Origin of the sequence: Trichococcus collinsii, from assembly GCF_900107505.1 — a bacterium.
Classification (GTDB): Bacteria; Bacillota; Bacilli; order Lactobacillales; family Aerococcaceae; genus Trichococcus; species Trichococcus collinsii.
Genome location: NZ_FNQH01000008.1, coordinates 1 through 57,671 on the forward strand (window position 1 = coordinate 1; position 57,671 = coordinate 57,671).

Consider the following 57,671-nt stretch of genomic DNA (forward strand, 5'->3'; position numbering starts at 1 on the left):
GCCTTCGATTTTCAGGGCGCGGATGATCTGCAGGGAGACATCGCGCAGCATTTGGTACTCTTTGTCGGACAAGGTTTGGGAAGGCGCCACGACGATGGAATCGCCTGTGTGGACGCCGACCGGATCGATGTTTTCCATGTTGCAGACAACGATGGCGTTATCATTGCTGTCGCGCATCACTTCATATTCGATTTCCTTGAAGCCGGCGATTGATTTTTCCAACAGACATTGCGTCACGGGTGAGTAGCGCAAACCGTTGGCCACGATTTCGCGCAAGTCAGCTTCATTGTGGCAGATACCGCCGCCTGTGCCGCCCATTGTGAAGGCCGGACGAACGATCAACGGGTAACCGACTTGCGCCGCGAAGTTTAAAGCTTCCCCAACGGTGTGGATGATGTCGCTTTCCGGAACCGGCTGATTCAATTCCGCCATCAATTGGCGGAACAGATCGCGGTCTTCGGCTTGTTGGATGGAAGTCAGTTTCGTTCCGAGCAATTCGACCTTGTATTCCTCCAGAATACCGGCTTCATCCAATTCCACGGCCATGTTCAATCCGGTCTGGCCGCCCAACGTCGGCAATAAGGCATCCGGGCGCTCTTTGCGGATGATGTTCGCGATGAACTCCAATGTCAGTGGTTCCATATAGACTTTATCGGCGATCTCGACGTCCGTCATGATCGTGGCAGGGTTGGAATTAACCAGGATGACTTTGTATCCTTCTTCTCTTAAAGCTAAGCATGCTTGCGTTCCAGCATAGTCAAATTCTGCGGCTTGGCCGATGATGATAGGTCCCGAGCCGATCACTAGGATCGACTTGATGTCTGTTCGTTTAGGCATGCTTTGCCATCCTTTCTTTATACTTCAATTGTTTGAAAAACCTCATCCATCACTGCTACAGCCTTGTCGATTTCAGCGCGCGTGACGTTCAGCGGTGGCAGGAAGCGCAATACTGTATCGTGCGTGCAGTTGATGATGACCCCTTTTTCAAAGCACTTCGCTACGATGTCGGCTCCCTTCATCGCCAGTTCCATCCCGAGCAGCAAGCCTTTGCCGCGCACGTCGAGGATGAAGTCATATTTCTCCTTGAATGCGACTAATTTTTCTTCGAAATAGCCGCCCATTTCGTTTACGTTCGACAGGATATTCTCGTCTTCGATCGCTTGCATGGTTGCGAAAGCTGCCGCACAGACCAACGGATTGCCGCCGAAAGTCGAACCATGATCGCCCGGTTTGAAGTGGGAAGCGACAGCATCCTTCGCCAACAGCGCGCCGATCGGAACACCATTCCCCAAAGCCTTAGCCAGAGTCATCACATCCGGTTCCACACCATAGCCTTCGTAAGCGAATAGCTTGCCTGTACGGCCCATCCCTGTTTGGACTTCATCAAAGATCAACAGGATATCCTTTTCATCGCAGAGTGCGCGTACTTGCTCCAGGTAGGCTTGATCGCCCACGTAGACGCCGCCTTCGCCTTGGATCGGCTCCAAAAGGATTGCGCATGTTTTTTCCGTAACTTTGGCGGCCAAAGCATCAAAGTCATTGAAAGGAACATAGTGGAAACCTTCCAGGAACGGATCGTAATCTTTATGGAATTGTTTTTGGCCGGTCGCCGTCAACGTCGCCATCGTACGGCCATGGAAGGAATTATCAGCTGTGATGATCTCGTAACAGCCTTCACCGTGGACTTCGCGCCCGTATTTGCGCGCCAATTTGATGGCTCCTTCATTGGCTTCCGCTCCGCTGTTGCCGAAAAAGACTTTATCCAAAACGGAATTCGTGATCAGTTTTTCCGCCAACTGCACTTGCGGCTCGATCCAATAAAAGTTCGAGCAGTGGACCAGTTTGGCCGCCTGTTCCGCTATCGCAGTCGTCACTTTCGGATGATTATGTCCTAATGCGTTCACGGCGATGCCTGCCAGGAAATCCAAATATTGCTTTCCGTCCGCATCCTTCAGGTAGCTGCCTTGCCCTTCGATCATGCAGATGGCTCCGCGGTTGAAGGTATTCATCAAGTAGGCTTGCCCTTTTGTCTTTATCTCTTCATTCATTATTCAAGTACCCCTTCCTTCTCACGATCGATCATCGTGCCGATCCCTTCATCGAAAAACACTTCCAACAAAATCGAATGGCGCAAACGGCCATCGATGATGTGCGCTCCATCCACACCGCCACGCGACGCGTCGATGCAGCAGTCAACCTTCGGCACCATCCCGCCCGAGATGACGCCATCCGCTTCCAATGCTTCAATCTCATCAAGCGTGATCCGCGAGATGAGGGAATCCTTATCATGATAATCGCGGAAAATCCCTTCCACGTCAGTCAGCAGGATGAATTTGTTTGCCTGAACGGCCTTTGCAATAGCGCCGGCTACATAATCGGCGTTGATGTTGTAGCTCATCCCGTCTTTCCCCATCCCGATGGAGGAAATAATCGGAATATAGCCGCTGTAGATGAGCGATTCCAACATTTCCTTATTGACTGCTTCCACTTCGCCCACATAGCCGATGTCGATTTTTTCGCCGTTCTTTTCCAGATATTTTTTTCGCGCTTGAATCAGATTGCCGTCTTTCCCTGATAAGCCAATGCCTTTGCCGCCGAGCTGGTTCAGGGTTCCGACAATATCCTTATTGACTTTGCCCGCCAACACCATTTCGACGATTTCCATCGTCTCTTTGTCTGTCACACGCAGCCCCTGTTCAAAGTGGCTCTCAACCTTCAGCTTTTTCAGCATGTCGTTGATGGCCGGCCCGCCGCCATGGACAAGGATAGGGTGCATCCCTACCGATTTCATCAATAACAGATCCTGCATGACGGCTTTTTTTAGCTCTTCATTGATCATGGCATTGCCGCCGTATTTGATGACGATGATCTTATCGCGGAAACGGTTGACGTAAGGCAGTACTTCGACAAGCATTTCGGCTTTTTCACAATTGCTCTTATTCATCTTCATCCCGCTCAGCTCCTGTAATCCGCATTGATTTTCACGTAGTCGTAAGAGAAGTCGCAAGTCCATGTGCTGGCGGCTTCTGTACCCAGATGCAGGTCGATCAAAATGTTGATTTCATCTGCTTCCAGTATTTTTTTCGCAAGTTCTTCATCGAAGACGACACCCATCCCCGCTTCGCAAAGCTTGATTTCGCCGTTCTTGCTTGAAAATGCGATGTCGATTACGTCGGCATCGAAGTATTCCGTTTCCGCATACCCGGCAGCTGTGATGACACGGCCCCAGTTGGCATCCTCGCCGAACATCGCCGTCTTCACGAGACTGGAGGTCGCGACCGACTTGCCGATCGAAACTGCATCAGCCATTGTCTTCGCTCCGGAAACCAACACCTCGACAAATTTTGTCGCTCCTTCGCCATCCTTTACCAACAGCTGCGCCAATTGGGAGCAGATGGACAGGACAGCCGCTTCAACTTCGGCATAGCCGGCATCATCAGCGGAAGAAATCAGCGGATTATCAAGTTTTCCGGTAGCAGCTACAAAGACGGAATCGTTTGTGCTCGTATCCCCATCGATTGTCGCATGGTTGAAAGTCGCATCAGCGGCTCTCAGCAACATCGCATGTAAAGCGGTTTGGCTGATTGCGACATCGGTTGTAATATAGCCCAACATCGTGCCAAGGTTCGGGTGGATCATCCCGGAGCCTTTGACCATTCCTCCGATGGTAGCCGTTTTGCCGGCAACTTCAAAGGTGAAGCTGACTTCTTTCGGAACCGTATCCGTCGTCATGATCGCCTTGCTGGCTGCAGCACCGCCAAATTCGGAAACTTCCGGTGCGATTGCCTTGACCCCTTTTTTCATTGTCTCCATATTCATGAACATTCCGATGACGCCTGTCGAAGACACCAACACTTCTTCCGGTTGGATGTTCAGTTCTGCAGAAAGGAGCTTCACGGTCTCTTCCACATCGGCTTTGCCTTGTTTGCCTGTACAGGCATTCGCGTTGCCACTGTTGATCAGGATCGCCTTGAAGCGGTCCTGTTGTTGCAGGGCTTGTTGATCGTACTGGACCGGAGCCGCTTTGACTTTATTTTTGGTGAAGACGCCCGCAACTGTCGCCCCATCCGGGAAATACAGCAGCGCCATATCCTTTTTGCGTTTCTTGAAACCGGCGTGGATACCTGCGGCTTGTACACCTGCAGCGGCAGTCACACCGCTTTTATGTAATTTCTTTATCATTTCGTCCGTTTCCTCCTTCAGTCTTCCGTTATTACGGGAAAAGTCCTATCATCTGTAATCCTGTCGTTTCGGCAAGTCCGAACATCAGGTTCATATTTTGCACAGCTTGGCCGGCAGCACCCTTCATCAAGTTGTCGATGACCGACACGATGATGACCCGGCCTGTACGTTCGTCGTAGGTGACACCCAATTGGCAGTTATTTGTCCCTTTTACCGATTTCGTCATCGGCCACATGCCTGCAGGCAGAACCTGTACAAACGGTTCATCTGCGTATGCTTCCTCAAAAAGGGCGTGGATTTCGTCCGCTGTATGTCCCCCGGTGACCGTCGCATAGATAGTGCTGAGGATGCCTCGGCTCATCGGCACCAGGTGTGGCGTAAATTGGATCATCGTGTCCGTGCCGGCCATCTGCGTCAATAGCTGCTCGATTTCCGGTGTGTGGCGGTGATGTGCTACACCATAGGCTTTGAAGCTGCTTTCCACCTCAGTGAAGAGGTTCGCTACGTTGCCGGCGCGGCCCGCTCCGGAAGTGCCGGATTTGGAATCGCAGATGATGCTGTTCGGAACAATCCAGTCTTTTTTCTTCATCAATGGCATCAATCCCAATAGAATACTTGTCACAAAGCAACCTGGATTCGCGATGACTGTTGCATCCTTAATCGCGTCGCGGTCCCATTCAGGCAGACCGTAGACGGCTTCCTCCAAAAGTTTCGGCTCGGTATGCGGGACTTTATACCATTCTTCATAGACCGCTGCGTCCTTCAACCGGAAGTCAGCCCCCAAATCGATGACTTTTTTGCCTTTTTCTTTGGCTTTCTTGGCTATCGGCAACGCGTGTCCATGCGGCAAGGCCACAAAAATCACATCGCTGTCCGTCGTCACTTGTTCCAGATCCAATTCTTCGCAAGTGTGATCAACATTGCCCAATAGGTGCGGAAAAAGATGCTGGATCTTTTGACCCGCGTACGTGCGGGAGGTCAGATGATCCAAGACCACATCCTCGCGCAATCCCAATAATCGGACTAATTCCACCCCCGTGTAACCTGTTGCTCCAATGATACTGACATGAATCATACTTCCCATCCCCCTTGTTTATTTATAAGAAAAGCTGAACGGGTTCGCTTAGCCCTGAAAGAAATTTAGGAAATCGTGCCGACTGAGCACCGTAGAGCGCAATAGGTACGATTTATCTAATTTCCGAAGGGCTTTTACCCGTGAAGCTAGCCATCTTTTTAGATGCATAAACCTTTTTAAAATATGTGAAATACCTGTGGTGATGCACTTTTAGATTTGAAATATCAATATTTTTGATATACAAAAAAACTTCCGTGCCTATACCAAATCAAATAGATTCAGTATAGGGACGAAAGTTCGTGGTGCCACCCTTATTTTCCAGCATGCGCGCAGGCCGGACTCAAGTATTGCTACTTTTGCGATAACGGGGCAACCGGATTAAACTTTATGGTTCACATTCAGCTTATCAACTCAAAGTTCCTTTTCATCCATCGCGGTTGACCTTGCTTTCACCCTCCAAGGTTCGCTTCACTGTGCAAATGGATTACTCTTCTTGTCAAAGTTTTTGTTTGTGTTAGATGTTGTTTGACATTTGCATTAAATTTATCATCTGTTTTTCACTTTGTCAATCAAACTTTTGGAATAAATAAATTTCCTAAGGTCGCAGCCATGATTGCCTTGATGGAATGCATGCGATTTTCGGCTTGTTCAAACTGAAGACCGTGCTTGCTGCGGAAGGCGCCATCGGTCACTTCCATCTCGCGCATACCGAAGGTTTCCGCGATTTCCTGGCCATACTGCGTTTTTGTGTCATGGAAAGCCGGCAGACAGTGCAACATGATCACATCATCATTGCCGGTCTTCTCGATCATCTCCATGTTGATTTGATAAGGCGTCAACAATTCGATACGCTCCTCGAATTTATCCTCTTCGCCCATCGATACCCATACATCAGTATAAAGGACATCAGCCGCTTTTACGCCTTTGGCTACATCGGCTGTGATTTCGATTTTGCTGCCGCTCTTTTCAGCGAATTTCTGTGCCATCTCAACCAATTCTTCGGTCGGGAACAGTGATTCCGGCGCGCAGATCGTGACGTTAACGCCCAAGATAGCGCCGGTAACGAGCAGGCTGTTAGCGACATTGTTGCGTCCATCCCCTACATAGACCAACTTAAGCCCGGCCAGCTTGCCGAAATGCTCTTTGACCGTCAGAAAATCAGCGATCATTTGGGTCGGGTGCCAATCATCGGTCAAGCCGTTCCATACAGGTACACCCGCATATTTCGCCAAATCTTCGACGGTTTTTTGGCTGAAGCCGCGGAATTCGATACCATCAAACATGCTGCCGAGCACTTTAGCGGTGTCTTCAACGGATTCTTTTTTGCCCAATTGGATATCATTTTTCCCTAGGTATTCAGGATGCGCTCCAAGATCGATGGCAGCCACTGTAAATGCGGCTCTAGTACGCGTGGATGCTTTTTCGAACAAAAGACAGATGTTCTTGCCTTCCAGATAACGGTGCGGGATGTTCCGCTTCTTCAGGTCTTTCAGATGCGCCGAAAAATCAATCAGATATTCCAATTCTTCCCGAGTGAAATCTTTTTCCGCCAATAAGCTTCTTCCTTGAAATACTTGTTCCAAATTCTGCCATCCCCTTTTAATTATATTCTCACTATCGTTCTTGCGAACGATCATTTCCGAGTCATGATGCAACTATTATTGGACTCATTTTATACCCAATTCTAATCAATTACAAACTTTATTTTAATCAACCTTGTACTAGACGGCTTGGTTTCTTGCTCAAAAGACTTGCCTTTGTCGCTTCGGTAACCCGTTCTCCGCTGAACATTTGTTTTCAAAAAACTTTTATTTGACAATACTACGGATTGGGATTATCCTAGAGACAACTTAATTGAATAGTCTTCAGGGACGGGTGAAAATCCCTACCGGTGGTAAAGCCCACGAGCCTTTAAAGCAGATTCGGTTAGATTCCGAAGCCGACAGTCAGAGTCTGGATGAAAGAAGACAAAAACCATTTATCGAATGGCACGCTGCGTTTATTTGTCATACAAAAAACGCCTTCGCGCCATCCGTTCATGAAACGGAATGTCAATCCCTGGGTGTAGTCTATGCCCAGGGATTTTTGGCTTTATTTAGCTGGCCTTCCTTTGTCGAGCCCTGAAGCAGAAATGTTCAGGGCTCTTTATTTTGGAAAAGGGAGGCACGCAAAGATGCAAGATAAGGATACACACTTTATGCAAATGGCTCTGGAACTTGCAGAGAAAGGCCGCGGGTCCGTCGCACCAAATCCGATGGTCGGCGCCATCATCGTCAAGAACGGACGCATCATCGGGTCCGGTTACCACGAAAAAATCGGGCAAGGCCATGCTGAAGTGAACGCGTTCCGCTCGGCAACAGAAGATGTGGCCGGCGCGACCATCTACGTGACCCTGGAGCCTTGCTCCCATTACGGTAAAACGCCGCCTTGCTCCGACAAGATCATCGAAAAAAAAATCGGACGGGTCGTCATCGCGGCTTTGGATCCGAATCCACTGGTTTCCGGACGCGGCGTCAAGAAACTGCAGGATGCCGGCATTGAAGTGGTAACAGGTGTACTGTCCGAAGAAAGCATCCGTTTGAATGAAATATTTATGAAATACATCGTCAAAAAAGAGCCCTTCGTCGTTATGAAAGCAGCGATGTCCCTGGACGGAAAAATCGCGACCCGGACCGGGGAATCGCAATGGATCACCGGCCCAGCCGCAAGGGAACGGGTACATCAACTGCGCAGCGCCCTCACCGGCATCATGGTTGGTGTCCAGACCGTCATCATGGACGATCCGCAGCTGACCTCCCGCATTCCGGGAGGTAAAAATCCGATTCGGATCATCGTCGACAGCACCTTGCGCATTCCTTTGGAAGCAAAAGTGCTCCAGAATCAGGACGCGGCTAAGACTCTTGTCGCAACGACAGAACGGGCGGACCGTAACAAGGTAGCCCTGCTCGAAGAGGCCGGTATCGAGATTTTGACGGTACCCGCTCAGGACGGCCGAACTGACCTGAAGGCGCTGATGAGCGCCCTAGGGGAGCGCGGCATCGACAGCGTCCTCCTGGAAGGCGGCGCGACTTTGAACTTTTCCGCACTGCAGGCCGGCATCGTTGACAAGGTGCAAGTCTATATCGCCCCGAAACTGATCGGCGGAGAAACGGCAAAAACCCCAGTCGGCGGAGCTGGCATCGAGAAGCTGAGCCAGGCTTTCAATGTAATTGAACTGAAAGCCTGCACCGTCGGGGAAGACATCCTCTTGGAAGGCTACATCTCCAAGAACGAATAACAGAGGAAAGTGGGAGGAAATTCATGTTTACTGGAATCATTGAAGAAGTCGGCAACCTAAAGGGCATCCGCCATGGTCAAAAATCTTCCATCGTCAGAGTCGGCGGAAAGAAAGTGCTGATTGGGACAAAAATCGGCGACAGCATTTCCACCAACGGCATCTGCCTGACGGTCACAAAACTGCACAAGGATGCCTTCGAAGCCGATGTCATGCCGGAAACATTGGAGCGCTCCAATCTTGGTGCCCTGCAGATCGGCGACCACGTCAATCTGGAACGGGCACTGCAGCTCGACACCCGCCTGGGCGGGCACATCGTCAGCGGGCACATCGACGGAACCGGATCGATCAAGGAATACCGCAAGGACGATAATGCCGTCTGGATCACCATCTTAGCCGGACCCGAGCTGCTCCGCTACATCATCGAAAAAGGTTCGATTGCCATCGACGGCGTCAGCCTGACGGTCGCGACAGTCGGCAGCGGATCGTTCCAAGTGTCCATCATTCCCCATACCGGGGCAGAGACGATTTTGTTGGAGAAGAAGTTGGGCGACACGGTCAATCTGGAGTGCGACATCATCGGAAAATACGTGGAAAAGCTGCTGGGCCTGAGCCCGCAGCTGCAAACGAAACAAAGCAACCTATCTGAAGCGTTCTTGAAAGAGAATGGCTTCTTCTGAAATTAAGAGGAGGGAAACATACATGTTCAACACATCTGAAGAAATCATCGCGGATATCAAAGCCGGCAAAATCATTGTGCTGGTCGATGATGAGGACCGCGAAAATGAAGGCGACCTGATCTGCGCAGCGGAATTCGCGACGCCGGAAAATATCAACTTCATGGCCATCTACGCGAAAGGCCTGATCTGCATGCCGATGGATCGGACACTCACCGAAAAATTGGTGCTGACTCCGATGGTAGACCGCAACACCGATAATCACGGGACAGCCTTCACCGTCGCCATCGACCATGTCGAAACGACGACCGGCATATCTGCCTTCGAACGCTCTTTGACCGTCATGAAGGCAGTCGAGGATGACGCTCAGCCCGAAGATTTCCGCAGACCCGGCCATATCTTCCCGCTGAAAGCAGTGGACAACGGCGTACTCGTGCGCAACGGCCACACCGAAGCCACCGTCGACTTGGCGCGTTTGGCAGGGCTGAAGCCGGCAGGGCTCTGCTGCGAAATCATGGCCGATGACGGCACGATGATGCGCACGCCCGAACTGATCACTTTCGCCAAAGAGCATGACCTGAAGATCGGCACGATCGCCGACCTGATCGCCTACCGCAAGGAGAACGAACAGCTCTACAAGCGCGAAGGCAAAGCCAAACTTCCCACAAAATACGGTGAATTCGACATCTACACTTACGTGAGCAAGATCGACGAAGACGAGCACCACGTCGCTCTGGTCATGGGCGATGTCACGACGGAAGAACCCGTTCTGGTGCGCGTCCATTCCGAATGCTTGACCGGCGATGTCTTCGGGTCGAAACGCTGCGACTGCGGCCAGCAATTGGACGCGGCCATGAAGCAGATCGCTGAGGAAGGACGCGGGGTCTTGGTCTACTTGCGTCAAGAAGGACGCGGCATCGGCCTCGTCAATAAAATCCACGCTTATGCACTGCAAGACCAAGGCTACGATACGGTTGACGCCAACCTGATGCTGGGATTTCCCAGTGATCTGCGCGAATACTACATGGCTGATGAAATGCTGCAGGACTTGGGTGTGAAAAAGATCCGCTTGCTGACGAACAACCCTCTTAAAATAGAAGGATTGAAAAATCACGGCCTAAAGATCACCGAACGGATTCCGATCCAGCTGGAGATCTTCGACGAAACACAACGCTACATGGAAACAAAGAAACAAAAGATGGGCCATTATTTGGATTTATAAAAAAACAACCAAACAGGAGGAAAACAAAATGAACATCATCGAAGGACAATTAATTGCACAGGACTTAAAGATCGCGATCGTAGTGGCAAGATTCAACGAATTCATCGGCTCGAAATTGGTGGGCGGTGCCTTAGACGGTTTGAAGCGTCATGGCGTAGCTGAAGATGCCATCGACTTGGCATGGGTGCCAGGCGCATACGAAATCCCATTGGTAGCGCAAAAAATGGCAGCTTCCGGAAAATATGATGCAGTCATCACTTTGGGTGCCGTCATCAAGGGCGCAACGGCGCATTTCGATTACGTCTGCTCGGAAGTGTCCAAAGGCGTAGCGACAGCTTCCATGAGTACAGGTGTTCCGGTCATCTTCGGCGTCCTGACGACCGACACGATCGAACAAGCCATCGAGCGCGCCGGCACGAAAGCGGGCAACAAAGGCTATGATTGTGCCGTATCCGCTATCGAAATGGCCAACTTGCTTAAAAACTTATAAAAATCCATGGAAAAACTAATGTTCAAAGGCGTCCGCACCATCGTCCTTGACTACGACGGCACCCTCCATGACAGCACCCAGAATTACATCCACGCTTTCAAAAAAGCCTATGCTTTTATTGTTGAAGCCGGCCATGCTGCTCCAAGAGATTGGGCTGATGCGGAAATCACAAAGTGGCTGGGCTACAGTAGCAAAGCGATGTGGGAAAATTTCATGCCCGATCTGGACGAAGAGATCCGATCGAAGGCTTCAAAACTGATCGGCCAGATCCTGCTCGAAAAAGCCCAAACCGGTCAGGCAGTCCTTTACGAAGGCGCGCTGGAAACCTTGCAGGCATTGCAGGAGAAAGGCTACCGCTTGGTCTTTTTGAGCAACTGCAGCCGGGCATACATGGAAGCGCACCGGGAAAGCTTCGGCTTGGAACGCTACTTCGATGGCATGTACTGCACCGAAGATTTCAGCTTCATCCCAAAATATGAAATTTTCGAATCGATCCGAGCTGTTTTTCCTGGCGGCTACCTAATTGTGGGCGACCGTTTTCAGGACATCGAGGTCGCTGAGCACCATCCCGTCAGCACAGTGGGCTGCCGCTACGGCTTCGGATTTCCCGGGGAACTGGACTCGGCGGATGCACTGATAGACGATATCCGCGAATTGAATGACTTGCTTTAACAATAGAAAGAGGCTGGGAAAATCCCAGCCTCTTTCTGCGCTTCCGGATATTAGATGCATAAACGTGGAACAGCCGACAAAATTAGGGTTCGTCGACTGTTTGTAAAACTACGACTGCATATCAGCCGACACAAACGAGATTCCTTGACTGTTCGCAAAATAGCGTCTGCACATCAGCAAACACACTGGTGATTCCTCGGCTGTTCGCACGGAAGCGCATGACGAACAACCGACGAATCACTCTTTCGACGCTCTCCTGTGTGGATTCGAAATGGAATTGTAGGCCGACCACATTTTCATTATAGACGAAGCCCGGATTCGAACAGACATCGCCGTGTTATTGAGTGCAGATGCAGGTGGAGAATGTTATGATAGACCTATAGAAAACACTTGATCCAAAGCCATTTTCGAAGGGAGCAAGCACCATGAGAAACCTGGACAAAGAAATTGCGATCATCAAAAAATTCAAAGCCGAGCACCCGAACAAAGCCTACAAACTCTACATCGAGACAAGCGACGACTTCGACTTCCATGACGAAACCGAAAGTGAAGACTACATCGCCGTACTCATCGCCGAACTGGAGACCGAAACACCTGCAGAAAACCCGTTTCTGGAAGGCACATCCGCCTACACCTGGGATGCCGAATACGTCATCTACATCGACAAACCCACCACCGCCGACCGGGAATTAATCACCAAGCTTTATTATGACGAACTGCTCCAATATGTCTGAAGGGAATCACCCTTCAGGCTTTTTTTTCGTCTCTTCTTTTTCGGTTGCTTCCTCCTGTATGCTCTTGGAAACGGCAGTCTCATCCGGCTTCACCATATCGCTGTCTTTCCCGTTTGGTTCTTGTTTTTTTGACGCACGCAATACCTTCTCCGCGAGCAGTTTTACCAGCCGATCCAGTTCAACCATCCCGATCTCCCCTTTTTATTTTTTAATCAATATCTGTTAAAGATACTTTTTGTTTACCATCTTGATCAAAATTATTATCATTTAGCCATTTTTCAAATTTTATCTTTTTTGATGGCCACTCTTTATCGAGTATTGAATACCAATCAGTATCTCGATTTCTATTTTTATAAACGACAGCCTGTCTGAAAGTTCCTTCGAATGTAAATCCTAGACGTTCTGCCGCTTTTTTTGAAGGAGCATTTAAGCTATCACATTTCCACTCATATCTTCTATATTGTAATTCTTCAAATACATATTTCATTACAAGATATTGAGCTTCCGTGGCTTTTTTTGACTTTTTTAACAAGGACGAATAAACTACCCAGCCCATTTCGACAACTCTGTTTTTTCTGTCAATTCTCATTAATGAGAATTGACCAATAGCTTTGTTGGTACTATTATCAACAATTGCAAGATGGTAAGGATCTGAGGAAGCGATAAGTCTCTTGAAAAAAGCACTAAATTCATTAATATTATTAAATTGGTTAAGAGGCACATAAGTTAGATTGTCTGGGGAAGATGCTGGACCATAGACCTCATAAAGATCTTCAAAATGTTTCATTCCTAATTTTTCGACGGTTACTTCCTCGCCTTTAATCAATTTAACAATTGGTAGCTTACCTTCACAAAAATTTACTAATTCATCACCTAAGGGTTGACCAAATTCATTGTATTTCATAATTTTCAGCCTCCATCCTTATATTCTTCACTCAACTATTCCAACTGTGAAAGTTGAGTTATGGTTATTTATCAATCGGTAAAGCAAATATTTTGTAACAAAATGCAACAAAAATTTGTTATTAGTATATCATATCGAAAATGGATAATAAAGGAGTACCCGCCTATAGACTATAATCAAATAGCAAAGCAATCAGCTGATACACTTTCATTGATCAACTCTTTCCTAGTACTAAAATTCGTTGTATTATTCGTTCAGCCTTTCCCGTCCTCAAAGTTTATGCTTAGTTTATCCCCTCCAGTTATAGTTACACCAAGGTTTACAAAGCAGACGAAGTAAACCAAATCGAAGGAGGAAAAAAATAATGAGTGAAAATTTTGAGAATGCGATCAGGGAAAGATTTGAGCTAGGCTTCAAGAATTGGAACAATGGATACGATGCTTGGTTGGACTGGTGCGAGACTTTATATGAACCGGATGCGCACTACAATGTCTACAGCGACCGCTTGACCTTACAGCAATACAAGGACATGATGGGGCAGCTTTTCCAGACTTATGACATCGAATTGGGAGAGTTCCATAATATGATCGTCGAGGGCGAATGGGGTGCGATCCGCTACAACGTCTATATCATCGATAAACGGACCGGCGAACGGATCGAAAAGAAGACGATGGAATTCGTCAAATTCAAAGAAAATCCAGAACCGATCGGCGCACGCGTCATCGAGGGCTGGGAATTGTCCGACAAACCATTGTTCGCCCACTGATACCAAGGCTCTTGCTGCATCATGACCACATAAAATAGCCTCCGGAAATCCGCATGATACGGACTTCCGGAGGCTATTTATTTTATCTTGGTTACAGCAAACCGAACATTCGTTCAAGGACTGTTCGGACATTCAATCCAGATCGGCCCCGTTTGAAGCGATGACCTTCTTGTACCAGTGGAACGAATCTTCTTTGCTGCGTTTCAGGCTGCCTTTGCCTTCTTCATCCTGATCGACGTAGATGAAGCCGTAACGTTTGGACATTTCACTTGTGCTGGCGCTGATATATTTGTTATTTTGGATTGCACCCTGACCACATTGTAAACTTATCTGTACATTTGAAGAAGTGCGTTAGCACGTTTTTTTCTTTACATTTGGCGAACACACGTTCGAAGATGTGTAATGAAGCCAAGGAGGTGAGTTTCATGCTGAAAGCCTATCAGTTCCGTTTACATCCCAATCAAATACAGAAAGAATTTTTCGCCAATTGCTTCGGCTCCGCAAGATTTGTCTACAATCAGATGCTGGCTGACCGAAAAGAAATTTACGAAACCTACAAAGACGACAAAGAACTGCTGAAATCCATCAAGCCGAGGACCTACACTTCTTTCAAAGAGGAATTCCCGTTCCTGAAAGAAGTGGACAACCTGGCTTTGGCGAATGCCAGCCAAAACCTGAACAAGGCCTACAAAAACTTCTTCCGCGACAAATCCGTCGGTCATCCGAAATTCAAAACCAAGCACAAGTCAAAAGCGTCCTACACCACCAACAACCAAGGCGGAAACATCCGCATCGAAAACGGAAACATCAAACTGCCGAAAATCGGCTTCGTCACAATCAAGCAACACCGGGGGTTTGACGGACTGATCAAGTCCTGTACGATTTCCATGAACAAGGCAGGCAATTATTTCATTTCCATTTTAGTGGAACAGGAAACGCCCGAGTGGCTGCCAGCAGAACACAAAATCGGCATCGATCTCGGCATTTCTGATTTCGCCGTCACCATAAATGATGCCGACGAATCCATGAAACATGCGAACCCGAAATGCCTGTACCAGTCCGAACAGAGAATCAAGAAAGCCCAACGCGCCTTGTCCCGCAAGCAAAAAGGCAGCAAAAACCGAGAAAAGGCACGCTTGGTACTGGCCAAAAAACACGAAAAGATTGCGAACCAACGCAAGGACTTCCTGCACAAACTCTCCAATAAAATCACGGACGAAAACCAAGTCATCGTGATCGAAACGCTGCGGAGTTCGAATATGATGAAGAACCACAAACTTGCGAAAGCGATTGGGGATGTCAGTTGGTCCGAATTTTGCAGGCAGTTGGCCTACAAAGCTGAATGGAAAGGCCGGACGCTCATCAAGGCTGACAGGTTTTACCGATCCACCCAAATCTGTTCCGCAAGCGGACACAGAGACGGCAAGAAAGCCCTGCATATCCGCGACTGGACCTGCCTGGCTTGCGGTGCAACCCACGACCGGGACATCAATGCCAGCAAGAACCTCTTGGCTTTGGCCAAATAAAAGAAAACACATGAGGCAGGTACTGCCTTTGAGCCTACTCAATATCCATTCCCGCTGCCTGCAAAGACATACGCAGGTAAGGAAGGAGTTCGTAGGAAGCTCGCGGCTTGGGTCGTGAGTAGTTCACGCTCTCTTCCATGTAACCAACTTGCGGGCCCAGCAGGAGAATATCGATATTCTGGATTAGCTTATCCACTTTTTCTTTTGCCGCATTCTTCACCCGTTCAACCAGCATGCTGGTCGAGAAACCTCCTGTACAGGCCAACATAATTGATACTGTCATGCAATCCCCACCTGTATAGATATGCAAAAATCATGCCAACACACATGAACCGCATCGTGCACCAAAAAAATCTGTGTCGCCAAAACGACACAGATTTTTTAAAGTTATGCAGTTGTGTGTCAGTTGTTCGCTATATAGGACACACTTCGAGCCAGATAAGCATAAGCGACATGGTTCAGCATGTCCTCATTGATCATTTCCAGATGCTCCTGGAAATAATCAACGAAAAGATTTTTGATTTTCGGCACGATATATTTGTCCTGCGGAAACGAAACCATCCCTTTTTCAAAATGCGGAATCTGTTCCTTGCGCTTGATTTTCCGCAACATGCCGATGATATGGAAAGAAAGGCCGATCTTATCGCTCACGAACAGGGAAGGGCTCATCATTTCGTTCACTTCATCGTTGAAGCGATAAATGCTGGACAACAGCTCCTCTATTTCAGGCATATCGTAATACTTCAGGATCGTTTCTTTTATCGAACGATAGGTATAGATTTCGTCGATGCAGTCCTGGATGCGCTGCAGTCCCGCCCGGTTCATGACCGTGTACAGCTCGAAAGTCGGATGCTCCGTTTTGATCGCAAAAGTGCTGATGACACAGATGATCTCGTATTCCTTCGTCAATTCCTGCAAGCGTGCATAGATGCTCTCCTTGCCTACGAGATTGATTGGTACGATCGTGATTTCTTTCTCGTCGAAGGTAAGCTCCTTCCGGATGATGTCACGGATCGTTACGGCCGTCCCCTCTCCGGTCAGGCAGATCGATATGATCGCCAACGGTTTGAAATGGAACGAATCGGTGGCTTGCGGTCGCACTTTCGACTGCTGCACCTGCTCCAATTCCTTCCTGTCCTGATAGATGGACATATAGTCATTCACTTTCAGTGTTTCAACGTAAACCTCACGCAGACTGCAACCGATCATCGCTTTTCTGCTGGCTTCGAGGACATGCATGGTGCTCACGAGCGGAATAGACTTAGCTTTCAGAGGGAACAGTTTCTCCAATTCCCCCGCAAAAGTCGTCAGGCTGCCCATGTCCACTAGCAGCAGGATATCATCGGTGATCTGATGATTTTTGATGTAGCGGACCAGTCTTTTGAACACTTGCTGAGGCTCTTCATCCAAGCGCGCATTGATCCCGATGGCGCCGTCATGGTTCAGCAACTGGTTCGCCGTATCGCAAAGTGCCGATGCAATCCCCGATCCATGCGCAATTACGATGACCTGCACTTTTGCCAATCTTTCGATCGCATCCATCTCATCGTGCGTCAGGAACATGATGAAATAACTCGCTTCCTCTTCCGGAATACGCACACCAAGATCCGCTTCCAAAATGGTCATGCACTCCTTCGCGACGCCGTACATCTCAGGATACTTGTCGATGATCGCTTCATGCATGTCGTTCTTCAGCACATGATCCTGTTGGCTTCGCTTCACAAGGTTGTAGATATGGATCGCCATCATCTGGAACACCTTGTCGCTCATCACCTTGCCGGTCTTGATCGTGACGTGACGGAGGATCTTTTCCAACTCCTTGATGATGTTCTCCGGAACAAGCGCAATCAGGTTTTCTTTGTTGCAAAAAAGTTGTTCCTTTTCTCCGGTCAATTTGAAATAGGTCTTCAGATCGTGCTCCATCGCTTTTTGGATCTCTTCCGCGCTGGCTTTTTTCTGCTCCAATTCCCTATAGCGTGTGTTCATTTCCCGGTAGATGGTGCTTTCACTTGGAACGCTGACTTCCGTAACGGTAGCGTTGGCGGGCAGATATTGGATCGCCTGTCGGTTCGTCGCCTCGTATTTCGACCACATCTGACGATGTTCCGCATTGCTGAGCAGACCCGCCCGGATATAATCCGGCAGATCTTTGCTGCTGACTTTTAGATAATTCTCTTTGACCGCCAAGAAACGGGCATAGCTTTTCGCAAAGGCGATCCGGATATCCGCTTTAAATTGCCCGATATTCAATTCACATTTGTAATGCAGAAAAGCTTTCAGCGCATTCTTGCTGAAATACATCGGTACTCCCAACTGATTGACTTCCTGTTGGACGAAGGCATCGAAAAGCTGATGGCGTTCCTCAATCGACCTTTCCCTCAAGCTCGGCAGATCGATGATTATCGGCAGTCTGCGGATGAACGTCTTCAAAAGCGTATCCTTTTTTTCGGTTGTCGCTCCGATGATCAGGACATTAGCCTGGTGATCCTTTTCAGATTCTCCGAGCGGTCGGAAAACACCGCGGTCGATGTAGGTGAACAGCATCTCCTGCCCTTCGATCGGCAACCTGTGGATTTCATCCAAAAAAAGAATGCCTCCGTTCGCCTTCTCTAGAAGCCCTGTCTTATTTATTTCTGCCCCCGTATAAGCCCCCTTTGCATGACCAAAAAGCTGGCTCATCAACAGCTGCGGATTATGGGCATAATCGGCACAATTGAACTGGATGAAAGGGGAAGATTCCACTAGTTTCCCCGATTGGATGCCGTATTTGTGCAGCAAGTCGGCAAACAATGACTTGCCCACGCCGGTTTCCCCAAGCAACAGCATATGCATCCCGTCCCCTGGATACAGGATGGCCGCCTTACCTTGCTCGATCTGATGGAAAAGACTGGGATTCTTCTTCAGGAAATTATCCATGTCCACGATTTTAGTCATTTCCTTCGGTGCCGCAACCTGTTGCGGCACCTTGCGTGTGCACGGGAAAAAACGCACCGGTCTGGTCTTCTCTTTATAGCAGCGTTTTTCTTTATACAGCTGATTCAGATCACGCGAAATATTGCTTCTGTCGCTTTTCAATCTATAGGCGATTTCCTCGGCCGTTATGCCCTGCTTTTTCTCCTCGTAAAGCATGCCCAATGCCTCAAACACTTTTTCAATCCTCTGCAAAAAACATCACTCCTTGGCAAACGTTTACATTCTAATGACAATCGTACCATACTTTGGTGACGGCGTAACAGAAAAATGAAGAGAGTAAACTACTTTTTAGACAAAAGTAACAACAATAATCTTTCATATATTTTTTAGAAACCGTTTCTTTTACACTACATAAAAAAAGATGTATGATAAGGTTGTTGATAGCGCTTTATAACTGGAATTTATTACAGAAAGGAAGTAACAACATGAGCAGATTATTTCCAGCGTATTTCAGATCCCCTCTTTTCAAAGAACCCTTTTTTGATGATCCTGATTTCTTTGAAGGTATTGAATACCCTAGTACAGACATCAAAGAATCCGACGAAAGTTACACTGTAATTGCAGATTTGCCAGGGATGACCAAAGAAAATATTGAAGTCACTTTCCAAGACAACGTTCTTACTATCGAAGCGAAACATGAAGTATCCACAGAAGAAAAAGACGACGAAAAGAAATACATTCGTCGGGAGCGTTCAAGCAAACATTACAAACGTCAATATGTTTTAAAAAACGTCAAAAAGGAAGCTGTTTCTGCCGCTTATGAGAATGGCGTTTTAACCATCACTCTAGAAAAAGAAACAAAAGAATCTTTACCTACTGTCCATAAAATTGAAATTCAATAACTCATGTATGTGAAAAACCTCATTACTTGCGTTTATTTTTAACGTGTATTTATCCATTCTGAGTGGTAAATAAAAAAAAGAGCCTTGGAACACATCAGGAATCGCGCTCCATCAACGTTTCTAAGGCTTCTAAATTATTCTAGTATGGGTAATGAGGGGTTTGAACCCCCGACCCGCTGATTAAGAGTCAGCTGCTCTACCAACTGAGCTAATTACCCCTATCACGTGCTGAACACGTAACAAATGTTATTTTACTCTTCTTTTCAATAAAATGCAATAACTTCACGAAAAAAAGAGTCCACTTCCGGATAGTATCTCCGGATGCGGGCTCTTTTTGGTATTCATTAAGGTCTTAGATGGTTGCCCAAACGTTTTCCAATACGTTCGTTTGGTTGCGGTCAGGTCCCACTGAGAAAGTGGAGATGCGAACGCCAACTGTTTCTTGAACGCGACGGACATAGTTGCGTGCATTTTCAGGAAGTTCTTCCAATGTACGACAAGCAGTGATGTCTTCGCTCCAGCCTGGCAACTCTTCATAGACAGGCGTGCATTGACCCAATTCTTTCAAGCTTGCTGGATAATGGTAAATCAATTCACCTTCAGCATTTTTGTAGGCAGTACAGATTTTGACTGTTTCCAAGCCGCTCAAAACATCGATTGAGTTCAAGCATAGGTTAGTGATGCCTGAAACGCGTTTTGAATGACGCATAACAACTGCATCAAACCAGCCGATACGGCGCGGTCTGCCGGTCGTTGTGCCGTATTCACGGCCGACTTCGCGGATTTGGCTTCCTACTTCATCAAACAATTCAGTTGGGAACGGGCCATCGCCGACACGGGAAGTGTAAGCTTTGCAGACACCGACAACTTTATCGATCTTGGTAGGGCCCACACCGCTACCGATGGTTACGCCACCAGCAACCGGGTTGGAAGAAGTAACGAATGGATAAGTACCTTGGTCGATATCCAACATAACCCCTTGTGCGCCTTCAAATAAGACACGTTTGCCTGCATCCAATACGTCGTTCAGGATAACGGATGTGTCGGTTACATATTTTTTAAGTTCTTGACCATATTGGTAATACTCTTCAAAAATATCTTCGAATTTGATTTCTACAGAATCGAACATTTTTGTGAACTGACGATTCTTTTCTTCCAAGTTAATCTTTAGGCGTTCTTCAAAGATTTCTTTGTCCAACAAATCAGCTACACGGATACCGACACGCGCTGCTTTATCCATGTAAGCTGGCCCGATACCTTTGATGGTCGTACCGATTTTGTTTTCGCCTTTTGAATCTTCCTGAAGCTGATCCAATTGAATATGATAAGGCAAAATGACATGGGCACGGTCGGAAATACGCAGGTTATCCGTGTTGATTCCGTGATCTTTCAAATATGCCAATTCTTTGATCAATGATTTCGGATTCACTACTACGCCGTTTCCGATCACACTGATTTTTTCTGGATAAAAAATGCCGGATGGAATTAAGTGCAATTTGTATGTAACGCCATCAAACTGGATTGTGTGGCCAGCATTGTCTCCGCCTTGATATCTAGCGATTACTTCTGCATTCTCACTAAGGAAATCTGTAATCTTCCCTTTACCTTCGTCTCCCCATTGAGTCCCAACAACTACTACTGAAGTCATTATTTACTCCACCTCATCTTATTTATTCATAACACTATGCTAGTTTACCAATATTACCTATGTCTTTCAATAAAGAATCAAATAAAAGCGCTCATTTCTGAACAATTTGTCCAATATGATTAGCTAATTTCCGGCATATAACTCATCGACGAAAACTTATTGAATTCCTTTTTGAACAGGAGCTTTACGGTTCCACGCGCTCCGCTCCGGTTTTTTTCGATAATGACCTCTACGACATTGTTCTCCTGCTCATCCCGTTCCGAATCATCGCCGCCTTCACGTTCATAATAATCGTCGCGGTACAGGAACGCAACGATATCGGCATCTTGCTCGATCGATCCCGATTCACGGATATCACTCAATACGGGACGTTTGTCTTGCCTCTGCTCCACGCCACGGGACAATTGTGAAAGGGCGATTACCGGTACTTTCAGTTCTTTCGCCAATTTCTTCAGTTGACGCGAAATGTCGGAAACTTCCTGTTGGCGGCTTTCGCGGTTATTTCCTTCAATCAGCTGCAGATAGTCGATCACGATGAGACCCAGTTTCCCCTGTTCCTGCAGCAAACGACGGCTTTTTGCTCGGATTTCCGCAATCCTGATACCCGGAGTATCATCTATGAAGATTTTTGACTGGCCCAAAGTCCCCATCGCCATGATCAAGTTGGACCACTCATCTTCAGAAAGCTGCCCTGTCCGCAAGTGACCGGCATCGATGTTCCCTTCCGCACACAGCATCCGGTTGACCAATGACTCCGCCCCCATCTCCAAGCTGAAGATGGCGACTACCTGATCCGCTTTGGTTGCGACGTTCTGCGCGATGTTCAGCGCAAAAGCGGTCTTACCTACGGCCGGACGCGCTGCCAGAATGATTAGCTCTTCTTTCTGGAGGCCTGCCGTCATTTTGTCCAAGGCGATGTAGCCTGTTGGCACCCCAGTCACATCATCGCTTCGTTGCGCTAACGATTCGATATTCTGCAACGATGCTGAAACGACATCCGAAATGCGGATGAAGCCGGATCGGTTTCTCCGTTCGGATACCTTAAGGATGTTCTGTTCGGCGCTGTCCAGCATGACGGCGAGCTCATCACCCTCTTCATAGCCTTTGCGGACGATTTCTGTAGCTGAGCGGATCAGGTTGCGCAAGATCGATTTCTCTTCCACTATCTTGGCGTAATATTCCACGTTGGCTGAAGTCGGTACCGCAACTGCTAATTCGGCCAAGTATTCCATGCCACCAGCATTTTCAAGCTGATTCTTCGTATCCAACTCATTCGAGATGGTGACGACGTCAATCGCTTCATTCCGATTGTTCAATTGCAAAATCGCATCAAAAATAATCTGATGATTTTTTCTGTAAAAATCAGATGATTCAAGGTATTCTAAAACATTCACAACCGTTTCAGGATCCAAAAAAATGGAACCCAGAACGGATTGCTCTGCTTCTATACTATGAGGGGGTATGCGATCTTGAAGTGTATCTTCCATTTTATATTTTCATCCTTTAGGTTTAATTCATTCAGACAAGTAAATCATTATGGCTTCCTCATCTTTTGCTTCCTTATTGTATCCTAAATCAGCCATATTTACAATTCAGTTTACAGAACATTTGTTCCCTTTTTATCAAAAATTCTGCCGGGACTGTCCGCCTTAGTTTCTTCTATATTATAGGGGCTGCTGCCTCAGTGATCCTCATAAACAAACGAAAAGACAGAGATTGCTATCTCTGCCTTTCATTTTATATTTGGAAAATTATTACCCTTCGGTCACTTGCACTGTCAACATTGCTATCACTTCCGGATGAATTTTAACGGGCATTTTTGTGAAACCCAACGCGCGGATGGGATTTTCTAATTCAATTTTTCGTTTATCCAATTTAATATTATGTTGCTTTTGCAAGGCTTCAGCAATCTGTTTCGTTGTAATGGAACCAAACAAACGACCATCTTCACCAATTTTTGCCGACAATTTGATGATTGACTCATCTTTTTCCAGCAGTGCCTTCAATTCTTGCGCAGCTGCCAACTCTTCAGCCTGCTTCTTCTCTTCCGCTTTCTTTTGGCCTTTCAATGCGGAAATAGTGGCGGCATTCGCTTCATCAGCCTTACGGTTTTTGATTAGGAAAGTAGCATAGCCATCCGCTATGTCCTTGACTTCCCCTTTTTTTCCTTTGCCTTTAACATCCTCTAAAAAAACAACTTTCATTTATTATTCCCCTTCCTTGATTTTTTCTGGATTTATAACTGCTTTCAGTTTCTCAACTACTTCATGCACTGTCGTATTCTCAATCTGAGTAGCTGCATTGGATAAATGTCCGCCGCCGCCTAATTTTTCCATGACTGTCTGCACATTGTATTGCCCCAGACTTCTAGCACTGATGCCCACTCTGCCGTCCTGGCGTTTTGTGACGACAAATGAAGCATCTACCGCTTCCATCGACAACATCGTGTCGGCTGTTTGAGCAGCAACGACCGTGTCGTATATTTTTTCATCTTCTCCATGTACAATCGCCAGGTTACCATCCACAAATTCCATAGTTTGCAATAAATGACTGCGCAACAGATAAGTATCCAAGTCCTCTTTGAGTGATTTCTGGATCAAAACGGTATCAGCTCCATTCGACTGCAGATAACTGGCAGCATCAAAAGTCCTTGATCCAGTTCTCAAACTGAAGTTGCGGGTATCGACTATAATCCCTGCCAACATAGCAGTTGCTTCTATCTTATTGATGGCATCCATCTCATTGGATTGATATTCAAACAATTCAGCAATCAATTCTGACGTGGAGGACGCATAAGGTTCCATATAAACCAAAACAGAATCTTTCGGAAACTCTTGTCCGCGTCTATGATGGTCCAAAACGACGATTTTTTTGGACAGATTCAACAACCCCGGTGCCGGCGTCATGGATGGTCGATGGACATCAACCATCACGATCAGGGTCTGTGGCGTCACTAATGCCATTGCTTGCTCAGGTGAAATGATCCGCTTTGCAATCAAAGGATCTTTGTCTATTTCTTGCATAATACGATTCACATCATTGGAAAATTGTTGTGGATCCAATACTATCCAGGCTTCCCGATTATTCATCTGAGAAATACGTCGGATTCCTAAGCAGGAACCGATGACATCCATATCCGGATAACTATGCCCCATGATGATCACCTTATCGGCATGGACAATCAGCTCTTCCAAAGCCTGGCTAATCATTCTAGCACGGATACGGGTCCGTTTTTCCATTGGGTTAGTTTTGCCTCCATAGAAACGGGCATCTTCATTTTCGGCTCTCACAACAACCTGATCGCCACCTCTTGCTAAGGCTAAATCAATATTCGACTGTGCCATTTTGGCGACTTCTTTAAAATTGGTTTGCTCAAAAGTTTTTTCATATGAGAAACCCATGCTCAATGTCAACGGAAAATTTTGCTTGTAGGTTCTTTCTCTTATTTGATTTATGATATCAAAATTGTTTTCTTCGATTTTCTTTAAAGCTCGCATATTGGTCAATGCTATAAAGCGGTCATCATCCACTCGTTTCAAAAAGACATTATTCATGTTTGCCCAATTTGTGAGTTGATTCGTCAGATAGTTGTTTACATTCGATCGCTTACGATCATTCATGGATTGAACAGCCTCGTCGTAATTGTCGACAATGATATTCCCAAAAACAAATTTTTCATCTTTGTACTTCTCTTCAATTTTGGCATATTCTGTTATGTCCATCAAATAAATGACGCCAATATCCTCTTGAATGATCATATCAAAATAATGATCTCCCCATTTCACACGGCGTATCACATAGTCCTGCGATTCTTTAAAAAGCTGATATAATTCTTCATCAACCACATTCAGCTTTCTGCCCAGTATATCTTTCTTGCCAAAGTACTTTATTAAATATGGGTTCATCCATTGGATTTCTTCTTGCTTATTATATAGAAGTATCCCAATAGGCATTTTAATCAAAGCTTCTTGTTCACCTTTTTTGATTCGATAAGATAAGTCAGATATGTATTGATTTGTCTCATCAATCAAATACTCCGAAGAATAACTGATGAATCCAACAATCCCAACGCATAAGAGCGTAATTCCAATTCCGATTTTCCAATCTGCAATGAAAGTCAACACAACGATCACCAGCAATAAGAATACGATAATCAGGAAAGGAACCTTAATCTTGTCAGCCTTTATGAAGTGAGGAAGATTCTTTAACTTTTCCTTTATTTTCATGATAGCTCCTTTACTGAACCTACATTTTGCACTTGTACATTTTAACATATCCAGATAATAATAGCTATAATGCCCTTTCTGACGGCATTAGTTGACATATCCACGGCAAATTGAATGTTTCACGTGAAACATTTTTCTGGATAATGTCCGTATTCTGAAAGACAGATTTTCTAATCGAGGAAGATTATTTTTATATTTTCGGCATTGAGGAGTATAATTTCCACGATAATATTACGAGCTATGGGAGAACCAAACTTTTCTCTTGTCCAGCTTTCTTTACGCCCTCAACTAGATTGGATTATAGTGCTGCATTTTAGGGGATATTGTTTCAAACCATAACTACATTTTGAATGGATAATTATCGGCGAGCGATTTATACTCTGTGAGAATCTATCTCTCAAAATAGTTACCATTTTGATCGTAATGTAATTATTATTATAGTTTTCATTTGGTTGCTTTCCTTCTACTATCCTTCAATAGTTCCACGTGGAACATTTATTGATTACCCCTTTCAAATTTTGTGTGCGTTTATTTCTTAACCGATGTTCCACGTGGAACTTTTATATTCGTTCATCTTTTTTTATATTTGACCCCTTCTATTACTATTTCACTAATAATTTGAATAATCTAGCGATACGTTATTCTCCTATTTTTTCATACAATCTATAGAATCCATTTTCTTACTTGAAAATGGATTTTCACCATGTCTCTCTTTTCTCAGTTTCCTTTCCCTGTAGCAGCTCCTTTCCTTGTGGATAACTAAATCCACCTCCAACCTTTTTAGTTATCCACATTTCCCATCGCAAGCCTGTGCATAACTAAACCAAATAGTACGTTATTTCCTTGCTGGAATAGGATTTCTGTTGTAAAATGAATTTGTTGATAACTATTTATCGGGATACTGTTTACGACACCTTTGGTGTTTTAAAACGCTTGTGGATATCCTGTGCATAAATATAGAGGCTTGCGCTAATTCTCATATATTTATCTGAACAATTGTTTGGTTAGTGTGTTTATGAAATGACATCCTTTATTTTGGATGAATTTACTGCTATTTTAATGAAAATTGCTGAATCTTTAAAAAGGCATCCTTATATCCAGCATTTAGTCATTCCTGCTCGTCTACAAATGCAAACAGCAGCCAGTTGAATTTAGTGCGATTTTACTGTGGATAAAGTTCAAGAAATAGTTTTCCACATCCTGTTTTTGAAATGTTCAATAAGTCCCGGCGGAATCATCGCCATATCCTTATGTGGATAACTGAAAATAAATATAACCAGCCTGTGTACAACCTACGGGTCGTTTCCGGTAGTTCAACTGCTTCGGTGAAACCAACTCATTGATATAGTATGCAAAAGAGCGTATTTTGCTCTTCCAGAACTTGATTTAAATTTTGATGCATCGCAAATCGCTCTATAAAAAGTGCAAATTACTCAACTCATAGAAAAACTATCCTTGACTTGAGTAGGTTCTATTATTCTGAATCAATCATTGCTTGCATATTTCATGAATAACTTTAGATGATCCATCCTCTCAATTCAGCTGAACCTTAGGAATATCCGGCCTGAACGGGAATCTTCAACTGTGAAGCTGACATGTTTCAAATAGTGGTGATTTGTTTTTTATCTTTAGTCATGATATCTGGCTATTACTATAGATTTACGTGTGTATTTTTTTTCGAGCCTAGACCTAACCATCGGCATCGGCAATTTTTTTCGTATTGATGGTCGCTGCTTTATTTTGATATCTTCTGACGCTACGCTAAGTCCTCAGATTCTCTGCAATATAATTGAAAGAATCTGATTTGGTGGCATATTCCTGTCTGTTATATAGCGCTTAAGATGAAAGGGAAGATTGGGATGGGAGGTCTGTCGCTGCTTTATAATGTCTGAGCCAGCGTATCTGCATCTGATTTTAAGTTTCTGTGAAGCGGGTTTATGAAATCCCCCCTGAATGCCGATTCACTATTTTTCTCACTGATTCATTTTTACTAATTTTCCCAGTCACCAAGCCCCCTCATCGTAATTATTTATATACATCAATCAGAACTATTCAAAGTAGAACCTATTGCTGTGAGCAAATAAATGCATTTGGTTGTGTTATGCATTTATTGCTCTTGAGGACAACCACAGTACCGGTGAGGGTAGGGAAGATCTTACTTTTCTGAATTGTATGCTGGGGCTTCCCCCACAAAGAAGCATCTGCTTCAGGAACTGGCAGCAGCAGGTGATAATTTTTTAGGAATCCCAATTTCAATTCTCGAGAGTAATACGTCCTAATAAAAATTCATCAGTAAATAATTTCGCATCAAAACCAGCGCTAAAATGTTCCACGTGGAACATTTTAGCGCTGGCTATTTTTTTGTTCAAATCGGCAAAATTTAAGCTTCTGACAGAACCTACATTCTTATTTGAATATTTACCCACGACCTAGGTTAGTTCGTTCTAACAGGGGTAAAATGAACCCCTCAGAGCATCGTAGTACCTAGCCTTATACCTCAATGAAGAATATCTAGCAGTGTACCCGCGCTTAAAAAAATATATTTTTGAATCCCTTCTGCTACCGGGACGAGTAGAGGAGGACATTTAGATAAAGCAAAATCCTTGGTGTTGAGCTTTCAACTCGGCTGTTCAGCTTACCTGAGAAGAGCAACAAATTGGGGAAGATCTTAAGGGGGGAAGGATCCGCTAAGGCTGATGCCCGAAGGAGACACGGTAGTAGATACTCAGAAAAACGCGGCAGCTAGTTTACTTCACCCGATCATACGATCATTCAACAGAAACGGATAGGGCGCATCCAAAAAAAATTGTATCCGAAAGAGGGGAAAGAGGAGTGGGTGATACTGGGTGCAGTGCGGTGTGTCCGTGTTCAATAACTGTTTTTGGGTACAAAAAAAGGAGCGCTCCTGGAAGCGACTCCCTTAATATTATTCTGCTAATGTAAATGGCATAAGAGCCATGATACGAGAACGTTTGATAGATACAGTCAAAGTTCTTTGATGTTTAGCGCATGTACCTGTTACACGACGAGGTAAAATTTTACCTTTTTCAGATATATAACGTTTCAATAAATCAGTCTCTTTGTAATCTACATGATCAATGTGGTTAGCACAGAAATAACAAACTTTCTTACGTTTGCGTCCGCCTCTGCTGTTACGTTGAAATGCCATGTCAATTCCTCCTTTTCCTAAACTAACCATTCTGTCCTAAAGACTAGAACGGTAAATCATCATCTGAAATGTCAATTGATTCTCCGTTTGATGAAAACGGATCAGCAGTTGAGTTAAAATCAGAAAAACCGTTTTGTTTCGGAGAAGAGTATTGATTATTATACTGTCCTTGGTTTTGGTTAGATTCAAAAGATTTGCTTGATCCGAAGTTTGCACTCGGAGCTGCTTGATTTGAAGAAGCTGCGCCAGTCTCTCTCGGTCTTTGTTCGGTAGTTGTTTTCGATTCCAACAATGTGAAATTATCTGCAACGACTTCAGTCACGTATACGCGCTGTCCTTGTTGATTATCATAATTCCTTGTTTGGATTCGGCCAGTGATACCGACTAAAGAGCCTTTACGAGTGAAATTCGCGAAATTCTCTGCAGATTTTCTCCAAATGACACAATTGATGAAGTCAGCTTCTCTTTCTCCTGCTTGGTTAGTAAACTGTCTGTTTACTGCAAGAGCGAAGGTTCCGACTGCTGTGCCGCTGGATGTATAGCGTAAATCAACATCTTTTGTAAGTCTGCCGACTAAGACAACATTATTAATCATTCATCTTACTCCTTTCAAAATGTTTCACGTGGAACACTTTACTTAGTTTCTACTTTAACAACGATGTGGCGAATGATATCGCTATTGATCTTTGCTAGACGGTCGAATTCGTCGATTGCTTTAGCATCTGAAGCAGAAATTTTCACGATATGGTAGATACCTTCACGAAAATCTTTGATTTCATAAGCTAAACGGCGTTTCGCCCAGTCTTTTGATTCAATAACTTCAGCGCCATTATCAGTTAAAATAGAATCGAAACGTGCGATCAATTCTGCTTTAGCTTCTTCTTCGATGTTAGGACGGATAATGTAGTTGATTTCGTAATTGCTCATTTGACTGTCACCTCCTTGTGGACTTTGGCCCTTACTTTTGTAAGAGCAAGGAGAGTACCTTTTCAGGATTACTCACATCTAAAGATTGTACCATATCCCATTTTTTATGGCAAGTCTTTTTTTCAGCCACCTTGAAAGAGGACAAATAAAAACGGAGGAAAGCGTCCCAGGACGGTTTCCTCCGTTTTAACTCTATTAGCTTTAGTATCGAATTTCTATTCTTCCGAATCTTCTTCATCCAAAAATTCATCTGCGAAATCGCTCAATTTATCGGCCATTTCGGACGTTTCTGCTATATCTGGTGTATTTGCCTGTTCGGTTGCATTAGCTGCTTCTGAGGCGTTATTTTCACCTTCTGAAGTCAAGCCTGTCTCTAGGGGAGTAACCACTTCTTCATCCTCTTCGCGCTCAACTTTTGCCATTGTCGATACAATGGCTTCGCCATCAAGCTTGATCAAGCGTACGCCTAGAGTAGCACGGCCTGTTTGGGAAATGGCATCAGCGTGGAAACGGATCATGACGCCTTTATCCGTGATGATCATGATGTCTTCATCACCGGAGACAGTCGTCAAACCTACCAATTTACCGTTTTTCTCAGTAATGTTGGCTGTTTTGACCCCTTTGCCGCCACGTCCTTTGATAGCATATTCATCTGCTGCCGTACGTTTGCCGTAACCATTTTCCGTGATGATAAGAACTTCCGACTCGTGTTTCAGCACATCCATGCCGACAACATAGTCATCTCCTCTTAATTTCACACCGCGAACACCGGTAGCAGTCCTACCCATATCACGAACGTCCTTTTCATCAAAGCTTACGGAGTAGCCGAAGTGCGTTCCGATAATGATGTTCTGGTTGCCGTCAGTCAAGGATACTTTGATCAGTTCATCCTCATCCTTCAGGTTGATTGCGCGCAGACCGCTTTGACGGATATTTTGGAATTCAGTAGCAGATGTCCGTTTGACGGTACCCATCCGCGTCGTGAAGAACAAGTACTCTCCGTCTTGCGGGCCGCCTTTGACGTTGATGATGGCTTGGATTTTTTCGTTGGCATCCAAGTTCAGCAAGTTGATGATCGGTAAGCCTTTTGCCTGGCGGCCGTATTCAGGCACTTCATAGCCTTTTGTTTTGTATACTTTCCCTTGGTTTGAGAAGTACAGCAAAACATCGTGCGTCGATGCCGAAATCAGTGTTTCGATGAAATCATCATCATGGATACCCATGCCTTGGACACCGCGTCCGCCGCGTTTTTGGGCTCTGAATTCGCTGTTTGGCAAACGTTTAATGTAGCCGTTATGAGTTAAAGTCAGGACGATGTCTTCCTCTTCGATTAAGTCTTCATCCTCAAGCGACAATACTTCGCCAACCAAAAGTTCCGTGCGGCGTTTGTCGCCGAATTTTTCTTGGATTTCAAGTAATTCCGTATAGATGATGTCGAATACACGCTGCTCATTCGCTAAAATATCAGTCAAATCAGCAATCAAAGCCATCAGCGCATCATATTCTGCTTCAACTTTTTCTCTTTCCAAACCGGTCAGACGCACCAGACGCATATCCAAGATGGCTTGCGCTTGTTTTTCGGAAAGGCCGTATTTGTCGATGAAGATTTGTTTGGCTGCTTCCCCATTGGTTGAACCGCGCAGAATCGCTACGATTTCATCGATATGATCCAATGCAATCCGCAAGCCGGCCAAGATATGCGCACGGGCTTCCGCTTTTCGTTTGTCGAATGCGGCTCTTCTGCGGATGACTTCTTCTTGGTGTTCCAAATAGTGGACCAAAATCTGTTTGAGTCCCAGCACTTTAGGGATGCCTTTTACGATCGCCAACATATTGAAGCCGAAAGATGATTGGAGCGGCGTCAATTTGTAGAGATTATTCAGAATGACGCCGGCACTGACATCCTTGCGGACATCAATGACGACACGCATGCCGTCGCGGTCGGACTCATCCGCTAAATCGGTTATGCCTTCGATCCGTTTATCGCGGGCCAGTTCAGCAATCCGTTCGACCAATTTCGCTTTGTTGACCATATAGGGCAATTCCGAAATGATGATGCGTTCTTTGCCGTTTTTCAGAATTTCGACTTCTACACGTCCGCGGACAATGATCGAGCCTTTGCCCGTTTCATAGGCTTTTCTGATGCCTGATTTGCCCATGACGATTCCGCCTGTAGGGAAATCGGGGCCGGGAACGGCCTCCATCAATTCGGCAGTCGTCGCATCCGGATCATTCATCAGGATATGCAGGGCGGAAATGACTTCCGTCAGGTTGTGCGGTGGGATATTTGTCGCCATCCCAACGGCAATACCGGAAGCGCCATTCACAAGCAGGTTAGGGAATCGGGCCGGCAATACATCAGGTTCACTTTCGGAACCGTCATAGTTATCGTGGTAATCGACTGTATCCTTATTGAGGTCACGCAGCATCTCCAAGGCGATTTTTGACATTCGCGCTTCGGTGTAACGCATTGCTGCGGCGCTGTCTCCATCGATGGAGCCGAAGTTTCCGTGTCCATCGACCAATGGATAACGGTAGCTGAAATCCTGGGACATACGCACCATGGATTCATAGATGGCACTGTCACCGTGGGGATGGTACTTACCCATTACGTCCCCAACGATACGTGCGGATTTTTTATGCGCTTTATCAGGCGTAACGCCCAATTCGCTCATGCCGTAAAGTATACGGCGATGGACCGGCTTGAGTCCGTCACGGACGTCAGGCAGAGCCCTGGCTACGATAACGCTCATGGCATATTCCAGGAATGAAGTTTCCATTTCATGGCTTAATTCCCTTTGTTCCATGGCTTGATCATTTATTTTTTCAATTTCATCAGACATTTAATTTCCAACCCCCTTTTAGATATCCAAGTTCTTCACGTAGACCGCATTTTCTTCGATGAAGTTCCTTCTTGGTTCTACATGATCCCCCATAAGCATATTCAATGTTTCGTCAGCTTTGACGGCATCATCGACGGTCACCTGCAGGAAGTGACGGTTCTCAGGGTTCATGGTCGTATCCCATAATTGTTCTGCATCCATTTCTCCAAGTCCTTTATAGCGTTGGATGATTGGTTTTGGCGAGTCAGGGATGGAAGCAAGGTACTCTTCCAGCTCTTGATCGGTATCGAGGTACTTCTCTTTTTTGCCTTGCTTCACCTGATACAAAGGTGGCTGTGCGATATACACGTATCCGGCTTCGACTAAAGGGCGCATATAGCGATAGAAAAGCGTCAGCAGCAACGTACGGATATGCGCGCCATCGACATCGGCATCGGTCATGATGACCAATTTATGGTAACGGGCTTTGGAAACATCAAAGTCTCCACCGAAGCCGGTACCCATCGCCGTAAACAACGAACGGATCTCTTCATTGGCGAGGATTTTGTCGATGGATGCTTTCTCTACATTCAGAATCTTTCCTCGGATTGGCAGGATTGCCTGGAAGAAACGGGAACGGCCTTGTTTTGCCGAACCTCCGGCTGAGTCTCCTTCGACGATGAATATTTCGGATTCTGCTGGATTTTTACTGGAGCAATCGGCCAATTTACCGGGCAGATTACTGATTTCCAAGCCGCTCTTCTTACGTGTCACTTCACGGGCTCTTTTGGCTGCTAAACGTGCGCGGGCAGCCAACATACCTTTTTCGACAATCTGACGGGCGACTTGCGGGTTTTCCATTAGGAATTTATCAAAGTACGCTGAAAAAAGTCGATCAGTGATGGTACGCGCTTCTGAATTACCCAATTTTGTCTTTGTTTGTCCTTCGAACTGCGGATCAGGATGTTTGATGGAGAGAACAAGGGTAAGGCCTTCGCGCACATCTTCCCCGGTCAGGTTCTCTTCATTTTCCTTGATGATCTTATTGCGTTTTGCATAGTCATTGATGACACGGGTCAAAGCGGTCTTTGCACCGGATTCATGGGTTCCGCCTTCGTAAGTATGGATATTATTGGCGAAACTCAGAAAATTTGTATGATAGCCATCCGTATATTGCATCGCTACTTCAACTTGAATATCGTCCTGCTCGCCTTCGATGTAGATGGGTTCTTCGAAAATGACTTTTTTATTGCGGTTCAGAAACTCGACGTAACTCTTGATTCCGCCTTCGTAATAATAGTCTTGTTCAACAGGTTCTTCTGGACGTCTGTCCGTGATGGAAATGTTCAACCCTTTGTTCAAGAAAGCCAATTCCCTGACACGTACGGCCAGTTTTTCAAACTCAAAGACAGTCGTTTCCTTGAAAATTTCCGGATCGGGCAGGAAACGGACCTCCGTACCATGCTTATCAGTATCTCCCGTGATGGTCAAATCGGATGTGATGTCCCCGCGTACGAACGTTTGGGTATAAATTTTATTGTCTTTATAGACGTTTACGGTCAATTCAGAAGACAGGGCATTCACGACGGACGCGCCAACACCATGGAGACCGCCTGAAACTTTGTAGCCTCCACCGCCGAATTTTCCGCCTGCATGAAGAACGGTGAAGACCGTTTCTACAGCGGGGCGGCCAGTCGTCGCTTGGATATCGACTGGAATACCACGGCCATTATCGGTTACGGTTATACTATTGTCTTTTTCGATTATTATTTCAATTTTCGTTGCAAAGCCGGCTAACGCTTCATCGATGGAATTATCCACGATTTCCCAGACCAAATGGTGCAAACCCGCGCCACTGGTAGAGCCGATGTACATCCCAGGACGTTTGCGGACTGCTTCCAGTCCTTCCAGGACCTGGATCTGACTGGCATCATATTCTTTTGCTCGTTCAGCTTTGTTCATTTCAGTTTCTGCCATTCTGTTACACACCTTCCATTTCTACTTCACCGTTTTTTATATGGTAGATAGTCGGTTCGTCTATCTTATTCTTTTTTATGCCATCCAAACTGGTTGTCGTCAAAAAGGTCTGGACCTTCTTCTCGATCGCTTTCAGCAGATGGGTCTGGCGTTCATCATCCAACTCTGACAGGACATCATCCAGCAACAGGATTGGATACTCCCCCAGGACCTCATTCATGCATTCGATCTCCGCCAGTTTGAGACTGAGGACAGTCGTTCTTTGCTGTCCTTGAGAGCCATAGTTTTGGACATTGCGCCCGTTCACCTGAAAGATCAGATCATCGCGGTGTGGACCGAAAAGGGTGACAGCCTGATCCCGTTCCCGGCTTTTCCCTTGGCTGAAAGCTTCCATCAGTTTCAAAAAAATAGCGTCTTTATCCATCTCATCAGATAACTCGATGTTGGACTTGTAGGCGATCGTCAGGTCTTCCCGCTCCAAAGAAATCTCTTTGTGCAGCGGTTGGGCCCAAGCTTCCAATTTTTTTATGAACTGGAGACGGTAGACCAACAGATCGGCACCCAAAATGGCCAATTGCTCCGTCAACACATCCAAATAGACTTCATCCTTGGCTTTGCCGGTCACCAACTGCTTCAGATAAAGGTTCCGTTGCTTCAGTATCCGCTGATATTGTACAAGATCATGCAGATAGACCGGGTTCATCTGGCCCAGCTCCATATCCAGGAATTTTCTCCGGTTGGCGGGTGCGCCTTTCACCAGATTCAGGTCTTCCGGGGCGAACAGTACAACGTTCAGTTGACCGATGTATTGGCTCAGTTTTTTTTGTTCCAGGTGATTGACTTTGGCAATCTTACCTTTTTTGGAAAAAATGATTTCCAACGGGAACGTGGAAACCCTTTTTTGGATTTTGCCGGTTATTTTGGCAGAATCTGCTTGCCACCGGATCATCTCTTTTTCGTTTGACGTGCGCGGACTCCTTGCCAAAGCCAATGCATAGATTGCTTCCATGAGATTAGTTTTGCCTTGCGCATTCTCACCCAAAAACACATTGATGCCGTCTGAAAAGGACACGGAAAGAGACGGATAATTCCGAAAATTTTGCAGCGTCACTTCTTTCAGGATCATGCTTCGGACTCACTGTTGTTTTGCTCAGCCTTTTCTTTATCCGATTTTGTTGACTGGATGAAGAAAGTGCCTTCACCAGGGATATCGATCATCGTACCGGGAAACAATTTGCGGCCTCTGCGGTCTTCTTTTTCGTTATCTACGTACACCACGTATTCTGAAAGGAACCATTTGGCCATTCCGCCGCTGGAAATCAGATTGACATGTTTCAGTAGTTGACCAAGAGTAATGAACTCTGCATCAATATTCACAATATTTTTCAAGAAATTCACCTATTTTCCAATAAAATAAGCGTGGAAAATAAAACCCACGCAACAACGCTCATTAATATGTTTATTATACTATTTTTTTTGATCAATTTCAAATTTTCGCGAAAAAAAAGGCCCTTATTTCAATTTTTTTAGAAAACAATACAAATTAGCTATATCCCAACGAAAGCGTCTATAGGCTTATAAATTTAAAATTCGCGTTTTTCGGTCATTTTATCTTTAGCTGAATAAATGGAGCGGATGCAGACTTTCTTCCTATGGGGAAAACGGCTCTGGTCTGAGCGTTTTCATTTTTAGATAAGCAAAAAGCAAGGAAACGATCCGATCGTTTCCTTGCTTTTTTGACTATATCAATTGGATCAATAAGTCCTTACAGGCGTGATCAATTGGATAAACGAATTATCGTTATCGTCTTCACGATCTGCAGGTACGACCGTGAATGGGCGTACAGCCGAAGTGAAATTGACTTGGACATCCTGTTGGCCGAATGTGCGTAGCGCATCCTTCATGTAATCGGGATTGAAGGAAATGATCAGCGGATCGCCACTGGCAGACTCATAGGCTAAGGATTCTTCCACATTGCCGACTTCAGGGGAGTTTCCTGATAACTCGACTTTGTTTGCGTCAATGGACAATTTGACGACGTTGTTTTTTCCTTCGTGCGAAAGCAGGGAGGCACGGTCGGTAGCCTGTAGCAGATCATAGGCATTCAGGACGATCTGAGTGCTGGAGCTGGCCGGTATCAATCGGTTTGTATCCGGGTAGTAGCCTTCCAACAAGCGCGAATAGAAATAAACATTTTCGGCTTTGAAAAGGACCTGGTTCTCCGTGATCATCATTTCGATTGTCGGTTGGTTCTCAACAATCCGCGAGAGTTCCACCAAGCTTTTTCCGGGAATGATGACATTGTAGGTTTTTTCCAGCTGTGATTCTGGAGCCGCGATCGAGATGACGCGCTGGCTCAAACGATGGCTGTCCGTAGCGACTGCTGTCAATTTCCCATTTTGGATGGTCATGTTCACCCCAGTCAAGATCGGACGGCTTTCTTGTGTCGACGTTGCGATTACTGTATGCTGGATCACTTGTTTGAATAAAGCGGTCGGCAAGGTGATGACCTCATTCGAATCGATGACCGGGAAATTCGGATAGTTGTTTACATCGATTCCGTTGATGGTGAAAGATGCTTTTGCAGAAGTGATGTTAGTCTGGAAATGATCTTTGACTTCAATCGTGATTTTTTCATCAGCTAATTTTTTTACGATTTCGCTGAAGAAACGAGCCGGCAGGACAATGCCGCCTTGTGTGTGGATTTCAATCTGGTTATTCTCTTCCGACACAGGGATCAGAGTTTCGATGGAAATATCCGAATCGCTTCCGCTCAATACGATGCCATTTTCATCAGCACTGATTTTTACCCCTGTCAAAATAGGAATTGTCGTTCTGCTGGAAATAGCTCTTTGTACGTCAGATAAGTGTTTGATCAAAACCTGACGATTAATGGAAAATTTCATAATAAGGGACCTCCGATGGTTATTAATATAAATTAAATAATATTAGTAATAGTAGTAGGGCCTGTTCATACTGTGGATAAGTGAAAGAAGCTGACAAAACCAATCGTTTTCCACCTGTGGATAACGTGTTCGTAAATGGCGTCTTATTTATTGGCTTATCCACAATGCGCGAGAGGATCATTTTTTCAGACTGTTTTGGATCGTCTCGATTTCGCGTTGCAGAACAGGGTCTTTTTTTACGACAAGGGCAATTTTGTCATGGGCATGGATGACGGTCGTGTGATCCTTGCCGCCGAATTCGGAACCGATTTTCGGCAAGGAATTGTCCGTCATCACCCGGGAAAGGTACATGGCGATTTGTCTTGGCACCACGATTCCCTTGGTGCGCTTCTTGCCTTTCAATTCCTCTACGGTCACATGGTAATATTTCCCGACCGCTTGCTGGATGGCATAGATGGATAAAGCTTTTGGTTTTTCGGAAGGCATGATGCTCTTCAGTGCGTCCGCTGCCAAACTGGTGGTGATGTCGGTCCCTTGTATCGCTGAATAGGCTTGAACCCGAACGAGCGCGCCTTCCAGTTCCCTGATGTTGGAATCTATCTGCCCAGCGATGTAGCTGAGGGTGTCATCAGGAATTTCCAGGCGCTCGCTGTTGGCTTTTTTGCGCAGAATGGCGATGCGTGTTTCCAGATCGGGCGGCGTGATATCAACAGATAAGCCCCAAGCAAAACGGGAGACAAGCCGTTCCTGTAGTTTAGGTATCTCGTTCGGCAAACGATCGCTCGTCAGCACAATCTGCTTGCGTTCATCGTAAAGCGCATTGAAAGTATGGAAGAATTCTTCCTGCGTTCCTTCTTTGTCGGCAAAAAATTGAATATCATCGACCATCAATAAGTCTACGCTGCGGTATTCGTTGCGGAATTGCTCCTGCGTTCGATTCTGGATGGAATTGATGAAATCATTAGCGAATGTTTCGCTGCTGACATATTTTACTCTCGCGGTTGGCCGCAGTTGCAGCATTTGATGGCCGATGGCGTGCATCAAATGGGTCTTGCCTAAGCCCACTCCTCCATAGAAGAAGAGCGGGTTGTAGATTGTGCCGGGTTCCTCCGCCACGACGAGGGCGGCAGCATGAGCCATCTGGTTTCCTTTTCCTATAACAAAGGTGTCAAAGGTATACTTGCTGTTCAGTTGGGCATCCTTGAAGAGACGATTGTTGTTGGTGCGTTTGATGGTCGGTTTTGCAATATCAGGCATTTCCTCATTCTTGATCATAAAAATGGGAGTCAGTTCTTTGCCGCTGAATTCGTAGATGCCTTCGACAATTCTGCTCATCAAGTTATTTTGCCAATAATCTTTATGTAAAGAAGAGGGGACTTCGATGATGATATTCGTGTCAGTCAGTCGGACCGGGACTGCGCTGTCTATCCAAGTATCATAGCTGACTTTTGACAATGATTCTTGAAATTTTTCTTGCAGATAACGCCATAATGAATAGATGTCATCCAAATGGGACACCTCCTTTTAGTGAGTCCTTTTTATTTTAGCATTATATCAAAAAGTTTTCCACAACTCTTTTCAGCTGTGAATAAAACAATCAACCGGTGCATAAGTAGTTGTCCACAGGCTTAAAGAGGGTGTGGACAATGTTTGTGGGAGAAGCAGTTGTCCACGGTCCGTTGTGGAATGGGATGTTTTTTAAACGTTGATTGTTACAGCGTTTGATACACTTTTCCACAGTTTTTCCAGATGGTGTTTCGGCAGAAATGCACAGGTTGTAGGAATGTGGATAAACCGGGTTGAAGGTGTGAGCAATCAAGGAGGCTGCAGGAGTTATCCCGTGGCATTGTGTATTAAAAAAAAGGTTGTGGATAATTTTATTTTGATGAGAATCCAATTTTTTTCAAGAAAGGTGTTTTATCTTTCGATGATTTGTGCTATTATATCTCAGTGAGTTCAATAAAATGAACCAATTTTACTTGACAGGTCACATTCTGTCTCTTTATAATGTTAATGGACTGTCTAAACAGTGAAATATAACCTATTTGAAAGATAGTTTATCAGGAGGTGTAAAGATCAATGAAAAGAACATACCAACCTAAAAAACGTCACCGTCAATCCGTTCATGGTTTCCGTAAACGTATGAGCACAAAAAACGGCCGTAGAGTATTAGCAAGAAGACGCGCTAAAGGCAGAAAAGTTATCTCTGCATAGATCACTGACCGTTTCAGTGGTCTTTTTTTTTAAGTATTTCGAAAAATGCAAAAATGTCTTTCTTAAATGGAGAGTGTGACAAATGTGTCCAACAGAACCGAGAGCAGAGATGCCTTGGGAGTGGGGTTCAGATTTGTGATGATAACGGAGAGAGAAATTTTTCTGTTTTTCTCCATTTGGGAGAGATTTTTTTTGCATGTTATGATTGCAGATTTGAGGGAAGAACATGAGGAAATCTTTTCGTGTTAAGAAAGAAAAAGAATTTCAGAAAGTATTTCATAATGGTGTGTCCAAAGCGAACCGCCAATTCGTGATCTATGTGCTCGATAAAAAGGGGCAATCGCATTTTCGGGTCGGTTTGTCCGTCGGCAAAAAAATCGGTAATGCTGTCGTGCGGAATGCCGTCAAAAGAAAGATTCGCCAGGCACTCACGGAATTGAAGGCAGATTTGGTTCAGGACATTGACTTCATCGTTATCGCGCGCAAACCGGTTGCTGAAATGTCGGCTGCGGAAGTCAAGAAAAGTCTGACCCACGTTCTTAAGCTTTCCAGCCTTTTGAAAAATAAATAAACTATATTATTCCTATTAAGGAGGAGTTCTCTTGTCAAAGCGTAAGCGATTACTTTTTACACTCAGCTTATTTGCTGTTATGATGGTTTTGTCAGCGTGTGGAACGGAACCTATTACCTCAGAAAGTGCCGGTTTTTGGGATCGTTATGTTGTCTTTAATTTCTCCAACATGATCGTTTGGTTGTCCGATCTATTTTTCAGTAATTATGGTCTAGGAATCATTGCTTTTACGATCATTATCCGGGTTATTCTGTTGCCGCTTAATCATTTCCAAACGAAGAGCACGAAAAAAATGTCGGCTGTTCAACCGCAGATAAAAGCGTTGCAGGCGAAATATGCCTCTAAAGATCGGGAAACGCAAGAACATCTGCAGAAGGAAGTTTCCAAGCTATATGCAGATAACGATGTGAATCCTTATATGGGTTGTTTGCCTGTTTTGGTTCAGATGCCCGTATTGATGGCGTTGTACCAAGCAATCAGCCGGACTGAAATTTTGAAGAGCGGCAGCTTCCTATGGATGAACCTGGGAGAACGCGATCCATTCTTCATTCTTCCGGTAGTGGCCGCAATACTGACGTATGCCACAAGCAAGCTGACGATGATGTCACAGACGGAAGCGAATTCCGCGACAAAATCGATGACGTACACGATGCCAATCATGATTTTGATGATGGGTATCAACTTCCCGAGCGCCTTGTCATTGTACTGGGTAGCAAGTAATGCCTTTTCGGTCGGTCAGACACTGATGCTGAACAACCCATACAAGGCCATCCGCGAGCGCGAACAAGCGGAAGCAGAAATAAAAGCGCGCGAAAAAGCATTGAAGAAAGCCCAAAATCCTAAAAAGAAAAAGAAAAACTAGTTATACTTTGAAGTAGGAAAGGATGACATTCTATTATGGATAAAGTAATTGCGAAAGATACGACCGTTGATAAAGCGATTCGCAAAGGTCTGAATTTGTTGGGCGTAGATAGCCATGAAGCCGATATCGTCGTAATCTCTGAAGGAAAAAAAGGGATTTTTGGATTCGGACAAAAAGAGGCAGTCGTGGAAATCACGCGCAAAGAAATCAGGGATTTTGATGAAGCAGGCGATATCCAGTTAGCTGAGATCGAAGAGACAGTCGAAGATATCGTAGAAGATCTTGAAGAGGATTATCCGGAAACTGCGGAAAAGATATTGGCTGATCAACCTGAAATCGATAAAGTGATTTTTTCCGATGAGTATGAAGAAGCCGAAGATTATGATGAAGAATCCGGCCGCGATGAAGCGATTGCCGCAGTGACCGAGTATCTTACTTCGGTAGCTGAAGCATACGGGGCTCCTGCGATCGTGACGGTCGAAGAGAAGAACAATATGCTGATTTTCCAAATGGAAAGCGAAAAGCCAGGGTTATTGATCGGCAAATACGGAAAAATCGTCAATGCTCTGCAGATATTGGCGCAAGCGCTGGTGCAACGCTATGTGCGTCGCCGCCTGTCCGTAATCGTGAATGTCGGTGACTACCGTGAGCGCAGAGCTGCCGTATTGGAAAGCATCGCCGACCGTACTGCGGAACGCGTCATCAAAACGAGACAGCCCGTGTTCCTTGAGCCGCTGCCTGCTTTTGAAAGAAAACAGATCCATGCGCGCTTGAGCCAGAACAAACGCATCAAAACCCATTCCGAGGGCAAAGAGCCGCATCGTTATTTGGTTGTTGAGATAGCGGACTAATCGAATATCATAAAGCCTTCACCAGGGATCAGCTTGATTCCCGGTGAAGGTTTTTTTATTTGGTTCTTTTTTCCTGAGGGTTGCGGGGAAGATGTCGCAAATTATGGGAAGATGGACTAAACTTAAGGAAATACAAGCAGAAAAGAGGGGAATGGATTATGGAAAAGTTCAAAGCTTTATGGGCCGAAAATATAGATGCGAAAGTGGAGACGACGATCAGAACATTAACAAAAGAGGACTTGCCTGATGGGGAGGTGCTGATCGAAGTGCACTACTCGAGCGTCAACTACAAGGACGGGCTAGCCGGAAGCAATCCGAAAAGCGGGGTCATCCGCAATTATCCCATGATTTTGGGGATCGATCTGAGCGGTGTGGTTGCGGAATCGCTTGATCCAGCTTTCCGAGCGGGCGATAAGGTAATCGTGACTGGCTACGGTTTAGGGGTCAGTCATTTCGGCGGATTTAGCCAATTTGCTCGGGTCCCTGCAGCTTGGGTCGTGCCGTTGCCGGAAGGATTGAGCCTGAGGGAAGCGATGATCATCGGGACGGCCGGCTACACAGCTGCTGAATCGGTGGATGCCTTGGAGCAACAAGACATCCAGCCGCAAAGCGGTGTGGTTTTGGTGACTGGGGCTTCCGGCGGTGTCGGCGGCATAGCGATCGCGATGCTGAAGCGTCTTGGGTATAAGGTCGAAGCCGTGTCCCGGAAGAAAGCGGACTGCATGGATTACCTGAAGGGACTCGGTGCTGAAGCGGTCCTCCATCCCGACGAAGTGGCTCTGGAGAAGAAGCGGCCTTTGGCGCAGCAGCGTTGGGCGGCGGTCATCGATCCGGTCGGTGGCCCGATGCTGCCTGATTTATTGGCGCAGCTGCATTACGGAGGCTGTCTGGCTTTGAGCGGAAATGCCGGCGGAATCGCATTCGACGCGACCGTGCTGCCTTTTATCCTGAGGGGTGTCAAGCTTGTGGGGATCGACTCGGTGAGCCATCCTTACGCTGAGCGCATCAAGCTTTGGGGGCGCATGGCAAACGATCTTAAGCCGGAAAATCTTGATTTGCTGGTCGAACAGGAAATCACGCTGGAAGATTTGCCAGCGGCTTTCGGGAAAATCATGGACGGAAAGATGCATGGGCGTACGTTAGTGAAAGTGAAAAACGGGATATGAGAGACTCAGTTTAATCAATAAACGGCAAGGAACCGGGGCATCATCCGATTCTTTTGTCGTTTTTTTTAAGGGTGTTGTCTAGCTTGTTAACGCTTCATAAAATGCGGAAAACAAACGACTTGTATATACAAGTAAGTATGTTGCATCCAGAAAACGTTTGCATTATAAAGTTGTTCGCGGTAAAATAGAAATGTCAGGAACATGTATATACAAGTTTAGGAGGAGAAAAAATGGTAGATTTCAACAAAGATGCAAAAGACTTGCTGGAGTATATCGGAGGCCCCGATAATATTTCTGCAGTCAGTCACTGTGCCACTCGGATGCGTTTCGTCCTGAATGACCCGGCTGCCGCCAACATCAAGAAGATCGAAGACATACCCGCAGTAAAAGGAACCTTCACCCAAGCAGGACAATTTCAGGTCATTATCGGTAATGAAGTGCCACAATTTTATAACGAGTTTGCGAAGGTATCCGGCAAAGAAGGCGTCTCCAAAGATGAGGCAAAAGCGGCGGCCAAGCAGAATCAGAATGTCGTGCAGCGTGCCATGGCTGTGCTGGCAGAAATCTTTACGCCACTGATTCCGGCCATCGTAGTAGGGGGGCTTATCCTAGGCTTCCGCAACGTGCTTGAAGGAATCAACTTTGCCAACGGCACAATCGTTTCCAATTCGCAGTTCTGGACAGGCGTCAATGATTTCCTTTGGCTGATCGGTGAAGCGATTTTCCACTTCTTGCCAGTCGGCATCACTTGGAGCATCACGAAAAAGATGGGCACTACGCAAATTCTGGGTATCGTTCTCGGTATCACATTGGTATCACCGCAATTATTGAATGCCTATGGTGTTGCCGGTGCGGAAGAGATCCCATTCTGGGACTTCGGTGCTTTCACGATCAACAAAATCGGTTATCAAGCACAAGTCATTCCGGCCATGTTGGCTGGTTTCCTCCTGGCATACTTGGAGATCTGGCTACGTAAATGGGTTCCACAGTACATTTCGATGATTGTTGTTCCGTTGTTGGCCTTGGTTCCTACTGTCATCGTCGCGCATACTGTATTGGGACCAATCGGTTGGACCATCGGACAATGGGTTTCTGAAGTTGTCTATGCGGGATTGACAGGGGACTTCAGATGGTTGTTCGGTCTGTTCTTCGGTACGCTCTATTCGCCGCTCGTCATTACGGGGCTTCACCATATGTCCAATGCCATCGACCTGCAGCTAATCGCCGATTTCGGAGGCACGAACCTGTGGCCGATGATTGCCCTTTCAAATATCGCGCAAGGCTCGGCAGTAATGGCGATCATCTTCCTGCACAGAGGGAATGAGAAAGAGGAACAGGTTTCTATCCCGGCCGCTATTTCCTGTTACTTGGGCGTAACTGAGCCGGCTATGTTCGGTATTAACATCAAATACATCTATCCGTTCGTTGCAGCCATGATTGGATCCGGTATCGCCGGTTTGGTGGCTACAACTTTCAACGTCATGGCGAACAGTATCGGGGTCGGCGGGATTCCTGGTTTCCTCAGCATCCAGACCGATTCGATGGCGATGTTCTTCGTATGTATGGCCATCGCGATCGTTGTGCCGTTCCTGTTGACGATTGTGTTTGATAAGAAACAACTTTTCGCTCCCAAAGGGGATATTGAGGATGCACCGGTTATCCAAACGCAAAAGTAAAAAATGAATTACTGGAGGCAAAAAGCTGTTAGCGAAGCTTTTTGCCTTCAGTCATAGTGAGAAGACAGGGGGAATTTCAATGAAAGACTTTCAAAAAAAAGTGATCTATCAGCTTTATCCAAAATCGTTCAAGGATTCCGACGGCAACGGCATCGGTGACATCCAGGGGATCATCAGTAAAGTTCCTTATTTGGCGGAGTTGGGCATCGATATGATCTGGATGAATCCAATCTTCGTATCTCCGCAAATGGACAACGGGTATGACATCACTGATTATTATGCCATCGATCCTGTTTTCGGTACGATGGCAGATTTTGAAGAACTGATCTGGAAGCTCAAGCAGCACGGCATCGAAATCATGTTCGACATGGTGTTCAACCATACGTCGACTACTCATGAGTGGTTCCAGAAAGCATTGTCCGGGGACAAAGAGTACCAAGATTATTACATCATCCGCGATCCGAAAGCAGACGGCAGCCTTCCGACGAATTGGGGTTCGAAATTCGGCGGGGAAGCATGGGCGCCATTTGGGGACACCGGTAAGTACTATCTGCATCTGTTTGATGTCACGCAAGCAGATCTGAACTGGCGCAATCCGAAAGTGCGCCAGGAACTGCAGCAAGTCGTCAATTTCTGGTTGGAAAAGGGCATCAAGGGTTTCCGTTTCGATGTTTTGAACCTCATCGGCAAGGATGTCGCGTTGGTTGACAGTCAAGGGAGCAACGAAAAGAGCCTCTACACGGACCGACCGATCGTACATGAATATATCCACGCGCTGAATCAGGCATCGTTCGGTACGCTGGAGGACATCATCACGGTCGGCGAGATGTCTTCGACCACAGTCGAGAACGGGATCCTTTATTCGAATCCGGACAGGAGCGAATTGTCGATGATTTTCAGCTTCCACCATCTGAAGGTCGACTACAAGGATGGTGAAAAATGGACGGATCATCCGTTCAATTTTCTTGAATTGAAGCGGATTTTGAATGAATGGCAGGCTGGAATGTCTGATGGGAACGGCTGGAATGCACTGTTCTGGAACAATCATGATCAGCCGCGCGCCAATAGCCGCTTCGGCGATCCGATCCGATATCCTTTTGAAACAGCTTCTATGCTGGCGCAAACGATCCATCTGCTGCGGGGCACGCCTTACATCTATCAAGGCGAGGAAATTGGCATGACGAATCCGGATTATGACGATATCAGCGTTTATCGGGATATCGAGTCGCACAATGCCTACCGTGATCTGAAACTTGCCGGATTGACGCACCTGGAGGCCATGCGCATCATCAAACAAAAATCCCGCGACAATAGCCGGACGCCGATGCAATGGGACAGCAGTTTGCACTCCGGCTTTACGACCGGTGAACCATGGCTGCAGGTGGCGGCCAATTATCCGGAAGTTAACGTCGAGAAGGAGCTCGCTGAGGGCAAAATTTTCCGTTACTATCAAGCGCTGATCCGTATCCGCAAAGAGCATGCAGTCATTTCGGACGGTTCCTACGAGGGGATCCTGTTGGACGATCCCGAAGTGTTTGCCTACATTCGGGAGAATGAAGTGGAAAAAGTGCTTGTCCTGAACCATTTCTATGCCGGGGAGTACACAATCGCCGTACCGGAAGAATGGGCAAGTACGGCCAGCAGTTTCCTGGTCGGCAACTACGGGGAGAGGCAGCTTGCGCCGTCCTTCACGCTGCAGCCCTACGAAACCATCGCTTTCAGGATAACCAAATAAACAGCAAGAAAAAGGAGATTCCTCATAAGCGGAATCTCCTTTTTTTTGCCTGTGTGGTGTTGCAAAAGCGGTAGTTTAGGAAAGTGTCCGCTTTTCGCCGTCAAGATCGATGATCGGTTGGATGTCCTGCACATATTCAAGGGTTCCCATATAGCTGCCGTCGTCATCCCTGACGGCGCGGTAGGTGACCAGGATGAATTTGCCCATCGCGTGGAACCACATCGATTCGCTTTCTTTCGCACCTGATTTTAGGTCGGCGAGCAGTTTCGTGACGATTGGCAGGCTCTTCGGTGGATGGCAGTTCATGACGTCGCGGCCGATCGCGCTGCTGGTGCGCTTGAAAAATTTTTCTTCGCCGTTGTCATTGTAGTAGCGCACGATATTGTTCGCATCGACAAAAGTCAATTCCAAAGGGATGTTGTTCAGCATCTTTTCCAATTGATGCGTCGTCAGATGCCCGGTTTGGAAAGTGATGTAAGGATTTGTTTCCGTCTGCTGTGTTTCATGTGAAACATCCTCGGGGATAGAACGTTCCGGCACCCATTTTGTTTCCGGTTTGACGATGCAGTAGCCGATTTCTTCGGACTCCTTGGCGATCTGCAGCCAGTGGTCCTCGTTAAAGATATCGATAATCATCGGCAGGAGGATGTCTTCTTCCTTCGTGATCATTTCCGTCATTTCGTATTTCAGGTCGGAGAAAGCTTTGGGGATCGCGTCAAAATCCTCTTTTTGCAATAGGGCTTTGAAGTTTTTATACATGGCGCGGATATCGTCATCGACACCCCACATGACTTTTGGCGGAGCTGTGATGCCTTTGTTCTCCATGATCGGGAAGAGGGCATATTCTTTGCGGGCATAATGCTTATCGAATTCGCCGAGCAGCGCCAATTGTTTCTGGATGCCTTCCTTCAGGCTCGGTTCCTTTGTTTCAAGGTAAACGGCCAATAATTTGCTGATTTTTTCCAACGTGTTTTCGATGGCCAAGTTTTCGAGTTTCAAAACTTGGATCGGATGCCCGGCATGCTGCTGTTCCGCTGAAGTGGTATAGACCGCTTCGATTGATCCGCCGAAGAGCGAAGCATGCACGTTGCAGAGGCGTTGGATATCTTCGGCGTCTATCCCTTTGCCCATCAGGCCTTGCTCCATGACAGAAATCTCATAGGCGCTGACGCCTGTGAAATGCTTCTTGAAGTCGGCTTGCACCTCATCCCAATCCTCGCCATTATGCAAGCGCAGAATGAGGCTCTGCAGAATGTCCTGGCGCTCCTGGAATTCCGTTGAACCCATACGGGCAATTCCACCGGTTGGAGCGGCGGATTCTTCCGGTTCGCTTGGAGCAACTGCTAACGACGCCAATTCCTTCACGCTGAACCCGTTTTTTGCCAGCATTTCGACGAATGTAGCCTCCGGTACATCGTTGCGTTTGAGGGCCTTCCCGATGGTCATGATCCGGCCGGCAGTATTCAGCATCTTGTCGCTGCGCAATGGTTCGAAGCCTAGGCTGATGATGACTTCCCTGATTTCAGGGTACTGCTTCACCAGGCTGGAGACGGTATCGTTCAAACTGATTTCCTTCATAAATTTTCCACCTCTATTTAAATTTGTGAAATATTTCTTTTGGTTTCGTGCTGGCTTCATTATACTTGAAAGGAGCTGCTTAGTGCCACAGCATTCGTGCGTTGTAGCGATAGTTAGGGTAATGCCTTAGTAAGCGGTTGTGATATAATGAAGGCAACTAAGGCAGAAGGTGGGACAAAAAAGATGATAAAGAAAGTTTCGAATCTGATGGTAGCGTTGTTGGTGCCCTTATTAGCTTCTTGCAGTCTCTTTGGAGGATCGGCTACCGATTCGTCAGCTGATTCTTCGGCTATCAGTAGTGTGTCTTCTTCCGTATCCAGTTCAACAGATAGCAGCTCGGCTTCCTCGGAACCTGCAGACGCAATGACAATCGAGGCTTATTATCCATTCAGCGCATCCATATTTACAAAATATTTGGGTGAAGGGAATGAGTATGCTTCCTTCACTGTCTATCCGCAATATATCGAAGGCAACCGGATGCAGATCACTTCCAATAATGGAGGCACTCAGATTGTGACGGTATTGGAACTCGCTGACGGTGAACTCAGGGAAGTGTTCACGCGTCCTGAAACCTACTTCAGGGAAAATATGCTGGAAAAAACAGCAAGCGGTGATGCGGCAAACCAGTTGGACATTCTGTTGAAGGAGCCTTTGGAAGTCGGGAACAGTTGGGTGAATGCGAGCGGAATCCCTTCCGAAATCACGAATCTGACTGCCCAGATCGAAACGCCGATGGGCAATTTCGAAGCTCTTGAAGTGACGACAACTTATGAAGCCTCCACTACCAAGGATTACTACGTAAAGGATATGGGCTTGGTGAAACGGGTCACGGATCTTGGGGATGATATGATTGTTTCTTCCAGTCTGGAAGCCCGCAACGAGAATGTTCCGGAAACGCAACAGTTGCGCGTCTTTTATCCGGACAGTGAGCTGATGGGACTGAATGCAACAAGTGTTGCCTTATCCTATGGGACCAATGAGGTTACCCGAACCATTCTGGCGGAAGCGCTGAAGAACGTACCGGATGCGCCAGGGGGAAGTCTGATCGGACCGAATGTCTCCATCAACAGCTTGTCCTTGAGTGATGATGGGCGTGTCTATGTGGACTTCTCGCATGAATTCGTTTCTGAGATGAATGCCGGGACATCGGCGGAATCGCTGATTTTGCAGGGAGTCGTCAATACGATTGGGGAATATTACGGTGTCCAGGAAGTTTACCTAACCGTAGCGGGAAACCCATATGAATCAGGTCATATCCTGATGGCCGAGGGTGCCTATTTCACCGTTGATTATACGAATGTCAATGAGTGATCAGCTCTTACATAAGCAAAAAAGATGAAGCCGGCAAGGCTTCATCTTTTTTGCTTATAAACTATGTTTTCTGCGGGCGAATTCGACGAATCGGAAGCGGTCCAAACGATGGCGCGACTCTGTGTACTGGAACAGACGTGTGTCTTCCAGATAGACTTCACTTTTGACGACGACGACATGCGTGTCATCCTTCAGATTCATCAGCTTGTGATCTTCCCGTGTCGCTGGCTCCACAACAAATTCTTTTTTTGCATAAGCGATATTCAGGCCCAATTCATTTTCCAAATACGCATAGATGGAATTTTCGGCAACATCGGAAGGGATTTGTTCGATAATATCATTGAAGAGGTAGTCCTTGTCCATGATGACGACTTCTCCGGCAATCTTGCGTAGCCGGATAAGGGAGATCACTTTTCGATTGGGATCGACTTTCAGATCTTCGGCAAGAAAATCCGGAATGGTCTCGAGCTTATTCTTGATGACGATTGTTTCATTCGGGATTTGTTGGGAATCCTGAAGCTCTTTGAAACTGATTAATCCTGAAACTGGGAAATTGAACCGTCTGATGTCCAGAACAATCGATCCTTTGCCTTGCTTCTTCTGGATATATCCACCTTCCAGCAACAGCGCCAAAGCCTTTCTGATTGTTTCCCGTGAAACATGATAATGCTCCGAAAGGGTCTTTTCACTGGGCAACAAAGATCCGGTTGCGAATTCTGCATGCTCAATTTTTTTTCTCAAATCCATATAGATATCGAAGAATTTATTCATGATCATCACTCCTTCTGTAAGTGGATGGGTTTGTTGGAAATAAAATAAATAAGTTGAAAAAATCATATTTAATAATATTATTCCATTTTATTCTATAGGATAAAAACAGAAATAAAAAGGAAATCAGTAATTTTTTAGTTTGAAAGGGTTTGCGTATCATCATTTTATCATATTATTGCCATTCACAGTGGGGAAGAGTTGATTTTTGAATAAAAAAACAGGTATTTTTTAATAAAAAAGGCGGGCATCGGTTTTCCTGATTGAAATAAAAATAGATTATTTCCGAACGAAAACGCCATTTGTTCCCAAAAACGTTTGGAATAATGAAAGATAATGTGCTATATTAAAAATGAAAAATTGATAATGGGGGAAAAATGGATGAATACGGTTGTTTCTGTCGTAATGGGTAGTACTTCTGACTGGGAAACTATGAAAGAAGCTTGCTTGATACTGGATGAATTCGGCATCGCTTATGAAAAAAAGGTCGTTTCGGCTCACCGGACACCGGATCTGATGTTCACTTTTGCGGAACAAGCGCGGGCTGCGGGAACGAAAGTCATCATTGCCGGCGCAGGCGGCGCAGCGCACCTTCCTGGTATGATCGCTGCGAAAACGACGCTTCCGGTCATCGGAGTTCCGGTCCAATCGCGCGCATTGAGCGGTATGGATTCTTTGTTGTCTATCGTCCAGATGCCCGGCGGTGTTCCGGTTGCGACGGTAGCCATCGGCAAAGCAGGGGCAATCAATGCCGGCCTGCTGGCGGTACAGATTCTTTCAATCGAAAATCAGGATTTAGCCGATCAATTGGAAAAGAGACGGGAAGCTTTAAAACAAAAAGTATTGGAAAGCAGTGAAGACCTTGTATAAAGTACTGAAACCAAATGACGTGATCGGTATCATCGGCGGGGGACAATTAGGGCGTATGCTGGCGCAGTCCGCAAAGCGGATGGGATTCACCGTTGGGATTTTGGATCCGGGAGAAAATTGCCCGGCTGCCCAAGTAGCGGATTGGCACATCCAGGCGGCATACGCTGATGCGGTAGCATTGCGTGAACTAGCCGAAAAATCCGATGTCGTGACATTCGAATTTGAGAATATCGATGCGGCAGCCCTGCAGGAAGTGGAAACACTGTCCAGCATTCCGCAAGGCAGCGGAATTTTGACTATTACACAGGACCGCATCAAGGAGAAGGAATTTCTTCAATCCGCAGGGGTATCGATCGCGCAATTTGCGGTAGTGGAAAATGCGGAACAACTGGATGCGGCCATCGCTAAAATTGGCTATCCGAGTGTTTTAAAAACGACTCGTTTCGGGTATGATGGTAAGGGACAGGTTGTCCTGAAATCGGAAGCCGACATAGAGGAAGCCACGAAATTAGCGGCGGACAGCATCTGCGTTCTAGAGGCATGGGTTCCGTTCACCAAAGAGCTTTCTGTCATGATCGTACGCAACAAAAAAGGCGAAGCTACGGTATTTCCGGTTTCCGAAAATATCCACATCAATAATATTCTGCACGAATCGATTGTGCCGGCCCGCGTGACATCTGCGGTAGCCGAAAAAGCCAACAAGGCGGCCCATCAGATTGCCGATGCGCTGCAGTTGGTGGGTACGCTGGGAATCGAAATGTTCCTGGCAGCGGATGACACGATCTTCATCAATGAGTTGGCACCGCGTCCGCATAATTCGGGCCATTATACAATCGAAGCAATGAATGTTTCTCAATTTGATGCCCATATCCAAGCAGTCGCCGGATTGCCGATGCCGACAGCACGGCAATTGTCGCCTGCCATCATGGTCAATATTCTGGGACAGCATATGGAAGGCACAATCGCGCTGCGGGAAGAAAAAGCGGATTGGTTTTTCCATTACTACGGCAAAGCAGAATCACGCACAGACAGAAAAATGGGACATATCACCATTTTGACGGATGATCAAGAAGCAACCTTAACAGAAATAGACAACACCCGAATCTGGAACGGAGGAACAATTTAAAATGATTACACGTTATACACGCCCTGAGATGGCTGAAGTTTGGTCCGAATACAATCGTTACAAATGCTGGTTGGAGGTTGAAATCCTTGCTGATGAAGCTTGGGCTGCCCTAGGCGAAATCCCTGCTGAAGACGTTGCTAAAATCCGCGCGAATGCAACTTTTGATATCGATCGTATCCTTGAAATCGAAAAAGAGACAAGACATGACGTAGTGGCGTTCACACGCGCCGTTTCCGAATCTTTGGGAGAAGAAAGAAAATGGGTCCACTATGGCCTTACGAGTACTGATGTGGTCGATACTGCCTACGGTTACCAATTGAAACAAGCCAACGATATCCTACGCAAGGATCTGCAGAATATGTTGGAAATCATCGGCGAAAAAGCGAAAGAACACAAAAAGACTGTCTGTATGGGCCGTACGCACGGTGTACATGCGGAACCTACGACATTCGGACTAAAGCTTGCTACGATGTATTCGGAAATGAAACGCAATATCGAGCGTTTTGAACATGCCGCTAAAGGTGTTGAAGCCGGAAAAATCAGCGGGGCTGTCGGGACTTTTGCAAACATCCCGCCGTTCGTGGAGGAGTACGTCTGCGAAAAATTGGGCACAAGACCGCAAGAAATTTCGACGCAGGTTCTGCCGCGCGATCTGCATGCCGAATACATGGCAACGATCGCTCTGATTGCGACAAGCATCGAACGCTTCGCTACTGAAATCCGCGGACTGCAGAAATCAGAAACCCGTGAAGTGGAAGAATTCTTCGCGAAGGGCCAAAAAGGTTCTTCAGCTATGCCGCACAAACGCAATCCAATCGGTTCCGAAAATATGGTTGGCCTTGCCCGTGTCATCCGCGGCTACATGGTCACTGCTTACGAGAATGTGGGTTTATGGCATGAACGCGACATTTCCCACTCTTCAGCAGAACGGATCATCCTACCGGACGCAACGACATTGTTGAACTACCAACTGAATCGTTTTGCGAACATCATCAAGAACTTGACCGTGTTCCCTGAAAATATGCTCCGCAATATGAATGCGACTTTCGGCTTGATCTATAGCCAACGCGTTCTGTTGAAATTAATCGACAAAGGCATGAGCCGTGAAGAAGCTTATGACTTGGTACAGCCGAAGACTGCCCTTTCATGGGATAATCAGACCGATTTTCGTCCATTGGTGGAAGCGGATGAAGTCATTATGGCAAAATTAACGAAAGAAGACATCGCTGATGCCTTCAACTATAACTATCACTTGAGTCACGTCGACGAAGTATTCGAAAGACTTGGTTTAGGCGACTGATGGAAAGGCTGGGACTACGGTTCCGGCCTTTTTCTGTACACAAGATGCCTTGAAATCAGTGAAAAAAAACCAGAATTTATTTCAATTTTCATGAAAATTCCATTGACAAGCGGGTGGCAGATGATACAATATAAACGAATGAATTAGGCGTTTATACAAATTAATGTTCGGATTTAGAAAGGGACGGGAACGATGGAAAGAAAAGAATTGCTTTATACTGGGAAAGCTAAAAAGATGTACGCCACAGATCAGGAGAATGTCCTTTGGGCAGAATACCTAAATCAGGCTACCGCATTAAACGGCGTAAAGAAGGACACTATCGAGGGCAAAGGCAGACTCAACAACCAGATCACCGGCCGCATCTTCGAGTATCTGGCTGAAAAGGGAATCGCAAGCCATTACATCCAAGAACTGTCAGAAACCGAACAATCAGTAAAAAGAGTCAATATGTTCCCATTGGAAGTGGTTGTCCGTAATGTATCCGCTGGAAGCTTCGCGAAACGTTTCGGCATGGAGGAAGGCATCGACTTGCCGTTCCCTGTTTTGGAGTTCTATTACAAAGACGATGCTCTCAATGATCCTTTCATCAATGATGCCCATGTACAAGTTCTGGGAGCAGCAACTGAAGAAGAAGTTGCAGAAATCAAGCAACAAGCGCTGAAGATCAATGCAGCCTTGATTGAAATGTTCAAGGCAATCGGTATTCGCTTGATCGATTTCAAAATCGAATTCGGCAAGACAGCTGAGGGAGAAATCATCCTGGCTGATGAAATTTCACCGGATACCTGCCGCCTTTGGGATATCGAAACGAACGAGCACTTGGACAAAGACATCTACCGCCGTGACTTGGGAGATCTGATCCCGGTCTATGTGGAAGTGCTGGACCGCCTGAACAAAATGTAAGCCATCCGAATGCAACCAACGAATAAAAAAAAAATAAAAAAACAAAAGCGAGGAATTTGGACATGTATAAAGTAACCGTGTATGTAACGTATAAAGACTCAGTATTGGATCCGCAAGGGGAAGCCGTGAAGGGTGCCGTCCACCGTATGGGCTACCCAACAATCGAAGATATCCGCATTGGAAAATATTTTGAAATCCAAGTATCCAAAGATGAAGAGAACGTTGAGCAAGTCATCGAAGAAATTTGCGACAAGTTGCTTGCTAACGTGGTTATGGAAACTTACCGTTACGAAATTCAGGAGGTTGAAGCTTAATGAAATTCGCTGTCATCGTTTTTCCTGGATCTAACTGTGATTTAGATATGTATGCAGCCATTAAAGATATTCTTGGAGAAGATGCAGAGTATGTGCAACATTATGAAACAAGTCTAGAAGGTTTCGATGCTGTCTTATTGCCCGGCGGATTCACATATGGCGATTACTTGCGTACAGGTGCGATTGCCCGCTTTTCGAACATCATGAGTGAAGTAGTCCGTTTCGCTGAAGAAGGCAAGCCTGTTTTCGGCACTTGCAACGGATTCCAAATTTTGGCTGAAGCTGGCTTATTGCCAGGTGCTTTGCGCCGCAATGACACATTGAAGTTCGTCTGTAAACCACAGGATCTGAAAGTCGTGAATGCCGATACGCAATTCACTTCCCTCTATAAAGAAGGCGAAATCATCTCTGTTCCGATCGCGCATGGTGAAGGAAATTACTTCTGCGATGCAGAGACTTTGGCTGATCTGAAAGCCAACAACCAAATCGTATTCACTTATGCCAACGGCAACCCGAATGGGAGCATCGAAGACATCGCCGGCATCATCAACAAAAAAGGCAACGTCCTCGGCATGATGCCTCACCCGGAGCGTGCTGTCGAAGCTTTGCTGGGATCTGCGGACGGCCTGCGCCTGTTCCAATCCATGGTTGAAAATTATAAGAAGGAGCTGAACAAATAATGGCATTTTTAGAACCAACGCCAGAACAAGTAAAAGAATCCAAAATTTATCGTGAATGGGGTCTGACAGACGAAGAGTACGGCACAATCTGCGATAAAATTTTGCATCGTTTGCCGAATTATACTGAAGCTGGTCTGTTTGCCGTTATGTGGAGCGAACACTGTTCTTATAAAAATTCAAAACCAGTCCTGAGAAAATTCCCTACTACCGGCCCGCAAGTTTTGCAAGGACCTGGTGAAGGCGCTGGTATCGTGGATATCGGCGACGGCCAAGCTGTCGTTTTCAAAGCGGAAAGCCACAACCACCCATCAGCTATCGAGCCTTATGAAGGCGCTGCTACCGGTGTCGGCGGAATCATCCGTGACATCTTCAGCATGGGCGCACGCCCGATTGCGATTCTGGACTCTTTGCGTTTCGGCGAATTGGACAATGAGCGCACGAAACACATCTTCGAAGAAGTCGTTGCTGGTATCAGCGGTTACGGCAACTGTATCGGTATTCCGACTGTTGGCGGCGAAACGGTCTTCGACCCTTGCTACAAAGGAAACCCGTTAGTCAACGCAATGTGCGTCGGCTTGATCGATCAAAAAGATATGCAAAAAGGTCAAGCTGCCGGAGTCGGCAACTCGATTATGTACGTAGGTGCAAAAACTGGCCGCGATGGTATCCATGGCGCTACTTTCGCTTCCGAAGAATTCAAGGAAGAGGAAGAAGCGCAACGTTCGGCTGTCCAAGTAGGTGATCCGTTCATGGAAAAACTGTTGATGGAAGCTTGTTTGGAATGCATTTATGACTACTCCGACGCTTTGATCGGTATCCAGGACATGGGTGCTGCCGGTTTGGTCTCTTCCAGCTCAGAAATGGCTTCAAAGGCAGGCAGCGGCTTGCTGTTGAACCTTGATGATGTTCCGCAGCGCGAAACAGAAATGACACCTTACGAAATGATGCTTTCCGAGTCGCAGGAGCGTATGCTGTTGTGCATCAAGAAGGGCGAAGAGCAACGCATCGTCGACCTGTTCAAAAAATATGAATTGGATGCAGTCGTGATCGGTGAAGTTACCGATGATGGCATGTACCGTCTGTCCCATGCTGGCAAAGTGGTGGCTGAACTTCCGGTTGATGCTTTGGCTGAGGATGCACCGGTCTACTACAAACCGACTGCAGTACCTGCCCGCATTGCTGCATTCGCAGCTATGGAAGACTACAAACCTGTCTTCACATCAGCGCAGGATACATTAGTGGCTTTATTGCAACAAGCGACGTTGGCTTCCAAGAAGAGCGTCTATGACACATACGATTCCATGGTCCGCACCAGCACTGTCGTAGGGCCAGGAAGCGATGCTGCAGTCGTCCGCGTCCGCGGCACGAAAAAAGCGATCGCAATGACAACGGACTGCAACGGCCGTTACCTGTATCTGAATCCGGAAATCGGCGGACAGATCGCTGTCGCTGAAGCTGCCCGCAATATCGTTGCCAGCGGCGGAAAACCATTGGCGATCACAGACTGCTTGAACTACGGAAACCCTGATAAACCAGAAATTTTCTGGGAATTGAGCACTTCCGCGGACGGCATCTCTGAAGCTTGCCGCCAATTGGATACACCTGTCATCTCAGGGAACGTTTCCCTTTACAACGAAACAGACGGCGTGGCCGTTTATCCGACACCGATGATCGGTATGGTCGGCTTGATCGAGGATCTTGCGCACATCACAACGCAAGCCTTCAAGACTGCCGGCGACCGCATTGTCCTGATCGGCGCTACAAAAGCGGACTTCAACGGGTCCGAACTGCAAAAAATGGAATTGGGCAAAATCGAAGGGAAACTGATGGACTTTGACTTGGCTGTCGAAAAAGAAAACCAAGCGAACGTCCTGAAAGCAATCAAAGCTGGTCTGATCGCAAGCGCGCATGACTTATCAGAAGGCGGCTTGGCTGTCGGCTTGATGGAGAGCGTCTTTGACACTGGCCTAGGTTTTGATGTAACGATTGATATGGATAAAACGTTGTTGTTCAGCGAAACGCAATCACGCTTCATCCTGACCGTGAAACCTGAAAATGTTGCTGCTGTGGAAGCGATCTTCGGATCAGCTGCTGCACAAATCGGAACCGTGACTGCTGACGCTGTCGCAAAAATCGCTGCCGCGAATGAAACAATCACTTTGGATGTTAAAGAAGTACAAACGAAATGGGAGGAGGCTATTCCATGCTTGCTGAAACAAAAAGCTTAAACGAAGAATGTGGCGTATTCGGCATTTGGGGAGACGATAATGCCAGCCAGTTGACTTACTTCGGTTTGCACAGCTTGCAGCACCGCGGACAAGAGGGTGCAGGGATAGTTTCATGTGATGAAGGAAAACTGTTGGTTCACCGCAATCTGGGACTGATCAGCGAAGTCTTCAAGGACGAGAATGATCTGCAACGGTTGACCGGTAACCGTGCCATCGGGCATGTGCGTTACTCCACTTCCGGCCAGAACAGCATCGAAAATGTGCAGCCGTTTTTATACCATTTCTATGATATGGACATCGCTATTTGCCACAACGGCAACTTGGTGAATGCCAAATCATTGCGCCGCAATCTTGAGGAAAATGGCGCCATCTTCCACTCGACTTCGGACACGGAAGTTCTGATGCATCTGATCAGACGCAGCCAGAAAGACAGCCTGATCGAAAAGATCAAAGAGAGCTTGAATCAGGTCAAAGGCGGCTTCACTTATATCCTTTTGACTGAAGAA

At 46.2% G+C, this 57,671-nt stretch carries 50 protein-coding genes, 1 tRNA gene, 1 pseudogene, 1 riboswitch and 1 other annotated feature (1 of these 54 running past the window's edge); of the genes and pseudogenes, 25 read left to right on the forward strand and 27 right to left on the reverse strand.

Features of this window, described 5'->3' with window-relative positions:
• From BLV66_RS13170 to argF, 6 genes are all read right to left on the reverse strand, one after another.
• On the reverse strand, window positions 1–837 hold an 837-nt coding region (locus tag BLV66_RS13170), incomplete at its 3' end, for an ATP-binding protein (protein WP_143033139.1).
• A 17-nt stretch (window positions 838–854) separates the two neighbouring features.
• On the reverse strand, window positions 855–2,048 hold the full coding sequence (locus tag BLV66_RS13175) for an acetylornithine transaminase (RefSeq protein WP_176974280.1): 1,194 nt from the start codon (window positions 2,046–2,048) through the stop codon (window positions 855–857).
• Window positions 2,048–2,950: an acetylglutamate kinase gene (gene argB, locus BLV66_RS13180; protein ID WP_218131856.1), complete on the reverse strand. Its 903-nt coding sequence runs from the start codon at window positions 2,948–2,950 to the stop codon at window positions 2,048–2,050. Before argB ends, BLV66_RS13175 begins: the two co-directional genes overlap by 1 nt.
• Before the next feature lie 5 nt (window positions 2,951–2,955).
• Window positions 2,956–4,182 (reverse strand): bifunctional glutamate N-acetyltransferase/amino-acid acetyltransferase ArgJ, encoded by a 1,227-nt coding sequence (gene argJ / locus BLV66_RS13185; RefSeq protein ID WP_086986363.1) that lies wholly within the window; start codon window positions 4,180–4,182, stop codon window positions 2,956–2,958.
• A gap of 31 nt (window positions 4,183–4,213) precedes the next feature.
• The gene (argC, locus tag BLV66_RS13190; protein WP_086986362.1) at window positions 4,214–5,257 is read right to left on the reverse strand and encodes an N-acetyl-gamma-glutamyl-phosphate reductase; all 1,044 of its coding nucleotides are present in this window, start codon (window positions 5,255–5,257) and stop codon (window positions 4,214–4,216) included.
• 282 nt (window positions 5,258–5,539) lie between these two features.
• Window positions 5,540–5,766, reverse strand: a binding site (T-box leader).
• Window positions 5,767–5,826: 60 nt separating this feature from the next.
• A complete protein-coding gene (argF, locus tag BLV66_RS13195; RefSeq protein ID WP_086986361.1) occupies window positions 5,827–6,840 on the reverse strand; it encodes an ornithine carbamoyltransferase in 1,014 nt (337 codons plus the stop codon).
• Between the two features lie 274 nt (window positions 6,841–7,114).
• Window positions 7,115–7,230: riboswitch (FMN riboswitch) on the forward strand.
• A 200-nt stretch (window positions 7,231–7,430) separates the two neighbouring features.
• On the opposite strand from argF, the gene ribD reads away from it, so the two are divergent.
• The 6 genes from ribD to BLV66_RS13225 all read left to right on the forward strand — a co-directional run bounded on the left by ribD (window position 7,431) and on the right by BLV66_RS13225 (window position 12,326).
• Complete coding sequence (ribD, locus tag BLV66_RS13200) at window positions 7,431–8,534, forward strand: bifunctional diaminohydroxyphosphoribosylaminopyrimidine deaminase/5-amino-6-(5-phosphoribosylamino)uracil reductase RibD (RefSeq protein ID WP_086986360.1); 1,104 nt, start codon at window positions 7,431–7,433, stop codon at window positions 8,532–8,534.
• Between the two features lie 23 nt (window positions 8,535–8,557).
• Entirely contained in the window at window positions 8,558–9,211 is a 654-nt protein-coding gene (locus BLV66_RS13205; RefSeq protein ID WP_086986359.1) for a riboflavin synthase, read from the forward strand.
• Between the two features lie 22 nt (window positions 9,212–9,233).
• The gene (locus BLV66_RS13210) at window positions 9,234–10,430 is read left to right on the forward strand and encodes a bifunctional 3,4-dihydroxy-2-butanone-4-phosphate synthase/GTP cyclohydrolase II (protein WP_086986358.1); all 1,197 of its coding nucleotides are present in this window, start codon (window positions 9,234–9,236) and stop codon (window positions 10,428–10,430) included.
• A 28-nt stretch (window positions 10,431–10,458) separates the two neighbouring features.
• Window positions 10,459–10,920: a 6,7-dimethyl-8-ribityllumazine synthase gene (gene ribH, locus BLV66_RS13215; protein WP_086942839.1), complete on the forward strand. Its 462-nt coding sequence runs from the start codon at window positions 10,459–10,461 to the stop codon at window positions 10,918–10,920.
• Window positions 10,921–10,938: 18 nt separating this feature from the next.
• Window positions 10,939–11,592, forward strand: coding sequence for an HAD family hydrolase (locus tag BLV66_RS13220; RefSeq protein ID WP_245826691.1), 654 nt, complete (start codon window positions 10,939–10,941; stop codon window positions 11,590–11,592).
• 425 nt (window positions 11,593–12,017) lie between these two features.
• Complete coding sequence (locus BLV66_RS13225) at window positions 12,018–12,326, forward strand: hypothetical protein (protein ID WP_086986356.1); 309 nt, start codon at window positions 12,018–12,020, stop codon at window positions 12,324–12,326.
• Between the two features lie 6 nt (window positions 12,327–12,332).
• On the opposite strand, the gene BLV66_RS13230 is transcribed toward BLV66_RS13225, so the two are convergent.
• Together BLV66_RS13230 and BLV66_RS13235 are read right to left on the reverse strand one after the other, a co-directional pair.
• Window positions 12,333–12,512 carry a hypothetical protein gene (locus BLV66_RS13230; protein ID WP_086986355.1) on the reverse strand — a complete coding sequence of 60 codons (180 nt, stop codon included), beginning with the start codon at window positions 12,510–12,512 and terminating at the stop codon, window positions 12,333–12,335.
• A gap of 22 nt (window positions 12,513–12,534) precedes the next feature.
• Complete coding sequence (locus tag BLV66_RS13235) at window positions 12,535–13,230, reverse strand: GNAT family N-acetyltransferase (protein WP_086986354.1); 696 nt, start codon at window positions 13,228–13,230, stop codon at window positions 12,535–12,537.
• 364 nt (window positions 13,231–13,594) lie between these two features.
• Between BLV66_RS13235 and BLV66_RS13245 the strand changes: the two genes are divergently transcribed.
• Window positions 13,595–13,996, forward strand: a complete 402-nt coding sequence (locus BLV66_RS13245; protein WP_086986352.1) for a nuclear transport factor 2 family protein — start codon at window positions 13,595–13,597, stop codon at window positions 13,994–13,996.
• Window positions 13,997–14,128: 132 nt separating this feature from the next.
• Here the strand turns inward: BLV66_RS13245 and BLV66_RS15470 are convergent.
• A pseudogene (locus tag BLV66_RS15470) lies at window positions 14,129–14,281 on the reverse strand (family 1 glycosylhydrolase); the annotation flags it as partial.
• 140 nt (window positions 14,282–14,421) lie between these two features.
• Between BLV66_RS15470 and tnpB the strand changes: the two are divergent.
• On the forward strand, window positions 14,422–15,522 hold the full coding sequence (tnpB, locus tag BLV66_RS13250) for an IS200/IS605 family element RNA-guided endonuclease TnpB (RefSeq protein ID WP_086986351.1): 1,101 nt from the start codon (window positions 14,422–14,424) through the stop codon (window positions 15,520–15,522).
• Between the two features lie 34 nt (window positions 15,523–15,556).
• Here tnpB and BLV66_RS13255 read toward each other — a convergent pair whose 3' ends face one another.
• A complete protein-coding gene (locus BLV66_RS13255; protein ID WP_086986350.1) occupies window positions 15,557–15,805 on the reverse strand; it encodes a PTS sugar transporter subunit IIB in 249 nt (82 codons plus the stop codon).
• A gap of 119 nt (window positions 15,806–15,924) precedes the next feature.
• Window positions 15,925–18,687: a sigma-54-dependent transcriptional regulator gene (locus BLV66_RS13260; protein WP_086986349.1), complete on the reverse strand. Its 2,763-nt coding sequence runs from the start codon at window positions 18,685–18,687 to the stop codon at window positions 15,925–15,927.
• A gap of 233 nt (window positions 18,688–18,920) precedes the next feature.
• On the opposite strand from BLV66_RS13260, the gene BLV66_RS13265 reads away from it, so the two are divergent.
• The gene (locus tag BLV66_RS13265; RefSeq protein ID WP_176974281.1) at window positions 18,921–19,337 is read left to right on the forward strand and encodes an Hsp20/alpha crystallin family protein; all 417 of its coding nucleotides are present in this window, start codon (window positions 18,921–18,923) and stop codon (window positions 19,335–19,337) included.
• Between the two features lie 145 nt (window positions 19,338–19,482).
• On the opposite strand, the gene BLV66_RS13270 is transcribed toward BLV66_RS13265, so the two are convergent.
• The 14 genes from BLV66_RS13270 to dnaA all read right to left on the reverse strand — a co-directional run bounded on the left by BLV66_RS13270 (window position 19,483) and on the right by dnaA (window position 38,521).
• A tRNA-Lys gene (locus tag BLV66_RS13270) sits at window positions 19,483–19,555 on the reverse strand.
• Window positions 19,556–19,689: 134 nt separating this feature from the next.
• Window positions 19,690–20,985, reverse strand: a complete 1,296-nt coding sequence (locus BLV66_RS13275) for an adenylosuccinate synthase (RefSeq protein WP_086986347.1) — start codon at window positions 20,983–20,985, stop codon at window positions 19,690–19,692.
• Window positions 20,986–21,104: 119 nt separating this feature from the next.
• A complete protein-coding gene (dnaB, locus tag BLV66_RS13280; protein WP_086986346.1) occupies window positions 21,105–22,472 on the reverse strand; it encodes a replicative DNA helicase in 1,368 nt (455 codons plus the stop codon).
• A gap of 267 nt (window positions 22,473–22,739) precedes the next feature.
• Window positions 22,740–23,189: a 50S ribosomal protein L9 gene (gene rplI / locus BLV66_RS13285; RefSeq protein ID WP_086986345.1), complete on the reverse strand. Its 450-nt coding sequence runs from the start codon at window positions 23,187–23,189 to the stop codon at window positions 22,740–22,742.
• A gap of 3 nt (window positions 23,190–23,192) precedes the next feature.
• Window positions 23,193–25,211, reverse strand: a complete 2,019-nt coding sequence (locus BLV66_RS13290; protein ID WP_086986344.1) for a DHH family phosphoesterase — start codon at window positions 25,209–25,211, stop codon at window positions 23,193–23,195.
• 2,926 nt (window positions 25,212–28,137) lie between these two features.
• Window positions 28,138–28,380: a 30S ribosomal protein S18 gene (gene rpsR / locus BLV66_RS13295; RefSeq protein ID WP_068562133.1), complete on the reverse strand. Its 243-nt coding sequence runs from the start codon at window positions 28,378–28,380 to the stop codon at window positions 28,138–28,140.
• Between the two features lie 43 nt (window positions 28,381–28,423).
• The gene (gene ssb, locus BLV66_RS13300; RefSeq protein WP_086628720.1) at window positions 28,424–28,975 is read right to left on the reverse strand and encodes a single-stranded DNA-binding protein; all 552 of its coding nucleotides are present in this window, start codon (window positions 28,973–28,975) and stop codon (window positions 28,424–28,426) included.
• A 38-nt stretch (window positions 28,976–29,013) separates the two neighbouring features.
• Window positions 29,014–29,307 carry a 30S ribosomal protein S6 gene (gene rpsF, locus BLV66_RS13305; protein WP_086628719.1) on the reverse strand — a complete coding sequence of 98 codons (294 nt, stop codon included), beginning with the start codon at window positions 29,305–29,307 and terminating at the stop codon, window positions 29,014–29,016.
• 215 nt (window positions 29,308–29,522) lie between these two features.
• Entirely contained in the window at window positions 29,523–32,114 is a 2,592-nt protein-coding gene (gene gyrA, locus BLV66_RS13310) for a DNA gyrase subunit A (RefSeq protein ID WP_245826716.1), read from the reverse strand.
• A 54-nt stretch (window positions 32,115–32,168) separates the two neighbouring features.
• On the reverse strand, window positions 32,169–34,106 hold the full coding sequence (gene gyrB / locus BLV66_RS13315; RefSeq protein WP_086986342.1) for a DNA topoisomerase (ATP-hydrolyzing) subunit B: 1,938 nt from the start codon (window positions 34,104–34,106) through the stop codon (window positions 32,169–32,171).
• 4 nt (window positions 34,107–34,110) lie between these two features.
• The gene (gene recF / locus BLV66_RS13320) at window positions 34,111–35,232 is read right to left on the reverse strand and encodes a DNA replication/repair protein RecF (protein WP_086986341.1); all 1,122 of its coding nucleotides are present in this window, start codon (window positions 35,230–35,232) and stop codon (window positions 34,111–34,113) included.
• Window positions 35,229–35,495, reverse strand: a complete 267-nt coding sequence (gene yaaA, locus BLV66_RS13325) for a S4 domain-containing protein YaaA (protein ID WP_086986930.1) — start codon at window positions 35,493–35,495, stop codon at window positions 35,229–35,231. The genes recF and yaaA overlap by 4 nt, the downstream gene beginning before the upstream one ends.
• A gap of 365 nt (window positions 35,496–35,860) precedes the next feature.
• The gene (dnaN, locus tag BLV66_RS13330; protein ID WP_086986340.1) at window positions 35,861–37,012 is read right to left on the reverse strand and encodes a DNA polymerase III subunit beta; all 1,152 of its coding nucleotides are present in this window, start codon (window positions 37,010–37,012) and stop codon (window positions 35,861–35,863) included.
• Between the two features lie 177 nt (window positions 37,013–37,189).
• Window positions 37,190–38,521: a chromosomal replication initiator protein DnaA gene (dnaA, locus tag BLV66_RS13335; RefSeq protein WP_086986339.1), complete on the reverse strand. Its 1,332-nt coding sequence runs from the start codon at window positions 38,519–38,521 to the stop codon at window positions 37,190–37,192.
• 570 nt (window positions 38,522–39,091) lie between these two features.
• Here dnaA and rpmH point away from each other — a divergent pair.
• The 7 genes from rpmH (at window position 39,092) to treC (ending at window position 46,087) form a co-directional block, all read left to right on the forward strand.
• Window positions 39,092–39,226, forward strand: a complete 135-nt coding sequence (gene rpmH / locus BLV66_RS13340) for a 50S ribosomal protein L34 (protein WP_072763781.1) — start codon at window positions 39,092–39,094, stop codon at window positions 39,224–39,226.
• A 226-nt stretch (window positions 39,227–39,452) separates the two neighbouring features.
• Window positions 39,453–39,797: a ribonuclease P protein component gene (gene rnpA / locus BLV66_RS13345; protein WP_086986338.1), complete on the forward strand. Its 345-nt coding sequence runs from the start codon at window positions 39,453–39,455 to the stop codon at window positions 39,795–39,797.
• Between the two features lie 31 nt (window positions 39,798–39,828).
• Complete coding sequence (gene yidC / locus BLV66_RS13350; protein ID WP_086986337.1) at window positions 39,829–40,659, forward strand: membrane protein insertase YidC; 831 nt, start codon at window positions 39,829–39,831, stop codon at window positions 40,657–40,659.
• A 35-nt stretch (window positions 40,660–40,694) separates the two neighbouring features.
• A complete protein-coding gene (gene jag / locus BLV66_RS13355; RefSeq protein WP_086986336.1) occupies window positions 40,695–41,510 on the forward strand; it encodes an RNA-binding cell elongation regulator Jag/EloR in 816 nt (271 codons plus the stop codon).
• A gap of 158 nt (window positions 41,511–41,668) precedes the next feature.
• Window positions 41,669–42,676, forward strand: coding sequence for an oxidoreductase (locus BLV66_RS13360; protein ID WP_086986335.1), 1,008 nt, complete (start codon window positions 41,669–41,671; stop codon window positions 42,674–42,676).
• 230 nt (window positions 42,677–42,906) lie between these two features.
• Complete coding sequence (treP, locus tag BLV66_RS13365; RefSeq protein ID WP_086986334.1) at window positions 42,907–44,352, forward strand: PTS system trehalose-specific EIIBC component; 1,446 nt, start codon at window positions 42,907–42,909, stop codon at window positions 44,350–44,352.
• Window positions 44,353–44,431: 79 nt separating this feature from the next.
• Entirely contained in the window at window positions 44,432–46,087 is a 1,656-nt protein-coding gene (treC, locus tag BLV66_RS13370) for an alpha,alpha-phosphotrehalase (protein ID WP_086986333.1), read from the forward strand.
• 75 nt (window positions 46,088–46,162) lie between these two features.
• Here treC and BLV66_RS13375 read toward each other — a convergent pair whose 3' ends face one another.
• A complete protein-coding gene (locus tag BLV66_RS13375) occupies window positions 46,163–47,665 on the reverse strand; it encodes a DUF438 domain-containing protein (protein WP_176974282.1) in 1,503 nt (500 codons plus the stop codon).
• A gap of 183 nt (window positions 47,666–47,848) precedes the next feature.
• Between BLV66_RS13375 and BLV66_RS13380 the strand changes: the two genes are divergently transcribed.
• Window positions 47,849–48,976 carry a GerMN domain-containing protein gene (locus BLV66_RS13380; protein WP_176974283.1) on the forward strand — a complete coding sequence of 376 codons (1,128 nt, stop codon included), beginning with the start codon at window positions 47,849–47,851 and terminating at the stop codon, window positions 48,974–48,976.
• 54 nt (window positions 48,977–49,030) lie between these two features.
• Here BLV66_RS13380 and treR read toward each other — a convergent pair whose 3' ends face one another.
• Window positions 49,031–49,747, reverse strand: a complete 717-nt coding sequence (gene treR / locus BLV66_RS13385) for a trehalose operon repressor (RefSeq protein ID WP_086986330.1) — start codon at window positions 49,745–49,747, stop codon at window positions 49,031–49,033.
• A gap of 378 nt (window positions 49,748–50,125) precedes the next feature.
• Between treR and purE the strand changes: the two genes are divergently transcribed.
• The 8 genes from purE to purF form a co-directional block, all read left to right on the forward strand.
• A complete protein-coding gene (purE, locus tag BLV66_RS13390; protein WP_086986329.1) occupies window positions 50,126–50,614 on the forward strand; it encodes a 5-(carboxyamino)imidazole ribonucleotide mutase in 489 nt (162 codons plus the stop codon).
• Window positions 50,598–51,740 carry a 5-(carboxyamino)imidazole ribonucleotide synthase gene (gene purK / locus BLV66_RS13395; protein ID WP_086986328.1) on the forward strand — a complete coding sequence of 381 codons (1,143 nt, stop codon included), beginning with the start codon at window positions 50,598–50,600 and terminating at the stop codon, window positions 51,738–51,740. The genes purE and purK overlap by 17 nt, the downstream gene beginning before the upstream one ends.
• 1 nt (window position 51,741) lies before the next feature.
• A complete protein-coding gene (gene purB / locus BLV66_RS13400) occupies window positions 51,742–53,040 on the forward strand; it encodes an adenylosuccinate lyase (protein WP_086986327.1) in 1,299 nt (432 codons plus the stop codon).
• A 192-nt stretch (window positions 53,041–53,232) separates the two neighbouring features.
• Entirely contained in the window at window positions 53,233–53,943 is a 711-nt protein-coding gene (gene purC / locus BLV66_RS13405; RefSeq protein WP_086986326.1) for a phosphoribosylaminoimidazolesuccinocarboxamide synthase, read from the forward strand.
• A 62-nt stretch (window positions 53,944–54,005) separates the two neighbouring features.
• Window positions 54,006–54,257: a phosphoribosylformylglycinamidine synthase subunit PurS gene (gene purS / locus BLV66_RS13410; RefSeq protein WP_068562113.1), complete on the forward strand. Its 252-nt coding sequence runs from the start codon at window positions 54,006–54,008 to the stop codon at window positions 54,255–54,257.
• Window positions 54,257–54,937 carry a phosphoribosylformylglycinamidine synthase subunit PurQ gene (gene purQ / locus BLV66_RS13415; RefSeq protein WP_086986325.1) on the forward strand — a complete coding sequence of 227 codons (681 nt, stop codon included), beginning with the start codon at window positions 54,257–54,259 and terminating at the stop codon, window positions 54,935–54,937. The genes purS and purQ overlap by 1 nt, the downstream gene beginning before the upstream one ends.
• Window positions 54,937–57,165, forward strand: a complete 2,229-nt coding sequence (gene purL / locus BLV66_RS13420) for a phosphoribosylformylglycinamidine synthase subunit PurL (RefSeq protein WP_086986324.1) — start codon at window positions 54,937–54,939, stop codon at window positions 57,163–57,165. Before purQ ends, purL begins: the two co-directional genes overlap by 1 nt.
• A protein-coding gene (gene purF, locus BLV66_RS13425; protein ID WP_086986323.1) for an amidophosphoribosyltransferase crosses the window boundary here: on the forward strand, window positions 57,141–57,671 show its beginning. The gene runs 930 nt beyond the window's last position; the window shows 531 of its 1,461 coding nt (coding positions 1–531); it begins with the start codon at window positions 57,141–57,143; the stop codon falls past the right edge of the window. Before purL ends, purF begins: the two co-directional genes overlap by 25 nt.

Bases quoted from the DNA above. Each gene is read 5' to 3' on its own strand.
- BLV66_RS13175 (WP_176974280.1), bottom strand. From the start codon at position 2,048: ATGAATGAAGAGATAAAGACAAAAGGGCAAGCCTACTTGATGAATACC.
- argB (WP_218131856.1), bottom strand. From the start codon at position 2,950: ATGAAGATGAATAAGAGCAATTGTGAAAAAGCCGAAATGCTTGTCGAA.
- argJ (WP_086986363.1), bottom strand. From the start codon at position 4,182: ATGATAAAGAAATTACATAAAAGCGGTGTGACTGCCGCTGCAGGTGTA.
- argC (WP_086986362.1), bottom strand. From the start codon at position 5,257: ATGATTCATGTCAGTATCATTGGAGCAACAGGTTACACGGGGGTGGAA.
- ribD (WP_086986360.1), top strand. From the start codon at position 7,431: ATGCAAGATAAGGATACACACTTTATGCAAATGGCTCTGGAACTTGCA.
- BLV66_RS13205 (WP_086986359.1), top strand. From the start codon at position 8,558: ATGTTTACTGGAATCATTGAAGAAGTCGGCAACCTAAAGGGCATCCGC.
- BLV66_RS13210 (WP_086986358.1), top strand. From the start codon at position 9,234: ATGTTCAACACATCTGAAGAAATCATCGCGGATATCAAAGCCGGCAAA.
- ribH (WP_086942839.1), top strand. From the start codon at position 10,459: ATGAACATCATCGAAGGACAATTAATTGCACAGGACTTAAAGATCGCG.
- BLV66_RS13220 (WP_245826691.1), top strand. From the start codon at position 10,939: ATGTTCAAAGGCGTCCGCACCATCGTCCTTGACTACGACGGCACCCTC.
- BLV66_RS13225 (WP_086986356.1), top strand. From the start codon at position 12,018: ATGAGAAACCTGGACAAAGAAATTGCGATCATCAAAAAATTCAAAGCC.
- BLV66_RS13230 (WP_086986355.1), bottom strand. From the start codon at position 12,512: ATGGTTGAACTGGATCGGCTGGTAAAACTGCTCGCGGAGAAGGTATTG.
- BLV66_RS13235 (WP_086986354.1), bottom strand. From the start codon at position 13,230: ATGAAATACAATGAATTTGGTCAACCCTTAGGTGATGAATTAGTAAAT.
- BLV66_RS13245 (WP_086986352.1), top strand. From the start codon at position 13,595: ATGAGTGAAAATTTTGAGAATGCGATCAGGGAAAGATTTGAGCTAGGC.
- tnpB (WP_086986351.1), top strand. From the start codon at position 14,422: ATGCTGAAAGCCTATCAGTTCCGTTTACATCCCAATCAAATACAGAAA.
- BLV66_RS13255 (WP_086986350.1), bottom strand. From the start codon at position 15,805: ATGACAGTATCAATTATGTTGGCCTGTACAGGAGGTTTCTCGACCAGC.
- BLV66_RS13265 (WP_176974281.1), top strand. From the start codon at position 18,921: ATGAGCAGATTATTTCCAGCGTATTTCAGATCCCCTCTTTTCAAAGAA.
- BLV66_RS13275 (WP_086986347.1), bottom strand. From the start codon at position 20,985: ATGACTTCAGTAGTAGTTGTTGGGACTCAATGGGGAGACGAAGGTAAA.
- dnaB (WP_086986346.1), bottom strand. From the start codon at position 22,472: ATGGAAGATACACTTCAAGATCGCATACCCCCTCATAGTATAGAAGCA.
- rplI (WP_086986345.1), bottom strand. From the start codon at position 23,189: ATGAAAGTTGTTTTTTTAGAGGATGTTAAAGGCAAAGGAAAAAAAGGG.
- BLV66_RS13290 (WP_086986344.1), bottom strand. From the start codon at position 25,211: ATGAAAATAAAGGAAAAGTTAAAGAATCTTCCTCACTTCATAAAGGCT.
- rpsR (WP_068562133.1), bottom strand. From the start codon at position 28,380: ATGGCATTTCAACGTAACAGCAGAGGCGGACGCAAACGTAAGAAAGTT.
- ssb (WP_086628720.1), bottom strand. From the start codon at position 28,975: ATGATTAATAATGTTGTCTTAGTCGGCAGACTTACAAAAGATGTTGAT.
- rpsF (WP_086628719.1), bottom strand. From the start codon at position 29,307: ATGAGCAATTACGAAATCAACTACATTATCCGTCCTAACATCGAAGAA.
- gyrA (WP_245826716.1), bottom strand. From the start codon at position 32,114: ATGGAACAAAGGGAATTAAGCCATGAAATGGAAACTTCATTCCTGGAA.
- gyrB (WP_086986342.1), bottom strand. From the start codon at position 34,106: ATGGCAGAAACTGAAATGAACAAAGCTGAACGAGCAAAAGAATATGAT.
- recF (WP_086986341.1), bottom strand. From the start codon at position 35,232: ATGATCCTGAAAGAAGTGACGCTGCAAAATTTTCGGAATTATCCGTCT.
- dnaN (WP_086986340.1), bottom strand. From the start codon at position 37,012: ATGAAATTTTCCATTAATCGTCAGGTTTTGATCAAACACTTATCTGAC.
- rpmH (WP_072763781.1), top strand. From the start codon at position 39,092: ATGAAAAGAACATACCAACCTAAAAAACGTCACCGTCAATCCGTTCAT.
- rnpA (WP_086986338.1), top strand. From the start codon at position 39,453: ATGAGGAAATCTTTTCGTGTTAAGAAAGAAAAAGAATTTCAGAAAGTA.
- jag (WP_086986336.1), top strand. From the start codon at position 40,695: ATGGATAAAGTAATTGCGAAAGATACGACCGTTGATAAAGCGATTCGC.
- BLV66_RS13360 (WP_086986335.1), top strand. From the start codon at position 41,669: ATGGAAAAGTTCAAAGCTTTATGGGCCGAAAATATAGATGCGAAAGTG.
- treP (WP_086986334.1), top strand. From the start codon at position 42,907: ATGGTAGATTTCAACAAAGATGCAAAAGACTTGCTGGAGTATATCGGA.
- treC (WP_086986333.1), top strand. From the start codon at position 44,432: ATGAAAGACTTTCAAAAAAAAGTGATCTATCAGCTTTATCCAAAATCG.
- BLV66_RS13375 (WP_176974282.1), bottom strand. From the start codon at position 47,665: ATGAAGGAAATCAGTTTGAACGATACCGTCTCCAGCCTGGTGAAGCAG.
- BLV66_RS13380 (WP_176974283.1), top strand. From the start codon at position 47,849: ATGATAAAGAAAGTTTCGAATCTGATGGTAGCGTTGTTGGTGCCCTTA.
- treR (WP_086986330.1), bottom strand. From the start codon at position 49,747: ATGAATAAATTCTTCGATATCTATATGGATTTGAGAAAAAAAATTGAG.
- purE (WP_086986329.1), top strand. From the start codon at position 50,126: ATGAATACGGTTGTTTCTGTCGTAATGGGTAGTACTTCTGACTGGGAA.
- purB (WP_086986327.1), top strand. From the start codon at position 51,742: ATGATTACACGTTATACACGCCCTGAGATGGCTGAAGTTTGGTCCGAA.
- purC (WP_086986326.1), top strand. From the start codon at position 53,233: ATGGAAAGAAAAGAATTGCTTTATACTGGGAAAGCTAAAAAGATGTAC.
- purS (WP_068562113.1), top strand. From the start codon at position 54,006: ATGTATAAAGTAACCGTGTATGTAACGTATAAAGACTCAGTATTGGAT.
- purQ (WP_086986325.1), top strand. From the start codon at position 54,257: ATGAAATTCGCTGTCATCGTTTTTCCTGGATCTAACTGTGATTTAGAT.
- purL (WP_086986324.1), top strand. From the start codon at position 54,937: ATGGCATTTTTAGAACCAACGCCAGAACAAGTAAAAGAATCCAAAATT.